Here is a 40965-nt window from a genome sequence, read left to right on the forward strand (position 1 = left end):
GCGGCCGGGAATCGCAGATTTCGCGCGCCGCCGCCCGCCTTCCCGGACGAGTCGGCGCACCCCGACCCGCCCGCCCGCGCGGGCGGGCTGCCACGCGCCGGGCCCGAGGGGCGGCCGCGATGGCCGCCGAATTCGTCGCCGGCGACGGGGCCGGGCCGCGGCTTTGCGCCACGGACCCAGCAAACAAACTCGGGGCCGGTTGATACGATCGGCCCGTGCCGAGTCTGCGCATCCGTCAGGCGGCCGAGCTGCTGGGAGTCAGCGACGACACCGTCCGGCGATGGATCAACAACGGCACGCTGGCGGTGGGTCTGGACGCGGCCGGGCGCAAGGTGATCGCCAGCGAGGACCTGGCCGAGTTTGCCCGGACCAACGCGCCCGCGCCGCCGCCGGATCCGCTGAGCATCGGCAGCTCCGCCCGCAACCGGTTCGTCGGGCTGGTCACCAAGGTCACCCGCGACAAGGTGATGACCCAGGTCGAAATGCAGTGCGGCCCCTTCACCGTCGTGTCGCTGATGAGCACCGCGGCCGCCGACGAGTTGGAGCTGCAGCCCGGCAGCGTCGCGGTGGCCGTCGTCAAGGCCACGACCGTCATCGTCGAAACCGCCAGACCCGGCACGGCGGTGGCCTCGGACTGAGGCAGCGTCTACAGCGTTGACAGGTACGCGACGGCGTCGAGCATCCGTTCGCCCGCCGCCCGCAGGTCCGCCACGCTCGGTCCGGCCCGCAGCACCTCGCGCGCAACCGCGGGCAGCAGCTGGCCGGGGGCGGCCCCGCCCAGGCCGGCGAGCGCCTCGGGCCGGCCGCCCTGCGCCCCGAGCCCGGGCACCAGCACCGGTCCGCCCAGCTCGCTGACGTCGGGAGCCTCGAAGACGGTCGCGCCGAGCACCACGCCGACATACCCGGGCTCGGGCACGGTGGCGGAGCGGTTGACCACCGCCGCCTGGTCGACGATCAGCTGCGCGACGGTCCGGCCGTCGAAGGTGGCGCGCTGCACCGTGCCGCCCTCCGGGTTGGACGTTGCCGCCAGCACGAACACGCCGCGGTCGTGCGCCGCGGCGGCTTCCAGCAGGGGCCGCAGCGAGCCGAAGCCCAGATACGGGGAGGCCGTGACGGCGTCCGCGGCCAGCGGCGAGTCGCCGGCCCACGCCTGCGCGTAGGCGGCCATCGTCGTCCCGATATCGCCGCGCTTGGCGTCGGCCAGCACCAGCACTCCCTCGGAGCGCAGCGCTGCGATGGTGCGCTCGAGGACCGCGAATCCCGCGGCGCCGTAGGCCTCGAAGAACGCCACCTGGGGTTTGACGACGGCGAAACCGGCGTAGGCCTCGATGCAGATGTCGCAGAACGCGGCCAGCCCGTCGGCGGTGGTCGGCAGGTCCCAGGCCCGCAGCAGCTCCGGATGGGGGTCGATGCCCAGGCATAGCGGCCCGCGGGCCAGCTTCGCCGCGGCCAGCCGGGCACCGAAGCCCGTCACTGTGCGCCGCCCGGTCCGATGACGCTGTGCAGTTCCTGGAGCGACCGCACGCCGATGTCGCCGCGGATCCCCGCTTCGATGCCCTGCACGGCCGCCGACGCGCCCTGCACCGTCGTGACGCACGGGATGTTGACGGCCACCGCGGCCGAGCGGATTTCGTAACCGTCGATGCGCGGACCGGAGTTGCCGTAGGGGGTGTTGATCACCATGTCGACCTCGCCGGCCTTGATCGCGTCGACGGCGGACGCCGCGGGGCGGTCGGGCCGCGGCGGCTCGAAATGCTTGCGAACCTCGTCGCAGGGAATCCCGTTGCGGCGCAACATCTCCGCGGTGCCTTCGGTGGCGAGAACGCGGAAGCCCAGATCGGCCAGCCGCTTGACGGGAAACACCAGCGACCGCTTGTCACGGTTGGCGACCGAGACGAACACGGTGCCCTCGGCCGGTAGCGATCCGTAGGCGGCGGTTTGGCTCTTGGCGAAGGCGCTGCCGAAGTCGCGGTCGATCCCCATCACCTCGCCCGTCGACTTCATCTCCGGGCCGAGCAGCGAATCGATGGCCGCCCCGTCGGCGCGGCGGAACCGGTGGAACGGCAACACCGCCTCCTTGACCGCGATCGGCGCGTTCAGCGCGGCGTGGGCACCGTCCCCGTCCGGCACCAGCATCCCCTCCTCGCGGAGCTGGGAAATGGTGGCGCCCAACATGATCCGGGCGCACGCCTTGGCGAGTGGGATCGCGGTGGCCTTGGACACGAACGGAACCGTGCGGCTGGCGCGCGGGTTGGCCTCCAGGACGTAGAGCACATCGTCCTTCAGGGCGTACTGCACGTTGAGCAGACCGACCACGCCGATGCCGTGCGCGATGGCCTCGGTGGCGCGCCGAACCTTCTCGATGTCGCTGCGGCCCAACGTCACCGGCGGCAGCGCGCAGGCCGAGTCCCCGGAGTGGATCCCCGCCTCCTCGATGTGCTCCATGATGCCGCCGATGTAGACCTCCGCGCCGTCGCACAGCGCGTCGACGTCGATCTCCACCGCGTCCTCCAGGAAACGGTCCACGAGCACCGGGTGTTCGGGGGACAGCTCGGTGGCGCGGGTGATGTAGCCGCGCAGCGTCTCCTCGTCGTAGACGATCTCCATGCCGCGCCCGCCCAGCACGTACGACGGCCGCACCAGCACCGGGTAGCCGATGTCCGCGGCGATCCGGCGGGCCTGGTCGAAAGTCGTTGCCGTGCCGTATTTCGGGGCGGGCAGTCCCGCGGCGCGCAGCACGTCACCGAACGCGCCGCGGTCCTCGGCGAGGTCGATCGCCTCCGGCGGGGTGCCCACGATCGGAACGCCGGCGTCGAAGAGCCGCTGGGCCAGCCCCAGCGGCGTCTGCCCGCCGAGTTGCACGATGACCCCGACCACGCCGGGGCCGCCCGCCGCGGATTGGGATTCCGCGCGGAATACTTCCAGTACGTCCTCGAAGGTCAGCGGCTCGAAGTAGAGCCGGTCGGCCGTGTCGTAGTCGGTGGACACCGTCTCCGGGTTGCAGTTGACCATCACCGTTTCAAAACCGGCCTGGCTCAACGTGGTTGCCGCGTGCACACAGCTGTAGTCGAATTCGATGCCCTGGCCGATCCGGTTCGGCCCCGAACCCAGGATCAGCACCTTGGGCTTCTCGGCCTGCGGCGCCACCTCGGTCTCGGCGGCCGGGTCGAGTTCGTAGCTGCTGTAGTGGTAGGGCGTCTTGGCCTCGAACTCCGCGGCGCAGGTGTCGACCGTTTTGTACACCGGGTGGATGCCGAGGCGCTCGCGCAGGGACCGGACACCGTCCTCGCCGGCCAATTCCGGTCTGAGGGCGGCGATCTGCCGGTCGGACAAGCCGCTGTGCTTGGCCCGCCGCAGCAGGTCGACATCGAGCACCGGGGCCGCGACCAGCTCGCGGCGCAGCGTTCCCAGCTCGCCGATCTGCGCGACGAACCACGGGTCGACGCCGCTGGCCTCGGCGACCTGTTCCACCGACGAGCCCAGCCGCAGCGCCAGTTCGATGTCGTAGAGCCGTCCTTCGGTCGGGGTCCGAAGGCGGGTCAGCACCTCGTCGACTTCGCCGTGGGGATCGGGCTTGGTCCAGAAACCGGCGCGGCTGGTTTCCAGTGATCGCATCACCTTGCCCAGCGCCTCGATGAAGTTGCGGCCCAGCGACATTGCCTCCCCGACGGATTTCATCGTCGTGGTCAGCGTGGGATCGGCGCCGGGGAATTTCTCGAACGCGAACCGCGGCGCCTTGACCACGACGTAGTCCAGCGTCGGCTCGAAGCAGGCCGGCGTTTCTTTGGTGATGTCGTTGACGATCTCGTCGAGGGTGTAGCCGATGGCCAGCTTGGCGGCGATCTTGGCGATCGGGAAGCCGGTGGCCTTGGACGCCAGCGCACTCGACCGGGAGACCCGCGGGTTCATCTCGACGACGATCAGCCGGCCGTCGCGCGGGTTGACCGCGAATTGGATGTTGCAGCCGCCGGTGTCCACGCCGACCTCGCGCAGGATCGCGATGCCCAGATCGCGCATCCGCTGGTATTCGCGGTCGGTCAGCGTCATGGCCGGCGCGACGGTAACCGAGTCGCCGGTGTGCACGCCCATCGGGTCGACGTTCTCGATGGAGCACACCACCACCACGTTGTCGTGCCCGTCGCGCATCAGCTCGAGCTCGAATTCCTTCCAGCCGTAGATCGACTCCTCGATCAGCACGTTGGCACTCGGGCTCGCCGCCAGCCCGGCGCCGGCCATCCGGTCGACCTCTTCGGCGGAGTGCGCCATGCCCGAGCCCAGGCCGCCCATCGTGAAGCTGGGCCGCACCACCACCGGCAGGCCGACCTCCTCGACGGTTTCGCGCACCTCGTCCATCGTGAAACACACTCGGCTGCGGGCGGATTCGCCGCCGACCTTGGCGACGATGTCCTTGAACCGCTGCCGGTCCTCCCCGCGCTGGATCGCGTCGAAATCCGCGCCGATGAGTTCGACGCCGTAGCGCTCCAGCACGCCGTTCTCGTACAGGGCGACGGCGGTGTTGAGCGCGGTCTGCCCGCCGAGGGTGGCCAGCAGCGCGTCGATCTTGTTGCCGCGCTCGGCCTGCTGGGCGATCACCCGCTCGACGAACGAGGGCGTGATGGGCTCGACGTAGGTGTGATCGGCGTACTCCGGGTCGGTCATGATCGTGGCCGGGTTGGAGTTGACGAGGCTGACCTGCAGCCCGTCGGCGCGCAGCACCCGGCAGGCCTGGGTGCCGGAGTAGTCGAATTCGCAGGCCTGCCCGATGACGATCGGCCCCGAGCCGATCACCAGCACGTGGTTCAGGTCGGTCCGCCGCGGCACTAGCGTCCCCCCGCCATCAGGTCGACGAATTGGTCGAACAGGTATTCCGCATCGTGCGGACCCGCGGCGGCCTCGGGGTGATACTGCACCGAAAACGCCTTCCCATCGGCGAGTTTGACGCCCTCGACCACCCCGTCGTTGGCGCAGGTGTGGCTGACGACCGCGGGGCCGAACGGCGTGTCGAAGGATTGGCCCGCCTCGCCTTCCAGCGCGAAGCCGTGGTTCTGCGCGGTCACCGCGACCCGGCCGGTGGCGTGGTCGATGACGGGGACGTTGATGCCGCGGTGACCAAACACCATCTTGTAGGTGGACAGGCCGAGCGCCCGGCCCAGGATCTGGTTGCCGAAACAGATTCCGAACAACGGGATTCCGGCGCCGATCACCTCCCGGGTGAGCTCGACGACGTGATCGGCGGTGGCGGGGTCGCCGGGCCCGTTGGACAGGAACACGCCGTCGGGCTTGAGCTCGGCGATCTGCGCGAAGGTCGCCGACGCGGGCAGCACGTGGCTGCGGATGCCGCGGCGGGCGAAGTTGCGCGGCGTGTTGGTCTTGATGCCGAGGTCCAGCGCGGCCACCGTAAAGCGCTGCGGCCCTTCGGGTTCGACGATGTAGGTGCCGTCGGTGCTGACCTCGCCAGCCAGGTCGGCGCCCAGCATGGACCGCTGGCCCCGCACCCGCTCCAGCAGCTCGGCGGGCTCGGCGAGCGCGTCGCCGGAGAATAACCCGGCCTTCATCGAGCCGCGGCTGCGCAGGTGCCGCACCACCGCGCGGGTGTCGATGCCGGCGATCCCGACGATGCTCTGGCGGACCAGCTCGTCGTCCAGCGTGCCGGTGGCGCGCCAGTTCGACGCGCGCGGCGACGGGTCGCGCACCGCGTAGCCGGCGACCCAGATCTTGTCGCCGCGGCTCTCGGCGTCCTCGCCGTTCCAGCCGGTGTTGCCGATCTGCGGCGCCGTGGCCACCACGATCTGCCGGTGATAGCTGGGGTCGGTGAGCGTTTCCTGATAGCCGGACATGCCGGTGGAAAACACCGCCTCCCCGAGGGTTTGGCCGATAGCGCCGAACGGCGTGCCGGTGAAGACGCGGCCGTCCTCGAGCACCAGTAGGGCCTTGCTCATGAGCGCCGCTCCTCCTGCGAGTCTTGCAGCCAGTCGTCGTAATCGGTGCGGTGGTTTGCCCGAAATCCGGTGTCGATCTCGACGCCCGACGGCAACCGCCAACGGATCGCCAGGATCCCGATGCGGGCCACCACCTTGGCGCCGATGGCGCGCTCCATGCGGATATCAATGATCGACTCGTCCGGAATCCAAATCGGTTTGGCGCGAACGCGTTCCAACAGGATCCCCTCGGGATAGCGGGTGAGCACCGCCTTGCTCCGATAGCCGAGATCGCCGGCGGTGACCCGCTCGTTCCACGCCGGTGCGGCGGCGCAGCCGCAGTACAGGCCGCGGGTCGTCAGCGTCGCGGTACTCACCTCGTCGGGCATCTCGGGCAGCTCCCCGATCAACTCCTGCTGGCGTTGCGAGCGACGCTGCCAGGAGCGCATCATCAGCTGAATCACGACGGCGATGACCACGACCAGCACGGCCGCGAAGATCAGCGACCCCACCAGCGTTCCGGAGTTCATGCCGGGCTCTTCCCGTCGCGGGCGGTGATCTTGCCGCGCAACAGCGTCGCGGTCACGGTGGCGGGCAAGGTCATCGACTCGTAGGGCGTGTTGGCCGATCGGCTGGCCAGGTCGTCCCCGGCGACCGTCCAGGTGGCGTCCGGGTCCACCACGGTCAGGTTCGCCGGCTCCCCCACCTCGAGCGGCCGGCCGTGGTCGGGCAGGCCGACGATGCGCGCCGGGTTCTCGCTCATCACCCGGGCGACGTCGCGCCAGGTCAACAACCCGGGCGTCACCATCGTGCTCGCGACCACGGACAGGGCCGTCTGCAGCCCCAGCATGCCGGGGCGCGCCGCGGAGAACTCGACGCACTTTTCGTGCTCGGCGTGCGGGGCGTGGTCGGTGGCCACACAGTCGATTACCCCGTCGGCGAGCGCCTGACGCAACGCGACGGCGTCGGCGCCCTCGCGCAGCGGCGGGTTGACCCGGTTGACCCCGTCGTAGCTGGCCAGCCTGCCGTCGTCGAGGAGCAGATGATGCGGCGTGACCTCGGCGGTGATCGAAATGCCCTGCGCCTTGGCCCATTTCAGGATTTCGACGGTTCCCGCGGTGGAGGCGTGGCAGATGTGTACCCGGGCGCCGGCGTCACGGGCCAGCAGCGCGTCGCGGGCGACGATCGATTCCTCGGCGGCCCGCGGCCATCCCGCAAGTCCCAGCAGCGCGGCCGTGGGCCCCTCGTGGGCGACCGCGCCGACGGTCAGTCGGGGCTCCTCGGCGTGCTGGGCGATCAGCACCCCCAGCCCGGTCGCGTACTCCAGGGCGCGGCGCATGATCAGCGGGTCGTGCACGCAGATGCCGTCGTCGGAGAACATGCGCACCTGCGCGGCGCCGGCGGCCATCATGCCCATCTCGGTGAGCTCGGCCCCGGCCAACCCGACGGTGACCGCGCCGACGGGGTGCACGTCGACCAGGCCGACCTGCTGGCCGCGGTGCCAGACGTGGTCGGTGACCACCGGGCTGTCGGCGACGGGGTTGGTGTTGGCCATCGCGAACACGGCCGTGTAGCCACCCAAAGCCGCGGCCGCCGAACCGGTTTCGATGTCCTCGGCGTATTCGCGGCCGGGCTCGCGCAGGTGGGTGTGCAGGTCGACGAACCCGGGCAGCAGCACGTGGTCGGTGGCGTCGATGACGTCTAGGTCTTTTTCCAGGCCTCCGGCCTCGGCGAGGCCCGGCCCGATTTCGGCGATCTGGCCGTCATCGACCAGGACGTCGACGCGGTCGCCTTCGCCGTAGAGCCGCACGCCGCGGATCAGGACGCTCATGCCGCGATCTCCTGTGCTCCCACCAGCACGTGGAACAGGACCGCCATCCGCACGTGGACACCGTTGGAAACCTGTTGCAGCACAGCCGATTGCGACGAATCGGCCACCGATGACGCGATCTCCATGCCGCGCACCATCGGCCCCGGGTGCAGCACCACGGCATGGCCGGGAAGCATCGCCTGGCGCCGATCGGAAAGGCCGTAGCGAACCGAGTACTCGCGCACCGACGGGAAGAAGCCGCCGTTCATCCGCTCGGCCTGCACCCGCAGCATCAGCACCGCGTCGGCGGCGGGCAACTCGGCGTCGAAGTCGTAGGAGACGGTTGCCGGCCAGCCGTCGACGCCGACCGGCAGCAGCGTCGGCGGCGCCACCAGCACCACCTCGGCGCCCAAGGTGTCCAGCAGCACGACGTTGGAGCGCGCGACCCGGCTGTGCAGGATGTCGCCGACGATAACGATGCGCCGGCCCTCGATGCCGCCGAGCCGCTGGCGGATGGTCAGCGCGTCCAGCAGCGCCTGCGTCGGGTGTTCGTGCGTGCCGTCGCCGGCGTTGATGACCGACGGCCCCTCGCCGTCCGCCGGCGCCGTCCAGTCGGCGAGCAGGTGCGCGGCACCGGAGGCCGGGTGCCGGATAATCAGCGCGTCGGCGCCGGCGGCCCGCAGCGTCAGCGCGGTGTCGCGCAGCGACTCGCCCTTGCCCACCGACGATCCGGCCGCGCTCACGTTGATCACGTCGGCGCTCATCCACTTCCCGGCCACCTCGAACGACACCCGGGTACGGGTGGAGTTCTCGTAGAACATCGTGATCACGGTGCGGCCGCGCAGCGTCGGCAGCTTCTTGATCTCGCGGCCCACCAGGGCCTGCGCGAAGCGGTCCGCGTCGTCGAGGATGGCGGTGGCGTCGTCGCGGCTGAGGTCGCCGGCGGTCAGCAGGTGGCGGGTCATCGGGAGATCACCACCCCGTCGCGGCCGTCGTGCTCGGCGAGTTGCACGTGCACGCTCTCGGTGCGTGAGGTCGGTACGTTCTTGCCGACATAGTCGGCGCGCAGCGGTAATTCGCGGTGGCCGCGGTCGACCAGCACCGCGAGCTGCACGGCGCGCGGCCGGCCCACGTCGCGCAGCGCGTCCAGGGCCGAGCGCACCGAGCGCCCGGAATACAGCACGTCGTCGACGAGGATCACCAGCGCGTCGTCGATGCCCCCGGCCGGGATCGACGTAGCTTCGAGCGGGCGGGGCGGCTTTTGCATCAGGTCGTCGCGGTACAGCGTGATGTCGAGGGCGCCGTGGCCGACCTCGACACCGCTGTATTCGCCGATGTTGGTGGCCAGGCGCTGGGCCAGGATCACACCGCGGGTCGGGATACCGAGCAGCACCACCCGTGGCGCGTCGGGACTGTCGAGCGCGGTCTTTTCGATGATCTGATGCGCGATGCGCGAAATGGTGCGACCGACGTCGGCCGCAGACATCAATTCCCTGCCGGTGGCGGCATCACCCGCGGCACCCATGCGAGACCTTGACCTCCTTCTCCGCCTCTCTGGACGGATCGTTAAAGGATGTCGACTGCCCGGCAGCGTAGCATTCCGCGCTACCCTGGCGAAAATGACAGGCGCGACGACCCCCTCGAATTCCTCTCGTTTTCCGGTTCTCGATTTCGATGCCCTGTATCGCGGCGAAAGCCCCGCCGAGGGCCTGCCCGCCATGGCCACCCCGCCGTGGGACACCAAGGCGCCCAAGGAGACTGTCGTCGCGTGGCAGGAGGGCGGCTGGGTTCGCGGCGACGTGCTCGACGTCGGCTGCGGCCTCGGCGACAACGCCATTTACCTGGCCCAGAACGGACACGCCGTCACCGGGCTGGACATCTCGCCGACCGCGCTGATCACCGCCGAGCGGCGCGCCGCGGACGCGGGGGTCGACGTGACGTTCGCCGTCGCCGATTCCACCAAGCTGGAGGGCTACACCGACGCGTTCGACACCATCGTCGACAGCGGCATGTTCCACTGCCTCGACGACGACGGCAAGCGCAGCTACGCCGCCGCGGCGCACCGGGCAACCCGGCCGGGCGCCACCCTGCTGCTCAGTTGTTTCTCCGACGCCCAGCCGCCCGACGAGGAGCGGCCGCGGCCCGCGGTGTCCGAGCGGACGCTGCGCGACGTTCTCGGCGGCGCGGGCTGGGAGATCGAATCCCTGGAGCCCGCCACGGTGCGCCGCGAACTGGACGGCAACGAAATAGAGATGGCGTTCTGGGTCGTGCGCGCGCAACGGCGCTGACCGGCCGCGGGCTGTGATGTCGAATAATCGCTAGCTCGTAGACCCGGCTATCTGTTGGCTGGACGCCATGGAAGCCGCCGCGAGCCTGCGCGACGAAGCCATGCGCGCGCTCATTTCGAGCTTGTCCCGGTTGCAGCCGACGGCGCCCACGTGGTGCGCCGCCTGGAGCGCCCACGAGCTCGCCGCGCACGTCGCCGCCGCCGCCGAGGAACGAGCCAACCTGATCGAGGAGCACCTCGCGGGTGAGCCCACAAGGGCGACGCGGTCATGGGAAGAACGCGAGCCGCCCTTTCGGGCAATGCCCGACGCCGTGCTTCGAGAACGGCTGGTGCAGCACGCCGTTCGCTTCGAGTCCGCTGTGGCAGGCCTCGATGAGGACGACACGATCATGTACACGGGGTGGGCCATGACCGGCGAACGGCTGCGCATGCACAGCCATAGCGAAGCGGTGCTACACCGATGGGATCTGGTCGGCGACGACGATGTCAGCATCCGATCGCTCTCCGATCCGGCAATGGTTACCCATGCGCTTGCGGTATTCGACGCGATGCCCGCGTTGGCGGAAGCGCGGCGATGGCGCAGATCTGACTTGGTCTCGCGGCCAATGGTTCTGCGGAGCGCTGGTCGGCCCGGGGTGGTTGTGACACCAGGGGAAGGACTTTCGACGGCCCCCGACGGCACCGACGTAGCGATCGAGCTGCAGCCCCACGAGCTGCCGCTGCTGCTGTGGGGGCGCTGCCCGGCGCGGCTGCGCGATCCACACGCGAACGCCGAAACGATCGAGGACGTCCTTTCGCGTGCCTGCCGTCCGGCCGGCGCTTCGGCCCAGTGACCGGCCGCGGGCTACCCTGACCGGGTGAATCTTGACGGCAATGCGGCCTCCGTCCGCGAGGTCTGCGACGCCGGCCTGCTCGCCGGCGCGTTGACGGTGGTGTGGCAGCGCGGAGAAGTGCTGCAGCTCAACGAGATCGGATACCGCGACGTCGACGCCGGCCTGCCGATGCAGCGCGACACCCTGTTTCGCATCGCGTCGATGACCAAGCCCGTCACGGTGGCCGCGGTGATGAGCCTGGTCGACGACGGCAAGCTGGCGCTGAAAGATCCGATCACGCGCTGGGTGCCGGAGTTCGCCGACGTGCGGGTGCTCGATGACCCGCTCGGTCCGCTGGACCGGACGCACGCGCTGGGCCGGGCCATCCTGATCGAGGACCTGCTCACCCACACCAGCGGCCTGGCCTACGGGTTTTCGGTGTCCGGGCCGATCGCCAAGGCCTACGTGCGGCTGCCGTTCAACCAGGGCCCCGACGCCTGGCTAGCCGAGCTGGCCAAGCTGCCACTGGTGCATCAGCCCGGCGAACGATTGACCTACAGCCATTCCATAGACCTGTTGGGCGTCATCGCTTCCCGCATCGAGGGCAAGCCGTTCCACCAGGTGCTCGACGAACGGATCCTGGGCCCGGTGGGCATGCCCGACACCGGGTTCTTCGTGTCCCCCGAAGGGCGCCGCCGCGCGGCGACCATGTACCGGCTCGACGGGCAGGGCCAGTTGCACCACGACGCGATGGGGCCGCCGCACATCAAGCCACCGTCCTTCCCCAACGCTGGCGGCGGGTTGTGGTCGACCGCCGACGACTACCTGCGCTTCGTGCGGATGCTGCTCGGCGAGGGGACGGTCGACGGCGTGCGGGTGCTGTCGCCGGAGTCGGCCCGCATGATGCGCACCGACCGGCTCACCGACGACCAGAAGCGACACAACTTCCTGGGCGCGCCCTATTGGGTGGGCCGCGGCTTCGGGCTGAACCTGTCGGTGGTGACCGATCCTGCCAAGAGCGCGCCGCTGTTCGGGCCGGGCGGGCTCGGCACCTTCAGCTGGCCCGGCGCCTACGGCACCTGGTGGCAGGCCGACCCGACCGCGGACCTGATCCTGCTGTATCTGGTCCAGAACTTGCCCGATATGTCCGCCGACGTGGCCGCGGCGATCGCCGGCAACACGTCGCTGGCGAAACTCCAATCGGTGCAACCGAAATTCGTCCGCCGCACCTATCAGGCGCTCGGGCTCTGACGCCATGGTCGACTACCCGCCTGACCGCATCGCCGGGCCGCGGCTGCTGCTGCGCCCGCCCGTGCTCGACGACGCCGGCGCGCTCTACCAACGGGTCGCCCGCGACCCGAAGGTCACCAAGTACCTGAAATGGACGCCGCACCAGGACGTCGCGGCGACCCGGCGAGTGATCGCCGAAAAGCTCAACGTCAGCGATGACGAGCGGACGTGGGCCATCGCGTTGCGGCACAGCGACGAGGTCATCGGGCTGACCAGCTGCCGGCGCCCGGTGCCGCACTCGGTCGAGATCGGTTACTGCATCGGCCGGCGGTGGTGGGGCAAGGGATTCATGACCGAGGTGCTCGGCCTGCTGATGAACGCGCTGGAGGCCGATCAGGGCGTGTACCGCGTCTGGGCCACCTGCCATGTCGACAACGAGCGGTCGGCCCGGGTGCTGCTGCGGGCCGGGTTCGAGCTGGAGGGCAGGCTGACTCGTTACGCCGTGTACCCCACCATCGCGCCCGAACCGCTGGACGCCCTGCTCTACGCCAAGGCCCTGCGGTAGATGTTTCCCCGCACGGAAAACGGGCATTCGACACGTGTTGCAGGTGCTAACGATGACCACCGATGCCCATACCGGGCCGCTGCGCACTGTGGGCCGCCACGAATGGCCCGCGGGCAGCCACGAACTGACTGGCGGCCGCCACGAAACGCCGCGACCGCAACGGTCACGGGCCCTGCTCTGGCTGCGATCGCGGTTCGGGTTCCTCGTCGGCGCCGCGGCGCTCGCGCTGTTCTCCGGCGCCGTCGGCGCCCTCAGCGTCGTGGAACTTCGCCCAGCCGCGCCGGTCGTCAGCGCCCCGACGTCGACTGTGCCCACCGAAGCGCCGGCCGCGACCATCGAGCAGGCTGCGGCCAGGGCGATTCCCAGCGTGGTCAAACTGGAAACGGCGATCGGCGATCAGACCGAAGAGGGCTCCGGGGTAGTCCTGAGCGCCGACGGATTCATCCTCACCAACAATCACGTCGTGGCGGCGCCCGATCCGCGCCAAACCGGTGTGGCGGTACACACCGCCGCGACTTTCGCCGATGGCCGCTCCGAGCCGTTCGTCGTCGTCGGCGCCGATAGCTCCACCGACATCGCCGTCGTTCGCGTTCAAGGCATTTCGGGCCTGCGCCCGATCGCGATGGGGACGTCGGCCGGGTTGCATGTGGGCCAAAACGTGATCGCCATCGGCGCGCCCCTCGGGCTGGACGGCACCGTCACCACCGGGGTCATCAGCGCGCTGCACCGCCCGGTGTCGGGCATCGTGGGCCCCGGTAGCGGCAACGCCGTGCTTGATGCGATCCAAACGGACGCCACGATGAGTCCCGGCAGCTCTGGAGGCGCATTGATCGACACGTCCGGTGCCTTGATAGGGCTCAATTCCGCAATCGCAACGATGAACGCCACTCATCCCGGCGGTCCGACGGGCTGGATCGGCGTGGGGTTCGCGATCCCCGTCGACGAGGCGAAAGTTGTTGCCGACCAACTGATCGCGGCCGGTACGGCGCCGAACGCATCGCTGGGCCATCGCTGAGCGACGACCTCTTACCCGTCCTCCAGGGCCCGGCGCGCGTAAGCCCGCACGTCGGCGTCACCGTCCTTGAGCGCGATCCCGAGCGCGTCGCGGGCGGCGGGTTCGCCGGCCCAGCGGGTCAGGCTGAGCACCGCGGCCTTGCGCACATCGAGGTGGGCGTCGGCGAGGGCCTCGGCCAATCGGGGGACGGCGAGTTCGGCCGCCGCTCCCTTGAGCGCCCGGGCCGCGCCTTCGCGCACCTGCCAGGCCGGCGCCCGCAAGGCCTCTTCGACGGCGGCGAAATCGCCTTCGCCGCAGCCTAATTCGCCCAGCGCGGCCAGCGCCGCCGCGCGCACCAGCGGATCCGGGTCATCGAGCAGCACGGTCACCGCGTCGTGGCCGCCGCGCAGCGTGGCCAGGCCGGCGGCTGCCGCGATGCGGACCTCCCGGCTCTCGTCGCCGGTGGCCGCGACGACGCCGGCCACGTCGTCGACCGACACCAACGCGCGCACGGCCTCGATGCGCACCCGATGGTCGGGATCCTCGAGCGCGCGGCGGTATTGGCCGGCCTCACCGGCGCGGCGCGCCGCGAGCAGATACACCGACGCCGCGCGCACCAGCATGTCGCCGGACGACAGATAGGCCCCGGCCGCGGCCGGGTCGGGCAGCACCTCGACCAGTTCGCGGATGCCCTCGGCACCGGTGCGGCGCACCCCGGCATCGGCGTCGTCCAGCGCGGCGAACAGGGCCGGCGCGTATCCGTCGGGCATGTGCTCGGTGAGCGTGGCCACCGCGGTTCGGCGCACACCGGGATCCGCGTCGCCCAGGTAGGTCTGCAGCTCGGCGATCGTCGGCTCCTCCAGCGCGAGGACCTCGGCGATGCGCGGCGACGGCGGTTGGAATGCCGTTGCCGGCGAAACGATTCGGGAGACGGCGGCGGCCGGGGCTTGACCACCCATCAGCGGCGGCTGCTCCACCTCGTGGACGGTCTGATCCGCCGGCGGCAGGCCGTCCAGCTCGGGCACCGACACGAAATACGGGGCCACGGGGCGTTTGAGAAACACCATCGCGCCGTCGGGCCCCTTGCGCAGGTTGAGGTGATAACCCCATTGGCTGTCGTCGCGCCCGGGCAGGTCGGCGCGGTCGTGATAAAGGCCCCACCGCGATTCGGTCCGGGTGAGCGAGGAACGGGCCGCCATCTCGGCGCAGTCGCGGATGAAGGACACCTCCACCGCGCGCATCAGCTCGTGGGGGTTGTGGGCGCCGATCTCGGCGATCTCGCCGCGCATCCGGTCGAACGTGCGCACCGCGATGGACAGTTTGGCCGCCGTCTTCGGTGGTGCGACATAGTCGTTGACGAAGCGGCGCAGCTTGTATTCCACCTGCGGCTGCGGCGGCCCGTCCGGTTGCCGCAGCGGCCGGTAGATCAGCTCGTGGGCGTCGGCCAGCTGATCGTCCGGGAGGCCTTGTGGCGCAGGGACTTCGCGGAGCGTCGACGCGGCGTGGGTGCCGGCGAGGTCGCCGAACACGAACGCCCCGATCATGTAGTTGTGCGGAACGCAGGCCAGGTCGCCCGCGGCGTACAGGCCGGGCACGGTGGTGCGCGCGTGTTCGTCGACCCAGACCCCGGACGCGGAATGGCCACTACACAAACCGATTTCGGAGATGTGCATCTCCACGTCATGGGTGCGGTAGTCGTGGCCGCGGTTGGCGTGAAACGTGCCGCGGGTGGGCCGTTCGGTGGTGTGCAGGATGTTCTCCAGCGCGGTCAGCGTCTCGTCGGGCAGATGCGACACCTTGAGGTAGATGGGCCCGCGCGCGGAGTCGATCTCGCTCTTGACCTCGGCCATCATCTGCCCCGACCAGTAGTCGGAGTCGACGAACCGCTCCCCCAGGGCGTTGACCTGGTAGCCCCCGAACGGATTGGCCACGTACGCGCAGGCCGGGCCGTTGTAGTCCTTGATCAGCGGATTGACCTGGAAGCACTCGATTCCCGACAGCTCCGCGCCCGCGTGGTAGGCCATCGCGTACCCGTCACCGGCGTTGGTCGGGTTCTCATACGTGCCGTACAGGTAGCCCGACGCGGGCAGACCGAGCCGGCCGCAAGCCCCGGTCGCCAGGACGACCGCCTTGGCGCCGATCGCGTAGAACTCGCCGGTGCGCGTGTGCAAGGCGGCGGCGCCGACGGCCCGGCCGTCCTGCACCAGCACCCGCACCGGCATCAGGCGGTTCTCGATGCGGATCCTCTCCCGCATCGACCGCTGCCGCAGCACGCGATACAGCGCCTTCTTGACGTCCTTGCCCTCGGGCATGGGCAGCACGTACGAGCCCGAGCGGTGCACGCGGCGCACCGCGTACTCGCCGTGCTCGTCCTTCTCGAACTTCACCCCGTAGCGCTCCAGGCGCTGCACCATCGCGAACCCGCGAGACGCCGTCTGATAAACGGTGCGCTGGTTGACGATTCCGTCGTTGGCGCGGGTGATCTCGGCGACGTAGTCCTCCGGTTCGGCCTTGCCCGGTATGACGGCGTTGTTGACCCCGTCCATGCCCATCGCCAGCGCGCCGGAGTGCCGCACGTGCGCCTTCTCCAGCAGCAGCACACGCGCACCGTGCTCCGCGGCGGACAGCGCCGCCATCGTGCCTGCGGTGCCGCCGCCGATCACCAGCACGTCGCAGTCGAGGCGGGCCGGCGCCAGATCGGGAACCTGCATCAGGCCGCCACCGAATGGTTCAGGGCGGCAATGATTTCCGCGCGCAGCGCGGGGCGCGGCTGGTCGGCGCGGGGCTCTTGCACCTTGAGCACAGCGCGCGTTGGCTCACCGGCCCGGCCCAGCACCACGATCCGGTCCCCCAGCGCCAGCGCCTCGTCCACATCGTGCGTGACGAAGACGATCGTCGTCGGGTGGGTGCGCCAGGTGTCGACGAGCAATCGCTGCATGGCGGCGCGGGTTTGGGTGTCCAGCGCCCCGAACGGCTCGTCCATCATCACCGCGCGCGGGGCGCCGGCCAGGCCGCGGGCCAGCTGGACGCGCTGGCGCATGCCGCCCGAGAGGCTCTTGGGTAGGTAGTCGCCGAAGCCGCGCAGCCCGAGCTCGTCGATCCACCGCTCGGCCGCCGCGCGCCGGGTAGCGCGTGGTTCGCCGCGCAGCCGCAACGCCAGTTCGATGTTGGACCGCACGGTGCGCCACGGCAGCAGCGCGTTGTCCTGGAACACCATGCCGCGGTCGCCCGAGGTGGTGGTGACCGGTGCGCCGTCGGCCAGCACCCGCCCGTCGTCGGGTGACAGCAGGCCCGCCAGCGCGCGCAGCACCGTCGACTTGCCGCAGCCCGACGGCCCGGTGAGGACCAGGATCTCCCCCGGCCGCACCGCGAGGCTCAACCCGTCGATGACCGGGGTTCCGGTGTAGGACAACCGAACCCGATCCAGCTCGAGGGTCATGCCCCGATTTGTCGCGGTCACCGCGACTGCGCCTGTGCGCGCGGCAGCCACCGCGTCACCCGCCGGCCCACCAGTTCGACGGCCGCGGCCGTCGAGAAGCCCAGCACCCCGATGGTGATGATGCCGACGAACACCTGGGGGTAGGCCAGCACGGTGTACGCCTGCCAGGTGCGGTAGCCCACACCGAGGCGGCCGGAGATCATCTCCGCGGAGATGACGCAGATCCAGGCCACGCCCATGCCGACCGACAGCCCGCCGAACACTCCGGGCAGGATGCCCGGCAGCACGACCTGCCGCAGCACCTCCCACCGGCCGCCGCCCAGGGTCCGCACCGAGTCCTCCCACAGCGTGGGCAGCGCGCGCACCGCGTGCCGAGTGCTGACCATGATCGGAAAGTAGGCCGCGAGAAAGGTGATGAACACGATGCCGGCCTCGTCGGTGGGGAACAGCAGGATCGCGACCGGCACCAGCGCGATGGCGGGAATGGGCCTGGCCAGCTCCGCCAACGGGCCGAACAGGTCGGCGAACAATCGCGAGCGGCCCAGCAGCACACCCGTCGCGACGCCGATCACCGCGGCCAGCCCGAAGCCGGTGAGGATGCGGATCAACGACTGCGCCAGGTCGAGCCAGTACTCGTAGGCGCCGAGCCGGCGGTGCAGCGCGGACACGATCTGGGCGACGGTCGGCAATGTGTCGAATCGCAGCAACAGCCGCACCTTGCCGGCGGTGAGCAACTGCCACACCCCGATGGCGGCCGCCACCGACGCCACCTGCAGCAGCCGCGACCGCCAGGGCGAGGCGATCCGCCGCGGCCGCGCGAATGCCGGCAATGGGGCCGCCCCGACAACCGGTTCGATCAATGTCCGACTTGCTTCTAAGGTCATACCGAACCTCCCAGTGCCTCTTGGTAATTCACGGTCACGCTGCCCGGGTGCGCGGCGAAGTAGCGACGAGCCCCGGCCGGCGTGCCGAAGGGCAGGAACTTCTGGCCGTCGCGCACCCAGGCCGCCTTGTCGGCGAACCAGCGGGTGCCCAGCTCCGCGTCGGGCACATAGGCGGCCCGGACCTTGGCGCCGCCCGCGGTGGCATCCCGGACGGCCCGCAGCAGGGCGGTCGGGTCGGCGAACGTTTGCGTCGCATCGGATCCGTCCAGCCACAATTCGCTTGCCTGGGCGGGGTCGCCGCGCAGCGCCGAGGGATTGGCGGTGGCCGCCCGGGCCGCGTCGTAGTTCAGGCCGCGGGCCGCGAACACCGCGCGCAGCGGCTCGTCCTGGACGAACCCGGAAACGTCGAGGTCGGCGAAGTCGCCGATCGACTTCAGGTAGGGCACATCGTTTTTCAGCGCGTCGGCCAGCGACGGTTTCAGGGTGGTGTCGAACGACGTGCCGCCGGGACCGTTGTACAGGTACACGACCTCCTGCGCGAGCCCGGCCGCCTGGGACACAATGCGGGCCGCCTCCAGCGGCTTGGCGTTGAGGAAATCGGTGGCGTCCAGTTGCGCCTGCAGGAAGGCCGCGAGCACCTCCGGATGCGCCGACGCGTAGGAGCGCCGCACCACCACGCCGTGCAGGGTGGGCAGGTTCAGCTCGGCCCCGTCGTAGAGCAGCTTGGCCTTGCCCTGGAAGACGAGCAGCCCGGGCCAGGCCACGAACTGCGAAAGTGCCTGCACCTGACCGGATTCCAGTGCGGAGGCGCCGATCTGCGGCTGCTGGTTGAGCACCTCGACGCCCTTGATCCCCGCCCTGTCCAGCGCACGCACCAGGGTGCCGTGCCCGGCCGAGCCGACGCTGGCCGAGACCTTCGCACCGGCCAGGTCGGCTAGTCCGGTGGCCGGCGAACTGGGCGCCACCACCACCATGTTCAGCGCGCCCTTGGGGTTGTAGCCGGTGACGGACACCATCTCGGTGCGGGCCAGCGGATTGGCCTGCGTCTTGGAGCCGTTGATCAGCATCGGGTAGTCACCCATCGAACCGATGTCGATCTTCTCGGCGAGCATCTGCGCGGTGATCGGGGCGCCGGTGTCGTAGTCCTGCCACCGCACCGCGTATTTGGTGCCGGTGCGGGTGGTGATGTCGGCGAGCCGGCGCTCCAGGTAGCCCTGGGCGCGCAGCAGCGTGCCCGCGGTGACGGTGTTGATGGTCTTGGACTGATAGCCCACCACGACGTTGACGACGCCGGAGGAGGCCGACAGCGATTCCAGCGAGCAGCCGGAGACGACGGCGACGACAACGGCTGCCATCGAGATCAGCCGTGTGGCTTGGCGTTTCATCAGCGGAGCAGATACGGCATGTTGACGGTGACCGCGCCGGTCGGGCAGCGGGCCGCGCACGGGCCGCAGTACCAGCATTCGTCGACGTGCATGAAGGCCTTGCCGGTGTCGGGGTTGATGGCCAGCGCGTCCAGCGGGCAGACCTCCACGCACAGGGTGCAGCCGTCGATGCACAGCGATTCGTCGATCGTCACGGGCACGTCGGCACGGTGATTGACCAGGGTCATGGCTTGCTCCTTATCAGGTTGCCGCGCATGGTGATTCGATCGCCCCGCATCCGGATGTACTCCAGGTCGACGGGCCTGCCGTCGTCGAGGCTGGTGAGCCGCTCCAGCATGAGCAGCGCGGCCCCGTCGGGGACCTGGAGGGCGGCCGCCGAGTGCGCGTCGGCGGGGATGGCTTCCAGCGCCAGCGATGCCGAGCCCAGCCGCTGCCCGCTCACCTGCTCGATGAGCGCGAACAGGTCGTGGGTTTCCAGGTGATAGCCCAGGATGCGGCTCCCGATGTCCGGGGCGAGGTAGGTCAGGTCGAGGCTCAGTGGCAGGTCGCCGAGGTAGCGCAACCGCTCGACGAACACCGCCTCGTCGCCGGGTTGCAGCCCCAGGCGGCGGGCCACCGACGGCGGCGCGGTCACCGGCATCGCGGCCCGCACCTCGTTGCGAACCTCGCCGAGGTCTTTGAAGGTTTCCTTCAGCCCGAGCAGCGCGTCGAGCCGATGGTCGTATTTGCGCTGGGCGACGTGGGTGCCGACTTTGGGGCCGCGGTCGATCAGCCCTTCGTTCTTCAGGATGCCCAGCGCCTCGCGAATCGTGTTGCGGGAGACCAGGAATTCGGCCGCCAGCTCGTTTTCGGAGGGCAGCCCGTCGGCGTAGGCGCCGGCGTGAATCTGCTGACGCAACACGTCGGCGGCCCGGCGGGCACGGTTGGCCCGGGAGCCCTCGAGACGCGAGATCGGTATGGCGTCGGCCACGCCGTCACGCTAATGCCGGTCGCGGGCACATTGGGGGCCGCCGAGTAGGACCGACGAGGACAGATCAGTTTATTGCGCCGGTCGGCATTCGGCCGCGACCAGGAAAAACCCTGGCGCGATCGGCTATTGCGCCACCTCGGACGAGACACCGCCTTTGCGATCCCCGTGAGTCGAACCCCCGTTGGGAGAGGTGGTGGCGCCGTTGATGGCCTTGGCATCCGACGGCAGCTCGAAGACCGGGAACGCCGAACCCACCGCCGCCATGGCCGCGTTCCGTTGCGCCTCCATGCGTGCCAGCGCCTCCGGGGTGAACACCGACAACCCGAGTTCCGGGTTGTACCCGTGGATCTCCTTCACGTCGAGCTGGGCCAGGAAGTAGACGATCTCCTTGGAGACCACCTGCCCGGGGACCAACACCGGGAAACCGGGCGGGTAGGGCACCACGAACGTGGTGGACACTAGGGTCTTGCCCTCGGCCAGACGCCGCCCGGCGGTGCCGATCAGCACGTACTCGCGGTCGGACTCCTCGTATCCCGCGTAGAAGGCCGACCGGGTGTCACCGAACGCGCACGCGTCGACGGGACGGAAGGCGATGTCGAACTCGCTGAAGTCCGGCAGGTGCGGCAGGTCCTGGGTGATCTCCTCGACGTGGCGGTCGTGCAGCGACCAGTCGGCGGCGCTGGCGGCGTGCTGGATGTGGTCGAAGTCGGTGGCGATCCGGCGCAGCACGTCGAGCAGATAATGCACGCTGGACCACGTCACGCCGATCGTGAAGATCAGCAGCACGCTGTTGATCGACGTCTTGTTGATCTGGATGCCGAACCGCTCCATCAGGATCTTCTCGCGGAAGTCGTATCCGTTCATCCCGGTTTTGCCGACGAACAGCGTGACCCGTGTCGGATCCAGCACGAACTCGTCGGAGCGCCACGCCTCGTTCCACTCGGCCTGCGCGCCCTGTACGACCTGGCGGAACGAGCTGACATGGGAGGCCCGGAATTCGTCGGGTACCAGGTCGGACTCGTCGAGGATGCGGAACCACTTGCTGATCAGCCGGTCCTTGCGGACCCGGCCTCGGAAGGTCAGCGCCATGTTGTACACCAGCCGGACCAATTGGAATCCCTCGATGTCCACCTGCCGGCGCGCCAGGTCCAGCGACGCGAGGAGTTGCTGGTTGGGCGAGGTCGAGGTGTGCGTCAGGAACGCCTCCCCGAACGCGTCGCGGGCGCGCGCGTTGAAATCCTGGTCGCGCACGTGGATCATCGACGCCTGCCGAAGCGCCGACAACGACTTGTGCGTGGAATGCGTCGCGTACACCCGAACCCGCGCCGCCGCGGGATCGGGCAGCAGCCGGCGGTGCACCCACTCCGACCGGTCGACGCCCTGCATGGACGCGGCCCAATTGCGGTATTCCTCAACGTATTCCGGCGACGACAACATCTGGTACAGGCGATCGGCGGACACCATCGCGGTGCGCTGCCGGGCCCACGGCACCGCGGTGGCGAACGCGTACCACGCCTCGTCCCAGAGGAAGCAGATGTCCGGCTTGATCGCCAGCACCTCCTCCATGACGCGGCGCGGGTTGTAGACCACCCCGTCGAAGGTGCAGTTGGTGAGCAACAGCATGCGCACCCGGTGCAGCTGCCCGGCCGCCTCCAGGTCCAGCAGCGTCTTCTTGATCGTCTCCAGCGACACCGCCCCGTAAATGGCGAACTGCGGCAACGGATATGCGTCGAGGTACAGCGGATACGCGCCGGCCAGGACCAGGCCGTAGTGATGCGACTTGTGGCAGTTGCGGTCGATCAGGACGATGTCGCCCGGCCGGGTCAGGGACTGGACGACGATTTTGTTGGCGGTCGAGGTTCCGTTGGTGACGAAGTAGGTGTGGTCGGCGTTCCACGTTTTCGCGGCCTTGTCCATCGCCTTCTTGATGTTGCCGTGCGGGTCCAGCAGCGAGTCCAGGCCACCCGAGGTGGTCGACGTCTCGGCCATGAAGATGTTGCGGCCGTAGAACTCTCCCATGTCCTGCAGCGACTTGGAATTGAAGATGCTGGCGCCCCGCGCGACGGGAAGGGCGTGGAACTGGCCGACCGGTGCCGCGGCATAGGCGCGCAGCGCGTCGAAAAACGGTGTGGCGAACCGGTTCCGCAGGCCCGCGAGCACGGTGCTGTGCAGGTCGGTGACGTCGTTGAGCCGGTAGAACGTCCGGTCGTACACGTCCGGCTCGTCGATGTTGCCCGCCGCGATCGACTCGTCGGTGAGCAGGTAGAGGTCGATATGGGGCCGCAGTTCGCGGATCCACTCGCCGCATTCAACCCAGTCGTCCGGGCGATCGGGCACCACGCCGCCGTCCGCCGAATCGTTCGGCCCGAGCAGCGTGTTCATCAACGGCACCCGGTCGCGTGACCGCAGCGGCAGATCGTGGCGGATGATCGCGGCCTGGATCTCGCCGTTGAGCGCGACGGCGGTGATGGCGTCCTCGACGCTGGGCACGACCAGCAGCTCGAACTGGACGTCGTCGGACGCGGAGCGCAGCGCCCGCAGGCATTCCGCCAGGCTGTCGGGCGCGGTCATCGGTGCGTCGTCGGCGAGCAGCACGGTGTAGAACTGCTGTTGCTTGGCCCGGGCGACCAGCTCCTGGTCGGCCAGTGGCGCGGACGTGTCGAAAAGCCCTGCGCGGTCGCCGTATTCGCACAGCAGCCGCGCGGCCAGCGATACCTCTTCGGACAGCCGCACCGTGGACTTGCTCTCCAGGTGCGCGCGGAAGGTCGCCAGGTTCTCCGCGCCCGGATACAGCCAGTACCGCTCGTAGGCGCCGATGCGGTCCATCAACCGCTTCACCCGCGCCATGTCGTGGGTGATGTCCAGCCCGGCGAGGTCGACCTCGGCGAGGTGACGGCAGGCGTCGTCGAGCAGGTTCCACGTGTCGACGCGGGTGTACGACGGGTTGGCGACGGCCGCCAGCGCGGAGACGCGAAGTCGCCGCGGATGGGCACTGTTTCGGGTCATGTCGTCACCTTCCGCGGGATCCAGCAAGTGATCCAGCAAGTATTGTCACCCGCCTGCGGTGCGCACGGAATCTTTTCGCCCAGGATTCGGGGGCGGCGGTCAGGTGTCCGGCTCGTCGTCACCCTCTATTACCCGCCGGTTGGCGCGGGTGTTGTCCACCCACCGCAGCACCGGAAGCTCCCAGCGGCGGGCCGGGAGGTCGGTGACGTCGGTAAGCGAGCGCACCACGGCCTGCGTCAGGCCCATCAGGGCGGCCATGACCGGCAATAGCGGCTGCAGCGGCTTGGCCGCCGAGCGGACCGTGCTGATGCGGCGGGCCACGATCAGGCGCTCGATCGAGTGATACAGCCAGGCCCCGACGCCCAGCGCGTAGATCGAGAGCACCGACGCGACGATGGTCCAGCCGTAGGCGGCGCACACCACCGCGCCGAACACCACCGTCGCGGCCAGGCAGGCGGCGACGGCGACACGCAGCTCCAGCCGGGTCACGACTCGGGCCCACCAAGGGCCTGGGCGGCGGCCCGGATCTGCGGCGTCACCAGCATGACCTGGCCCAGCACGCCGTTGATGAAGCCCGGCGAGTCGTCGGTGGAGAGCTCCTTCGCCAGCTGGACGGCCTCGTCGACGGCGACCGGCTCCGGCACGTCGTCGGCATGCAGCAGCTCCCACACCGAGACCCGCAGGATGGCGCGATCCACCGCGGGCAGCCGGTCCAGCGTCCAGCCCTGCAGGTGCGAGCTGATCAGGTCGTCGATGTGCGCCATCTGGTCGCCGACCCCGCGAGCCACGGTCTGGGTGTACGCCGGCAGCGGCGCTACATCCGGCTTCGCCTCGGCCAGCGCGGTGCGGACGTCGACGACCTCCGCCGGACTCAGGCCGCGGGCCTCGGCCTCGAACAACAGGTCGACGGCGCGTTTGCGGGCCTGATGGCGTCCTTTCACGGGCCGGGAGGGCCTGCTCACGCGTTGACGCGTCCCAGGTAGCTGCCGTCGCGCGAGTCGACCTTCAGCTTGTCTCCGGTGTTGATGAACAGCGGCACCTGGATCTGCGCGCCGGTCTCGAGGGTGGCCGGTTTGGTGCCGGCGCTGGACCGGTCACCCTGCAGGCCGGGCTCGGTGTGGGTGACTTCGAGTTCGACCGACACCGGCAGCTCGATGTACAGCGGCGACCCGTTGTGGAACGCCACCTGCACCGGCAGGCCCTCCAGCAGGAACCGCGCATCGTCGCCGACCAGGGAATCGGGCAGGTGGTGCTGCTCGTAGTCCTGGCTGTCCATGAACACGAAGTCCGAGCCGTCGCGGTAGAGGTAGGTGGTGTCGCGCCGGTCGACGGTGGCGGTCTCCACCTTCACCCCGGCGTTGTAGGTCTTGTCGACGACCTTGCCGGAGAGGACGTTTTTCAGCTTGGTGCGCACGAACGCCGGGCCCTTGCCGGGCTTGACGTGCTGGAACTCGGTGATGGTCCACAGCTGTCCGTCGATTACCAGGACAAGTCCGTTCTTGAAGTCGGCAGTGCTCGCCACGGGCGGTGAATCTCCTCATAAATGGCCGGGTTGCTGTGGAACATCCTACGGCCGCAGAAATTTCGACCGCGGGGGCCATTCGGCTAGATCGAGGTCCAGATGCCGTTGTTGAAGAAGCCCCATTGGCCGACGGTGGGGTTCCACATCAGGTGAGCCTGCGGCGCCCACGCCGGCGGCGGTGGTGGCGGCGGCGCCCACGGCGGTGGGGGTCCCCACGGACCCCAGCCCGCCGGGGCCGGGCCCTGCCAGTCGTGGCACTGATTCCAGTCCCAGTGGTAGTTGGTGCCCCAGGCCGGGTCCCATTGCTGCCCCGGGCACCAGTGGTTGGTGGGCACCGGCGCCGGCGCCGCTTCGGCGACGCCGGCCAGGCCGAGGGCGGACACGGCCAGCCCCGCGGCCAGCGCGCCGGTGGACAGACGAACCCACGGTCTCGCTTGCTTCACCGTCGTCATTTCCCTGAGCTTTCCCTAGACCGGATCCACACAGCTTAGTGACTGGCGTCGGAAATGCGTTGTCGCTAACTTGGGCTCACCGATTCGAGGGGACGAGACAGTGAAGCTGGCCGAGGCGCTATCGCTGCGGGCGACCGCGGCGCGTCGCATGGAACAGTTGCGCGCGCGCATCGTGAGCAATGCCCGCTATCAGGAGGGTGAAGAACCGGCCGAGGACGCCGCGGCCTTGCTCGCCGAAGTCGACGGCGTGGTGGACGAGTACGAAGACCTCATCCGGCGCGTCAATCGCACCAACGCGGCCACGACGATCGGTGCCGACGGCACGCTGACCGACGCGTTGGCCCGCCGGGACGCGCTGCGCTGGCGTCACCACATTTTGACCACCGCGGCGGATGCGGCCGCGGGGAACACCCAGCAGAGCTACTCGCGCCAATTGCGGTCAGAGCTAAAGATGTTGTCCGCCTTGCCTGTTGCCGATCTGCGGGCGCAGGCCGATCAGGCTGCCCGCGACCTTCGCGAGCTCGACGTGCGGATCCAACGCTCCAACTGGGAGGTGGACCTCCTGGATTGACGGGATTCGGGGTGCAGCAGGTAGTTGTCGCGGAGGCGTGCACAAGCCCTGACCGGCGGGCCAAGCCCGGTCACTGCTGGCGCACGAAGGGCAGTGCAGAGGGTTCGACTCCCTCGTCACAGCGCAGCCCAGCACCGCGCACAGGTGACGGGGCACGACACACAGCACATCACCACGTGCAGATCCGTGACGACGAGGGTGGGCACGGGGCATCCACCCCGAAAGCTAGGTGAGGACCGCCAATTCCTTCGGGAAGCAGGTCAACAGTTCCGGGGTCGCGTCGGCGCCCTCCGACGGTCCATCGGCCACCACCAACGTGTCCTCGATGCGGACACCGCCCCGGCCGGGCAGGTAAACGCCCGGCTCCACGGTCACGACGGAGCCCGCACGCAGCGTGCCGGCCGAGGTGGCCCCGATGCCCGGCGCCTCGTGGATCTGCAGGCCCACACCATGCCCCAGGCCATGGCCGAAGTTCTCGCCATAACCGGCGTCGGCGATCAGCTGACGCGCCGCGGCATCCACCTCGCGCAGGCCGGCGCCCGGCCGCAACGCCTCCCGGCCGGCCCGCTGCGCCTCGGCGACCAGCCGATAGATCTCCAGCTGCCAGTCGGCTGCCTTGCCCAGCACAAAGGTGCGGGTCATGTCGGAGTGATAGCCGGCCACCAGCGCGCCGAAGTCGATCTTGACGAAATCGCCGTCGGTCAGCACGGCGTCGGTCGGGCGGTGGTGGGGAATCGCGGAATTCGGCCCCGCGGCCACGATCGTCTCGAACGAGATCGCGTCGGCGCCGTGGTCGAGCATCAGGCCCTCCAGCTCGCGGCTCACCTCACGCTCCGTTCGTCCGGGCCGCAGACCACCGCGTGCCACCAGATCCTCGAGCGCGGCGTCGGCCGCCTCGCAGGCCAGCCGCAGTAGCGCCAGCTCGCCGGCGTCTTTGACCTCGCGCAGCGCCTCGACCGTGCCGGCGGCCCGCACCAGCTCGGTTTCCCCGCCGCGGGTGTCCAGCTCCCCGGTCAGCGCGTCGAACCCGTCGACGGTGACCACGTTGCTTTCGAAGCCGAGCTTGCGCACGCCGCCGTCAGCGGCCTGACCGACCAGGTGGCGCCCGAGCGCCCGCTCGATCGCGATTTCCAGGTCGGGTGCTTGCTCGGCGGCCTGGGTGCGATAGCGCCCGTCGGTGGCCAAAATGGGCACCCGATCGTCGGCGAAGACCAGCAACGCGCCGTTCGACCCCGAGAACCCCGATAGGTAGCGCACGTTGATCAGGTCTGTGACCAGCATCGCGTCTAGCCCACCGGCCCGGATTTGCGCTTTCAGATTTCCTCGACGCTGGGAATGTGTCACAGGTCTTGACGGTACTCGCTACGCTTTTCCCCCATGAGCAACTGGATGCTGCGCGGATTGGGGCTAGCCGCGGGAATGGTAATCGTTCGCTTGCTGCAGGGGGCGATGATCAACGCTTGGCAAGAATGGGCCGCTTGGATCAGCGTGGTGCTGCTGCTCCTGTACGTCATCGTGGTGGCCGCGTGGGGCTTTTCGGACGGCCGGGCCGACGCCACGGCCAATCGGGATCCGGATCGCCGGCAGGACCTGGCGATGACCTGGCTGCTGGCCGGCCTGGTCGCGGGGGTCGTCAGCGGGGCCGTCTCCTGGCTCATCGGTCTGTTCTACAAGGGCCTCTACACCGGGGGCCTGCTCAACGAGCTGACGACGTTCGCGGCGTTCACAGCGCTCGTGGTGTTCCTGTCCGGCATCGTCGGGGTGACGATCGGCCGCTGGCGGGTGGACCGGCAGTACGAGAAGGAGCCGGAGAAACACCACGGCCTCGCCGCCAAGGAACGGGACTCCGACACCGACGTGTTCACCGCCGTTCGCGGCGACGAGACACCGACCGGCGAGATTCCGGCGCAGGCCAAGACCGAGGAGCGGACCGCGTCGGTGGCCACCGCCGAGCGGGACGCCCCGACCGAGTCGATCCCGACGGCCGGGCGCGAAGCGCCCACCGAGACGATCCCGACGGCCGGCGACGACGCGAAGACCGAGACGATCCGCACCGATCCGAGGCACTCCAAGCCGGGCCCGGAAAAGGAATAGCGCTCAGTCGCTGGCCAGGTAGCGCAGGGCGAGCAGGTAGCCCTGGACGCCCAGGCCGACGATCACTCCGGTCGCGACCGGGCTGATGTAGGAGTGGCGCCGGAACTCTTCGCGCGCATGCACATTGGAGATGTGCACCTCGATCAGGGGTGCGCGCAATTCGGCGCAGGCGTCGCGCAGGGCCACCGACGTGTGGGTCAGCCCGCCGGCGTTGAGGATCACCGGTTCACCCGCATCGGCGGCCAGATGGATCCAGTCCAGCAGCTGGCCTTCGTTATCGCTTTGGCGCACAACGGCTTTGAGCCCGAGCTCGGCGGCCTCGCGCTCGATCAGCTCGGCCAGCTGCTCGTGGGTGGTGTCGCCGTAGACGTCGGGCTCGCGCCGGCCCAGCCGACCGAGGTTGGGACCGTTGAGCACATGCACCGTCACCGTCATGAGTTGTCCAGTCCCGAGTAGGCGGTCACCAGCAGCCCCGGATCCGGCCCCACCAACCGGCCCGGCTTGGCCAGCCCGTCGAGGACCACGAACCGGAGCACACCGGCCCGGGTTTTCTTGTCCCCGGCCATGTATTCCAGCAGCTGCGGCAGGGCATCGGCGTCGTAGCTGACCGGTAGCCCCAGCGACGTCAGGATGGTGCGGTGCCGCTGCGCGGTGGCGTCGTCCAGCCGGCCGGCCAGCCGCGACAGCTCCGCGGCGAACACCAGGCCCACCGACACCGCGGCGCCGTGGCGCCACTGATAGCGCTCGCGACGCTCGATCGCATGCCCCAAAGTGTGCCCGTAGTTCAGGATTTCGCGCAGCTCCGATTCCTTCTCGTCGACGGCGACGACCTCGGCCTTCACGGCGACGGCGCGCCGGATCAGCTCGGGCAGCACGGCCCCGGTCGGATCCAGCGCGGCCTTCGGGTCGGCCTCGATGAGGTCGAGGATCACCGGGTCGGCGATGAATCCCGCCTTGACCACTTCGGCCATTCCTGCGGCGATTTCGTTGTGCGGCAACGTTTCCAGGGTCGCCAGGTCGACGAGGACGGCGAGCGGCTGGTGAAACGCGCCGACGAGGTTCTTGCCCGCGTCGGTGTTGATGCCGGTCTTGCCGCCGATCGCCGCGTCGACCATGCCCAGCAGCGTGGTGGGCACGTGCACGATGTCGACGCCGCGCAGCCAGGTGGCCGCCGCGAAACCGGCGACGTCGGTGGCCGCGCCGCCGCCGAGGCTGACCAGTGCGTCTTTGCGGCCAATCCCGATGCGGCCCAACACTTCCCAGATGAACCCCACGACGGGCAGGTCCTTGCCCGCCTCGGCGTCGGGGATTTCGATGCGGTGCGCGTCGACACCCTTGTCGGCCAGGTGACTTCGCATCACCTCGGCGGTCTGCGCCAGCACCGGCTGGTGCAGGATCGCGACGCGGTGCCGATCGGACAGCAGGTCGACCAACTCGCCCAGCAGCCCGGTGCCGATCACCACCGGGTACGGCGGATCGACGGCCACCTGCACGGTGACCGGTTCGGGGGTGTCGGTCATGTTGCGGCCCTGCAGGAATCGGGGGCGGGGGCCTGCAGCTGCGCGACGATGTGGCGGACCACCGCACCGGGATTGCGGCGGTTGGTGTTGACCCGGATGGTCGCGACGCGCCGGTACAACGGCACCCGCTTGGCCATCAGCGCCCGGAACTTCTCGGTGCGATCCGGCCCGGCCAGCAGCGGCCGGACCGTGTTGCCGCCGGTGCGCCGCACCCCTTCCCGGGCGCTGATCTCCAGGTAGACGACGGTGTGGCCGGCGAGCGCATCGCACACCCCCGGGCTGGTGACGGCTCCCCCGCCGAGCGACAGCACGCCGTCGTGCTCGGCCAGCGCCGCACGCACCACCTCTTCCTCGATGCGGCGGAACTCCTGTTCCCCGTCGGCGGCGAAGATGTCGGCAATGGTGCGGCCGGTCCGCTGCTCGATCGCGGCGTCGGTGTCGAGCAGGCCGACGCCCAGCGCCTTGGCCAGGCGCCGCCCGATCGTGGACTTGCCGGAGCCCGGCAATCCGACGAGTACCGCCTTGGGTGCCATGCGGGCCTATCCCCCTATCAATCGAGCGCGGGCCGCGGGCGCCTCCCGGTCGGCGACGGCGCGCTGGTACGCGTCGATGTTGCGGCGGGTCTCGGCGAGCGAATCGCCCCCGAACTTCTGCAGCGCCGCGCGGGCGAGCACCAGCGCGACCATGGTCTCGACGACGACGCCGGCGGCCGGCACCGCGCACACGTCCGAGCGCTGGTGGATCGCGACGGCCTCGTCGCCGGTCGCCATGTCGACGGTGGCCAGCGCCCGCGGCACGGTGGAGATCGGCTTCATCGCGGCGCGCACCCGCAACGGCTGGCCGTTCGTCATGCCGCCCTCGATCCCGCCGGCCCGGTTGGTCGAGCGGACGACGCCGTCGGGACCCGGGTACATCTCGTCGTGGGCGCGGCTACCGCGGCGGCGGGCCGTTTCGAAACCGTCGCCGATCTCGACGCCCTTGATCGCCTGGATGCCCATGACGGCGGCCGCGAGCTGGCTGTCGAGCTTGTTGTCGCCGCTGGTGAACGACCCCAGCCCGACCGGTAGCCCCAGCGCCACGACTTCCACCACGCCGCCGAGGGTGTCGCCGTCCTTCTTGGCCGCCTCGATCTCGGCGATCATGGCCTGCTCGGCGGCCTTGTCGAAGGCGCGGACCGGGCTGGCATCGATCGCGGCCAGGTCTTGTGGCCCCGGCGGCGGCCCGTCGTAGGGCGCCGACGGCCCGATCGCGATGACGTGCGAGAGCACCTCGACACCCAGGGCCTGACGCAGGAACGCCCGGGCGACCGTCCCCGCCGCGACGCGGGCGGCGGTCTCGCGGGCGCTGGCCCGCTCCAGCACCGGCCGGGCGTCGTCGAAGCCGTACTTGAGCATGCCGGCGTAGTCGGCGTGGCCGGGCCGCGGCCGGGTGAGCGGTTCGTTGCGGGCGCTGTTTTCCAGTTCCGCGGGGTCGACGGGGTCGGTGGCCATCACGGTTTCCCACTTCGGCCACTCGGTGTTGCCGATCTCGATGGCGATGGGGCCGCCCAGGGTCACGCCGTGGCGTATCCCGGACAGGATGGTCACGTCGTCGCGCTCGAACTTCATTCGCGCGCCGCGGCCGTAGCCCAGCCGGCGGCGGGCCAGCTGGTCGCCGATTTCGGTGGACGTCACTTCGACGCCGGCGACCATGCCTTCCACCACGGCCACCAGCGCGCGGCCATGCGATTCTCCGGCGGTGATCCAGCGCAACACCCGTCTATCTTCCCATGGGCTCAACCCAGAAAAGCCAACCCGGCCGCGCCGGCGGTGGCCACGCACATCGACGGACCGTGCGGCACGGAACACCTGCCACGCGCCACTCCCCACAGCGCGGTGAGCAGCGGCGCGCCGAGCGCCGCGACAAACCACACCCCCGCGCCGAAGCATCCGGTCAACCCGCCGACACCCATCGCCAGCTTGACGTCGCCGGCCCCCATTCCCGCCGGGGCCACCAGGTGCATCAGCAGATACAGCCCGGCCAGCGCCGCCGCCCCGGCCAGCGCGGGCAGCCCGCGCCCGGCGATGGCGGCGGCCAGCAGGATCGCACCGGCCCCGGGCAGGGTCAGCAGGTTCGGCAACCGGCGCTCGCGAACGTCGTAGCAGGTCAACGCCACCAGCCAGGCCAGTACCAGGGCGGCCGTCGCGATCCGCATGCGCGGTAGGCTAGTCCAGCGCCTCCGCGGCGCAAGTCATCGCCTCGCGCGGCGCCGGCAGCCCGGTGAACTGTTCGACCTGCGCGAACGCCTGATGCAGCAGCATCTGCAACCCGCTGATCACCCGGCCGCCGGCGGCGGCCAGCCCCGCGGCCAGCGGTGTGGGCCAGGGGTCGTAGACGGCGTCCAGCAGCACCGGGATCGGCGCGAACGTGTCGGCGTACCGCGCGGCCACGTCGGCGGGGATCGTGCTGACCAGCACCTCCGCCGCGGCCACCTCGTCGGCCAGCGAACCGCCGTCCAGCCCGCAGAACCGCGTCGCCACGCCGACCCTGCCGCCGAGCTCCACCAGCCGCGCCGCCTTCGCCGGATCGCGGGCTATGACGGTGATGCCGGGCACGCCGAGTTCGGCCAGCGCCACGACGGCGGCCGGCGCGGTGCCGCCCGATCCACAGACCAGAGCCCATCCCGAGGCCGAGCCGACCGCGCCGCTCACCCCGTCGATGTCGGTGTTGTCCGCCCGCCAGCCCCGCGGCGTGCGGACCAGGGTGTTGGCCGAGCCGACCAGGGCCGCGCGGTCGGTGTGCTCATCGGCGAACCGCAACGCGGCGAACTTGCCCGGCATCGTCACCGAGACGCCCACCCACTCGGGCCCCAACCCGCCGACCACTCCCGGCAGCTCCTCGGCGCCGCACTCGATGCGCTCATAGGTCCACCCGTCGAGACCCAGCGCGCGGTACGCCGCCAAGTGCAGTTGCGGGGACTTCGAATGCGCGACCGGGGAGCCGAGGACGGCCGCCTTCCTCGCGCTACCGGGGCGTGCTGTCGAGGACACCGTTGTGCTTAGCCAGCTCGATATTGGCCAGGTGCTGCTTGTAATCCCTGGTGAACAAGGTGGTCCCCTGGGCGTCGATGGTGACGAAGTACAGCCAGTCCCCCGGCTCGGGATGTTCGGCGGCGCGCAGCGCTTCGATGCCGGGCGAGCAGATCGCGGTCGCGGGCAGGCCCTGGGACACGTAGGTGTTCCACGGCGTCTTCTGGGCCCGGTCGGCGTCGCTGGTGGCCACCTCGCGGCGGTCCAGCGGATAGTTCACCGTCGAGTCGAATTCCAGCGTGTGGTGTGCGTTCAGCCGGTTGTAGATGACCTGGGCCACCTTCGGGAAGTCCTGCGAGTTGGCCTCCTGCTGCACCAGCGACGCCACCACCAGGATGTCGTAGGGCGACAGGTGCATGGCCTGGGCGGTGTCCACCAACCCCGACTTCGTGTACTCCACCGCCCCGGCGCTGATCAGTTCCCCCAGGATGTTCTCGGCCGACGCCGAGGGATCGATGTTGAACGTGCCGGGCGCGATGAGGCCCTCGAGCCGGCGATGGTCGTTGCCCAGCTCGGTGACCGGCTCGACCGCCCAGGCCGGCACCGACAACACGCCGGGAGGGCTGTTGGTCGCCGCCGCGCGCAGGGCGTCGACCGACACGCAGCGCTTGGTGCCGTCGAGATCCACACACGTGGCGCGCGAGATCAGCGTCAGGATTCCCGGCGTCACCACGTTGGTCTTCATGTCGGTGGTGTCGTCGAGCTGGCGTCCTTCTGGGATCACCAGCTTTCCGACCCGGCTGGTCGGGTCGGCCAGCCGGGCGACGGCGTTGGCAGCCGGGATCTCCGTGCGCATCCGGTAGAAGCCGGGCTGGATGGAGGTGATCTTGGAGTTGCCGTGCGCGGCATTGACGAACGCCCGGACGGTGGCCACCACGCCCTGGTTGTGCAGCGTCTCGCCGACCGCGGTGGTGGAGTCGCCGTCCTGGATCTGGATCACGATGTCGTGCTTGCCGCTACCGGTGTAGTCGTCACCGCCTCCGAACACCGCGTGCCAGAGCCGCGAGCCGAGGAACACGGCCGCCACCACGACGACGACGAGGACCCCTGCGGCGATCCGGCCGGCGTAGCGCCGCCGCTTGCGCCCGCGCTCGGCCCGGTTGCGGGACACCCGGCTCGCCCTGCGCCGCGGCGGCCCGACCGCTTCGGGCTCGGCGCGCTCGCGCCGCACGCTGTCAACCATCGGTGGCGTCCCCCGAGTCGGCGCCGGCCATCGTCGCCCGGCGCTGATCGAGCCAGCCCTGCAGGATCGACACGGCCGCGGCCTGGTCGATCACTGACCGCTGCTCCCTGGCCCGCATACCCGCCGCGCGCAGCGATCGCTGCGCGCTGACCGTGGTGAGGCGCTCGTCGGCCAACAGCACCGGTATCGGGGCGATCCGCCGTGCCAGCTCGTCGGCCAGGTCGATGGCGTCTTGCGCCGACGGCCCGATGCGGTCGGCCAGGGTGCGCGGCAGCCCGACGATCACCTCGACGGCCTCCAGCTCGGCGGCCAGCTCGGCCAGCCGGCGCAGGTGCTTGCCGGAGCGCTCGCGGCGCACGGTTTCCACCGGGGTGGCCAGGATGCCGTCGGGGTCGCTGGATGCGACGCCGATGCGCACCTTGCCGACGTCGATGCCGAGGCGCCGTCCCCGCTGCCGTTCAACCACTCAACCGACCCGCGCTATCGCGGCGATCTGGGAGCGCACGGCCTCAATCGCCGCGTCGATGCCGGTCGGATTCTTTCCCGAGCCCTGCGCCAGGTCGGCCTTGCCGCCGCCGCGGCCGTCCACGGCGGTGGCGAGCTGCTTGACCAGGTCGTTGGCGCGAAGCCCCAGGTCTTGGGCGGCGGGATTGGCGGCCACCGCGTACGGCACCGTGTCGCCCTCGCCCTGAGCGATCAACGCGACCACGGCCGGGTCGCTGCCCAGCTTGCCGCGGATGTCGCCGACGAGGGAGCGCAGGTCGGCCGCCGTCATTCCGCCCGACATCCGCTGCGCCACCACACGAACGTTACCGATCCGCTCCGCACCCGCGGCGGCGTTGGTCGCGGCGGCGCGCGCGCCCGCCATCCGTGCGCGCTCGAGTTCCTTCTCCGCGGCCTTGAGCCGCTCCACGAGGTTGGCCACCCGGGCGGGCACCTCTTCGGAGGGCACCTTCAGCGACGACGCCAGCCCGGCCATCAGCGCCCGTTCCTTGGCCAGGTGGCGGAACGAGTCGAGCCCGACGTAGGCCTCCACGCGGCGGACCCCGGAACCGACGGAGGCTTCGCCCAGGATGGTCACCGGGCCGATCTGCGCGGAGTTGTGCACGTGGGTGCCGCCGCACAGCTCCAGCGAAAACGGCCCGCCGATCTCCACGACCCGCACCTCGTCGGGATAGCTCTCGCCGAACAGCGCGATCGCCCCCATCGCCTTGGCCCTGTCGAGCTGCTCGGTGAAGGTGTGCACCTCGAAGTCGGCCTGCACGGCCTGGTTGGTGACCTCTTCGATCTGGGTGCGCTGTTCCTCGGAAAGCGGCCCCTGCCAATTGAAGTCGAAGCGCAGATAGCCCGGGCGGTTCAGCGAGCCGGCCTGAACGGCGTTGGGCCCCAGCACTTGTCGCAGCGCGGCGTGCACCATGTGGGTGCCCGAGTGCCCCTGGGTGGCACCGCGGCGCCACCCCGGGTCCACCGCCGCGACCACGGTGTCGCCCTCGACGAATTCCCCGGATTCGACGTTAACCCGATGCACCCAAAGGGTTTTCGCGATCTTCTGCACGTCGGTGACCGCCGCGCGGGCGGACTCGTTGGCGCCGGTCCCGCTGATGGTGCCCTCGTCGGCGATCTGGCCACCCGATTCGGCGTAGAGCGGGGTGCGGTCCAGCACCAGCTCGACGCGATCCGCCCCGTCGGTGCCGTGCGCTACCACCGGCACCCGCTTGCCGTCGGAAAAGATGCCCAGAATCCTTGCCTCGGAAGTCAACTCGTCGAATCCAGTGAACTCGGTGGGGCCGGCGTCGACCAGCTCGCGGTATGCGCTCAGGTCGGCGTGCGCATGCTTGCGCGCCGCCGCGTCGGCCTTGGCGCGGCGACGCTGCTCGGCCATCAGTTCGCGGAAGCCGCTCTCGTCGACGCTCAGGCCGGCCTCGGCGGCCATCTCCAGGGTGAGCTCGATCGGGAAGCCGTAGGTGTCGTGCAGCGTGAAGGCGTCCGAACCGGACACCACGCCCGCGCCCGCCGCTTTGGTGGCGCCGGCCACCTCGTCGAACAGCTTGGAACCCGAGGCCAGCGTGCGGTTGAACGCGGTCTCCTCGGCGACGGCGATGCGCCTGATCCGGGCGAAATCGGTGACCAGTTCGGGATACGACGGGCCCATCGCGTCGCGCACGGTGGCCATCAGGTCGCCGACGATCGGACCCTCGATGCCCAGCAGCTTGGCCGAGCGGATCACCCGGCGCAGCAGCCGGCGCAGCACGTAGCCGCGCCCGTCGTTGCCGGGACTCACCCCGTCACCGATCAGGATCGCGGCGGTGCGGCTGTGGTCGGCGATGATGCGGTACCGCACATCGTCGTCGTGGTTGCCGACGTCATACCCGCGCGGGGCGCGCGCCGCCACTGTATCTATGACCGGCCGCAGCAGGTCGGTTTCGTAGACGTTGTGCACACCCTGCAGCACGAACGCGACCCGCTCCACGCCCATGCCGGTGTCGATGTTCTTGCGGGGCAACGGCCCCAGGATCTCGAAGTCGGCTTTGCCCGTCCCCTCGCCGCGTTCGCTCTGCATGAACACCAGGTTCCACAGCTCGACGTAGCGGTCCTCGTTGGCGATCGGGCCGCCCTCGACGCCGAACTCCGGCCCGCGGTCGTAGTAGATCTCCGACGACGGCCCGCACGGCCCGGGGATGCCCATCGACCAGTAGTTATCGGCCATGCCGCGGCGCTGGATCCGCTCCTCCGGCAGCCCGGCAATCTCCCGCCACAGCCCAAAGGCCTCGTCGTCGTCGAAATACACTGTGGCCCAAAGCCTTTCGGGGTCCAGCCCGTATCCCCCGTCACCAATCGGGTTGGTGAGCAGCGACCAGGCCAGCTCGATGGCCTCGCGCTTGAAGTAGTCACCGAACGAGAAGTTGCCGGCCATCTGGAAGAAGGTGTTGTGCCGGGTGGTGATGCCCACCTCGTCGATATCCGGAGTGCGGATGCACTTCTGGATGCTGGTGGCCGTGGCGTACGGCGGGGTGCGCTGCCCCAGGAAGAACGGCACGAACTGGACCATGCCGGCGTTGACGAACAGCAGGTTGGGGTCGTCGAGGATCACCGACGCGCTGGGCACCTCGGTGTGACCCGCCTTCACGAAATGATCGAGGAACCTCTTCCTGATCTCGTGTGTCTGCACTTACGTTCGCTTCTTCCCGTGTCGCGTTGAGTTTGCGGTGACTTTTGTATTGACGTCGATTCCCAGCCTATTCGCCCGGATTGAACGGCTGTTGCCTGGTGGCTAGCCCTCCAGAAAGCTCAACCGCACCGACCGCCGCGGATTGTCCCGGTTGAGGTCCACCAGCACGATGCTTTGCCACGTGCCCAGCAGCGGTTCACCGGCGGAGACCGGCACCGTCACCGACGGTGTGACGAGCGCCGGCAGCACGTGGTCGGCGCCGTGGCCTTCGGAGCCGTGCGCGTGGCGGTAGCGGTCGTCGCGCGGCAGCAGCCGTTCGAGCGTGTCGACCAGATCGTCGTCGGAGCCCGCGCCGGTCTCGATGATCGCGACCCCGGCCGTCGCGTGCGGGACGAACACGTTGCACAGGCCGTCGCCACAGCTGAAGCAGAACCTGCGAACCGCGTCGGTGAGATCCACGATGCGGCGACGCGCGGTGTCCACATTCAGCACATCGGTATGCACCCGGTCCAGCCTACGGGCGGGCGCCCGCGAGCGGCCAATCGATTGTGAGTGCTGCCACACCATTGCGGGTGCTCATCGGCAGGAGGAAGGTAGTGCGTGGACCGGTGGCGCCACCGGGGCGCTGCCCCGAGTAAGAGGGGGTGGATCGTGTACGCACGCTCTACCACAATCCAGGCGCAACCCTCGTCCATCGACGCCGGAATTGCGCATGTCCGCGATGAGGTGATGCCCGCGCTGCAAGGCATGCCGGGATGCGTCGGCGTATCCCTGTTGGTCGATCGCCGCTCGGGCCGGTGCATCGCCACCAGCGCCTGGGAGAGTGACGAGGCCTTGCGCGGCAGCGCGGACCACGTGACGCCGATCCGCGATCGGGCCGCGGAAATGTTCGGGGGCACGGCAGATGTCGAGCAGTGGGAGATCGCCGTGCTGCACCGCGATCACCGCGCGCCCGAGGGCGCGGGCGTGCGGGCGACGTGGGTCAAGGTGCCGGCGGACCAAATGGATCAGGGCATCGAGTACTACAAGTCGTCCGTGCTGCCACAGCTCGAGAGCCTCGACGGGTTCTGCAGTGCGAGCCTGATGATCGACCGCGAGTCCGGACGTGGCGTGTCCTCCGCGACGTTCGACAGCGTCGACGCGATGGAGCGAAACCGGGACCGGGCAACCGAACTGAAGAACTCCTCGATGCAAGAGGTCAGCGGCGAGGAACTCGACGAAGGCGAGTTCGAGTTGGCGCTGGCGCACCTGCGGGTGCCCGAGCTGGTCTGATCGAGACACATTGGTAGACCGGCCGAACCGGGCATCGGCCGGTCGCCAGCCTGCGCGCCTCGCGCCCATTGCGACCCCATTGCGACCGGTAACCCGTAGGAGGAAGGTATCTGGTGGGACCGGTGGCGCCACCGGGGCGCCGCCCCGACAGAGTGAGGGGTCGATCGTGTACGCACGCTCTACCACCATCCAGGCGCAACCCTTGTCGGTCGACATCGGAATTGCGCACGTTCGCGATGTCGTCACGCCTGCCCTGCAGGAGATGGACGGGTGCGTCGGAGTGTCGCTGTTGGTGGACCGCCAGTCCGGCACCTGCATCGCCACCAGCGCATGGGAATCCATCGAAACGATGCGCGCCAGCGCCGAGCGGGTAGCGCCCATCCGCGACCGCGCCGCGCTGATGTTCGACGGCAGCGCGCGCGTCGAAGAATGGGACATCGCGCTGGTGCACCGCGACCACGCCTCCCGGGAAGGAGCATGCGTGCGGGCCACCTGGCTCAAGGTGGTGCCGGATCAGCTCACCCGCTCGCTGGACTTCTATCGCACGGCCGTCCTTCCGGAGATGGAGAACCTGGACGGCTTCTGCAGCGCCAGCCTGATGGTCGACCACCCGGCCTCCCGGCGAGCGGTGTCGTGCTCGACGTTCGACAGCCTGGAAGCGATGGCCCGCAACCGTGACCGCGCGACCGAGCTGCGCAGCAGGCGCGTGCGCGAGCTGGGCGCCGAGGTGATCGACGTCGTCGAGTTCGAGCTGGCCATCGCCGGCCTGCGGGTGCCCGAGCTGGCCTAGCTACGGCAGCGAATCCCCGGGGAACCCACGGCAGGCGTGCGCCTCGTAGGTGAACACGCCGGCCGCCACGCCCGGGTCGCCGTCCATGATCGCCGCGGTCTCGTCGATGTTCGCCGCGAAAACCCCGACGCCGCACACGTCGGACCCGTCGGTGACCGGCAGGACCACCGCCAGCACGCCGTCGTCGCGCAGGGCGAAGTTGCGCCGCCCGTGCTCCCAGACGATGCCCGGTGCCGTGTCGTCGCCGAAGTTGGGTCCCCGCTTGAGAATGACGACGCTGTATTCCTTCGCGGTGGGCAGCAGCCGGCCCATCTCCTCGTCGGTGAAGGTCCTCATGGCCTCTTCTTACGGATGATTGCCCGCAGCCGGTCCAGTCGACCGGCCATGTCCCGCTCGCCGCCGCGACCGGTGGGCCGATAGTAGTCGACGTCCACCAATTCGTCGGGCGGATATTGTTGTGCGACAACGCCGTCCGGGTCGTCGTGCGAATATTTGTAGCCCTGCGCGTTGCCCAACCCCGCCGCGCCGGAGTAGTGCCCGTCGCGCAGATGTGCCGGCACCAGGCCGGCCTTGCCCTCCTTGACGTCGCCCATCGCCGCGGCCAGCGCGGTGGTGACCGCGTTGGATTTGGGCGCGGTGGCCAGGTGGATGGTGGCGTGCGCCAGCGTCAGCTGCGCCTCGGGCATGCCGATCAGCGCGACGGTCTGCGCGGCGGCGACCGCGGTCTGCAGCGAGGTCGGGTCGGCCATCCCGATGTCCTCGCTGGCCAGGATCAGCAGCCGGCGCGCGATGAACCGGGGATCCTCCCCGGCCAGCAGCATGCGGGCCAGATAGTGCAGCGCGGCGTCGACGTCGGAGCCGCGCACCGACTTGATGAACGCGCTGATGACGTCGTAGTGCTGATCGCCGTCGCGGTCGTAGCGGACCGCCGCCTTGTCGAGGGACTGCTCGATGGCCTCGACCGTCACCGGCTCCCCCTGCACCGCCTCGGCGGCGACCTCCAGCGCGGTGAGGGCGCGGCGGGCGTCGCCGGCCGCCAACTGCACGAGCAGGTCGACGGCCTCGGGCTGCACCACGACCTGCCCGCCCAGGCCGCGGGGGTCATCGATGGCCCGCCGCACCACCGTGCGGACGTCGTCGGCGCTTAGCGGCCGCAGCTGCAGGATCAGCGAGCGGGACAGCAGCGGTGCCACCACGGAGAACGACGGGTTCTCCGTGGTCGCCGCCACCAGCAGCACCACCCGGTTCTCCACCGCGGAGAGCAGGGCGTCCTGCTGCGTCTTGGAGAATCGGTGCACCTCGTCGATGAACAGCACCGTCTGCTGCCCGGAAAGGAGGGCCCTGCGCGCCTGATCGATGACGGCCCGGACGTCTTTGACGCCCGCCGACAAGGCCGACAGCGCCTCGAACCGGCGACCGGTCGCCTGCGAGATCAGCGCGGCCAGCGTCGTCTTCCCGCTGCCCGGCGGGCCGTACAGGATGGCCGACGCAACGCCCGAACCCTCGACGAGGCGGCGCAGGGGCGATCCGGGCGCCAGCAGGTGGTCCTGACCCACCACCTCGTCCAGCGACGCCGGGCGCATCCGCACCGCCAGCGGCGCGCCGGCGGACACGCCCACGTCGGGATTGGCCGCCTGCGGTGCGCCGGGCAGGTCGAACAGACCGTCGGACACGGCTTTAGGCATACCACGCAGAGCGGACAACCATGCCCGCCGGCGGCGACCGCGACGCACGCTGAGAGCAATCCTCGCCCAACGGCCGCATCTTTGCTAAGTTCCCGGTTGCCAAGTTCAGTGCGCGTGCCCGTAGTGCGAATCCGACAGCTAGGACGGCAATGAGCCAGCCCCCAGAGCACCAAGGCAACCCATCCGACCCGCAGGGCGGGGGCAACCCCCCGGGCTACCCGCCGCCGCCGCCGAACTACGGCACGCCGCCACCGCCGCCTCCGCCGCCGCCCGGCTACGGACCGCCCGGGCCCCCGCCGGGCCCGCCGCCCGGTTACGGACCGCCCGGCACTCCGCCGC

Annotated in this window: 42 protein-coding genes and 1 pseudogene; 12 read left to right on the top strand and 31 right to left on the bottom strand. The window is 69.9% G+C overall.

Translation table 11 applies throughout. The features are described from left to right. Both A5744_RS24835 and A5744_RS23385 read left to right on the top strand, forming a co-directional pair. Positions 1–203: hypothetical protein (locus A5744_RS24835; RefSeq protein ID WP_205866340.1), on the top strand; the 203-nt coding region annotated here is incomplete at its 5' end. Positions 204–215: 12 nt separating this feature from the next. After that, positions 216–638: a TOBE domain-containing protein gene (locus A5744_RS23385; RefSeq protein WP_076064752.1), complete on the top strand. Its 423-nt coding sequence runs from the start codon at positions 216–218 to the stop codon at positions 636–638. Positions 639–646: 8 nt separating this feature from the next. Here A5744_RS23385 and pyrF read toward each other — a convergent pair whose 3' ends face one another. The 7 genes from pyrF to pyrR are packed head-to-tail and all read right to left on the bottom strand — an operon-like array spanning position 647 to position 9253. After that, entirely contained in the window at positions 647–1474 is an 828-nt protein-coding gene (gene pyrF / locus A5744_RS23390) for an orotidine-5'-phosphate decarboxylase (protein WP_076064753.1), read from the bottom strand. Then, on the bottom strand, positions 1471–4821 hold the full coding sequence (gene carB / locus A5744_RS23395) for a carbamoyl-phosphate synthase large subunit (protein ID WP_076064754.1): 3351 nt from the start codon (positions 4819–4821) through the stop codon (positions 1471–1473). The genes pyrF and carB overlap by 4 nt, the downstream gene beginning before the upstream one ends. Continuing rightward, positions 4821–5939 (bottom strand): glutamine-hydrolyzing carbamoyl-phosphate synthase small subunit, encoded by a 1119-nt coding sequence (carA, locus tag A5744_RS23400; RefSeq protein ID WP_076064755.1) that lies wholly within the window; start codon positions 5937–5939, stop codon positions 4821–4823. The genes carB and carA overlap by 1 nt, the downstream gene beginning before the upstream one ends. Further along, positions 5936–6448: a transporter gene (locus A5744_RS23405; RefSeq protein WP_076064756.1), complete on the bottom strand. Its 513-nt coding sequence runs from the start codon at positions 6446–6448 to the stop codon at positions 5936–5938. Before A5744_RS23405 ends, carA begins: the two co-directional genes overlap by 4 nt. Then, positions 6445–7749: a dihydroorotase gene (locus A5744_RS23410; RefSeq protein WP_076064757.1), complete on the bottom strand. Its 1305-nt coding sequence runs from the start codon at positions 7747–7749 to the stop codon at positions 6445–6447. The genes A5744_RS23405 and A5744_RS23410 overlap by 4 nt, the downstream gene beginning before the upstream one ends. After that, positions 7746–8693 (bottom strand): aspartate carbamoyltransferase catalytic subunit, encoded by a 948-nt coding sequence (locus A5744_RS23415; protein WP_076064758.1) that lies wholly within the window; start codon positions 8691–8693, stop codon positions 7746–7748. Before A5744_RS23415 ends, A5744_RS23410 begins: the two co-directional genes overlap by 4 nt. After that, positions 8690–9253, bottom strand: a complete 564-nt coding sequence (gene pyrR, locus A5744_RS23420) for a bifunctional pyr operon transcriptional regulator/uracil phosphoribosyltransferase PyrR (protein WP_076064759.1) — start codon at positions 9251–9253, stop codon at positions 8690–8692. Before pyrR ends, A5744_RS23415 begins: the two co-directional genes overlap by 4 nt. A 94-nt stretch (positions 9254–9347) precedes the next feature. On the opposite strand from pyrR, the gene A5744_RS23425 reads away from it, so the two are divergent. The 5 genes from A5744_RS23425 (at position 9348) to A5744_RS23445 (ending at position 13637) form a co-directional block, all read left to right on the top strand. After that, complete coding sequence (locus A5744_RS23425) at positions 9348–10016, top strand: class I SAM-dependent methyltransferase (RefSeq protein WP_076064760.1); 669 nt, start codon at positions 9348–9350, stop codon at positions 10014–10016. 67 nt (positions 10017–10083) lie between these two features. Further along, positions 10084–10848, top strand: a complete 765-nt coding sequence (locus tag A5744_RS23430; RefSeq protein ID WP_076064761.1) for a maleylpyruvate isomerase N-terminal domain-containing protein — start codon at positions 10084–10086, stop codon at positions 10846–10848. Positions 10849–10872: 24 nt separating this feature from the next. Beyond that, entirely contained in the window at positions 10873–12078 is a 1206-nt protein-coding gene (locus A5744_RS23435) for a serine hydrolase domain-containing protein (RefSeq protein WP_076064762.1), read from the top strand. A 4-nt stretch (positions 12079–12082) separates the two neighbouring features. Then, positions 12083–12622, top strand: coding sequence for a GNAT family N-acetyltransferase (locus A5744_RS23440; protein ID WP_076064763.1), 540 nt, complete (start codon positions 12083–12085; stop codon positions 12620–12622). Positions 12623–12674: 52 nt separating this feature from the next. Further along, complete coding sequence (locus A5744_RS23445) at positions 12675–13637, top strand: trypsin-like peptidase domain-containing protein (RefSeq protein ID WP_076115974.1); 963 nt, start codon at positions 12675–12677, stop codon at positions 13635–13637. An 11-nt stretch (positions 13638–13648) separates the two neighbouring features. On the opposite strand, the gene A5744_RS23450 is transcribed toward A5744_RS23445, so the two are convergent. The 11 genes from A5744_RS23450 to A5744_RS23500 form a co-directional block, all read right to left on the bottom strand. After that, complete coding sequence (locus A5744_RS23450; RefSeq protein WP_076064765.1) at positions 13649–16327, bottom strand: fumarate reductase/succinate dehydrogenase flavoprotein subunit; 2679 nt, start codon at positions 16325–16327, stop codon at positions 13649–13651. Next, positions 16327–17055, bottom strand: a complete 729-nt coding sequence (locus A5744_RS23455; RefSeq protein WP_076064791.1) for an ABC transporter ATP-binding protein — start codon at positions 17053–17055, stop codon at positions 16327–16329. The genes A5744_RS23450 and A5744_RS23455 overlap by 1 nt, the downstream gene beginning before the upstream one ends. 17 nt (positions 17056–17072) lie before the next feature. Beyond that, positions 17073–17939 (bottom strand): ABC transporter permease, encoded by an 867-nt coding sequence (locus tag A5744_RS23460; RefSeq protein ID WP_076064766.1) that lies wholly within the window; start codon positions 17937–17939, stop codon positions 17073–17075. Continuing rightward, positions 17936–19324 carry an ABC transporter substrate-binding protein gene (locus A5744_RS23465; RefSeq protein ID WP_076064767.1) on the bottom strand — a complete coding sequence of 463 codons (1389 nt, stop codon included), beginning with the start codon at positions 19322–19324 and terminating at the stop codon, positions 17936–17938. Before A5744_RS23465 ends, A5744_RS23460 begins: the two co-directional genes overlap by 4 nt. Next, positions 19324–19551, bottom strand: a complete 228-nt coding sequence (locus A5744_RS23470) for a ferredoxin family protein (RefSeq protein ID WP_076064768.1) — start codon at positions 19549–19551, stop codon at positions 19324–19326. The genes A5744_RS23465 and A5744_RS23470 overlap by 1 nt, the downstream gene beginning before the upstream one ends. Continuing rightward, positions 19548–20294: a GntR family transcriptional regulator gene (locus A5744_RS23475; RefSeq protein WP_076064769.1), complete on the bottom strand. Its 747-nt coding sequence runs from the start codon at positions 20292–20294 to the stop codon at positions 19548–19550. Before A5744_RS23475 ends, A5744_RS23470 begins: the two co-directional genes overlap by 4 nt. A gap of 123 nt (positions 20295–20417) precedes the next feature. Next, complete coding sequence (locus A5744_RS23480; RefSeq protein ID WP_076064792.1) at positions 20418–23300, bottom strand: aminotransferase class I/II-fold pyridoxal phosphate-dependent enzyme; 2883 nt, start codon at positions 23298–23300, stop codon at positions 20418–20420. 99 nt (positions 23301–23399) lie between these two features. Then, on the bottom strand, positions 23400–23789 hold the full coding sequence (locus A5744_RS23485) for an antitermination protein NusB (RefSeq protein WP_076064770.1): 390 nt from the start codon (positions 23787–23789) through the stop codon (positions 23400–23402). After that, on the bottom strand, positions 23786–24262 hold the full coding sequence (gene nusB / locus A5744_RS23490) for a transcription antitermination factor NusB (protein ID WP_076064771.1): 477 nt from the start codon (positions 24260–24262) through the stop codon (positions 23786–23788). The genes A5744_RS23485 and nusB overlap by 4 nt, the downstream gene beginning before the upstream one ends. Beyond that, the gene (efp, locus tag A5744_RS23495; protein ID WP_076064772.1) at positions 24259–24822 is read right to left on the bottom strand and encodes an elongation factor P; all 564 of its coding nucleotides are present in this window, start codon (positions 24820–24822) and stop codon (positions 24259–24261) included. Before efp ends, nusB begins: the two co-directional genes overlap by 4 nt. Before the next feature lie 83 nt (positions 24823–24905). After that, positions 24906–25274, bottom strand: a complete 369-nt coding sequence (locus A5744_RS23500; RefSeq protein WP_076064773.1) for a hypothetical protein — start codon at positions 25272–25274, stop codon at positions 24906–24908. A 100-nt stretch (positions 25275–25374) separates the two neighbouring features. On the opposite strand from A5744_RS23500, the gene A5744_RS23505 reads away from it, so the two are divergent. After that, positions 25375–25845 carry a DIP1984 family protein gene (locus A5744_RS23505; RefSeq protein ID WP_076064774.1) on the top strand — a complete coding sequence of 157 codons (471 nt, stop codon included), beginning with the start codon at positions 25375–25377 and terminating at the stop codon, positions 25843–25845. A gap of 225 nt (positions 25846–26070) precedes the next feature. Here the strand turns inward: A5744_RS23505 and A5744_RS23510 are convergent, their stop codons facing one another. After that, entirely contained in the window at positions 26071–27189 is a 1119-nt protein-coding gene (locus A5744_RS23510; protein WP_076064775.1) for a Xaa-Pro peptidase family protein, read from the bottom strand. A 33-nt stretch (positions 27190–27222) separates the two neighbouring features. Between A5744_RS23510 and A5744_RS23515 the strand changes: the two genes are divergently transcribed. Next, on the top strand, positions 27223–27939 hold the full coding sequence (locus A5744_RS23515) for a B-4DMT family transporter (protein ID WP_076064776.1): 717 nt from the start codon (positions 27223–27225) through the stop codon (positions 27937–27939). A 3-nt stretch (positions 27940–27942) separates the two neighbouring features. On the opposite strand, the gene aroQ is transcribed toward A5744_RS23515, so the two are convergent. From aroQ to A5744_RS23565, 10 genes are all read right to left on the bottom strand, one after another. Beyond that, positions 27943–28374 (bottom strand): type II 3-dehydroquinate dehydratase, encoded by a 432-nt coding sequence (aroQ, locus tag A5744_RS23520; protein ID WP_076064777.1) that lies wholly within the window; start codon positions 28372–28374, stop codon positions 27943–27945. Next, positions 28371–29459: a 3-dehydroquinate synthase gene (gene aroB / locus A5744_RS23525; protein ID WP_076064778.1), complete on the bottom strand. Its 1089-nt coding sequence runs from the start codon at positions 29457–29459 to the stop codon at positions 28371–28373. The genes aroQ and aroB overlap by 4 nt, the downstream gene beginning before the upstream one ends. After that, on the bottom strand, positions 29456–29992 hold the full coding sequence (locus A5744_RS23530; protein WP_076064779.1) for a shikimate kinase: 537 nt from the start codon (positions 29990–29992) through the stop codon (positions 29456–29458). The genes aroB and A5744_RS23530 overlap by 4 nt, the downstream gene beginning before the upstream one ends. Positions 29993–29998: 6 nt before the next feature. Beyond that, positions 29999–31213, bottom strand: a complete 1215-nt coding sequence (gene aroC, locus A5744_RS23535; RefSeq protein ID WP_076064780.1) for a chorismate synthase — start codon at positions 31211–31213, stop codon at positions 29999–30001. Positions 31214–31233: 20 nt separating this feature from the next. Further along, positions 31234–31653, bottom strand: coding sequence for a prepilin peptidase (locus A5744_RS23540; protein WP_076064781.1), 420 nt, complete (start codon positions 31651–31653; stop codon positions 31234–31236). A gap of 10 nt (positions 31654–31663) precedes the next feature. Further along, positions 31664–32488 carry a shikimate dehydrogenase gene (locus tag A5744_RS23545; RefSeq protein ID WP_076064782.1) on the bottom strand — a complete coding sequence of 275 codons (825 nt, stop codon included), beginning with the start codon at positions 32486–32488 and terminating at the stop codon, positions 31664–31666. Continuing rightward, a complete protein-coding gene (locus A5744_RS23550) occupies positions 32463–33710 on the bottom strand; it encodes an endolytic transglycosylase MltG (RefSeq protein ID WP_076064783.1) in 1248 nt (415 codons plus the stop codon). Before A5744_RS23550 ends, A5744_RS23545 begins: the two co-directional genes overlap by 26 nt. Continuing rightward, entirely contained in the window at positions 33703–34176 is a 474-nt protein-coding gene (ruvX, locus tag A5744_RS23555; RefSeq protein WP_076064784.1) for a Holliday junction resolvase RuvX, read from the bottom strand. The genes A5744_RS23550 and ruvX overlap by 8 nt, the downstream gene beginning before the upstream one ends. Further along, entirely contained in the window at positions 34177–36879 is a 2703-nt protein-coding gene (gene alaS / locus A5744_RS23560; RefSeq protein WP_076064785.1) for an alanine--tRNA ligase, read from the bottom strand. It lies immediately after the preceding gene. Positions 36880–36981: 102 nt separating this feature from the next. Next, positions 36982–37371 carry a secondary thiamine-phosphate synthase enzyme YjbQ gene (locus A5744_RS23565; protein ID WP_170874575.1) on the bottom strand — a complete coding sequence of 130 codons (390 nt, stop codon included), beginning with the start codon at positions 37369–37371 and terminating at the stop codon, positions 36982–36984. 159 nt (positions 37372–37530) lie between these two features. On the opposite strand from A5744_RS23565, the gene A5744_RS23570 reads away from it, so the two are divergent. Beyond that, complete coding sequence (locus A5744_RS23570) at positions 37531–38151, top strand: antibiotic biosynthesis monooxygenase (RefSeq protein ID WP_076064787.1); 621 nt, start codon at positions 37531–37533, stop codon at positions 38149–38151. Positions 38152–38317: 166 nt separating this feature from the next. Then, positions 38318–38941, top strand: a complete 624-nt coding sequence (locus A5744_RS23575) for a hypothetical protein (RefSeq protein WP_076064788.1) — start codon at positions 38318–38320, stop codon at positions 38939–38941. Here the strand turns inward: A5744_RS23575 and A5744_RS23580 are convergent, their stop codons facing one another. After that, positions 38942–39277 (bottom strand): hypothetical protein, encoded by a 336-nt coding sequence (locus tag A5744_RS23580; protein ID WP_076064789.1) that lies wholly within the window; start codon positions 39275–39277, stop codon positions 38942–38944. It lies immediately after the preceding gene. Then, on the bottom strand, positions 39274–40626 hold the full coding sequence (locus A5744_RS23585) for a replication-associated recombination protein A (RefSeq protein ID WP_076064790.1): 1353 nt from the start codon (positions 40624–40626) through the stop codon (positions 39274–39276). The genes A5744_RS23580 and A5744_RS23585 overlap by 4 nt, the downstream gene beginning before the upstream one ends. Before the next feature lie 149 nt (positions 40627–40775). Here A5744_RS23585 and A5744_RS23590 point away from each other — a divergent pair. Then, positions 40776–40965 (top strand): annotated as a pseudogene (locus A5744_RS23590) (hypothetical protein); the annotation flags it as partial.

Origin of the sequence: Mycobacterium sp. IS-1264, assembly GCF_001954195.1 — a bacterium.
Classification (GTDB): Bacteria; Actinomycetota; Actinomycetes; order Mycobacteriales; family Mycobacteriaceae; genus Mycobacterium.

What these genes read in the sequence shown, in the direction of transcription:
- carA (WP_076064755.1), bottom strand. Translation starts at nt 5,939, where the DNA reads ATGAGCAAGGCCCTACTGGTGCTCGAGGACGGCCGCGTCTTCACCGGC.
- A5744_RS23405 (WP_076064756.1), bottom strand. Translation starts at nt 6,448, where the DNA reads ATGAACTCCGGAACGCTGGTGGGGTCGCTGATCTTCGCGGCCGTGCTG.
- A5744_RS23410 (WP_076064757.1), bottom strand. Translation starts at nt 7,749, where the DNA reads ATGAGCGTCCTGATCCGCGGCGTGCGGCTCTACGGCGAAGGCGACCGC.
- A5744_RS23415 (WP_076064758.1), bottom strand. Translation starts at nt 8,693, where the DNA reads ATGACCCGCCACCTGCTGACCGCCGGCGACCTCAGCCGCGACGACGCC.
- pyrR (WP_076064759.1), bottom strand. Translation starts at nt 9,253, where the DNA reads ATGGGTGCCGCGGGTGATGCCGCCACCGGCAGGGAATTGATGTCTGCG.
- A5744_RS23425 (WP_076064760.1), top strand. Translation starts at nt 9,348, where the DNA reads ATGACAGGCGCGACGACCCCCTCGAATTCCTCTCGTTTTCCGGTTCTC.
- A5744_RS23430 (WP_076064761.1), top strand. Translation starts at nt 10,084, where the DNA reads ATGGAAGCCGCCGCGAGCCTGCGCGACGAAGCCATGCGCGCGCTCATT.
- A5744_RS23440 (WP_076064763.1), top strand. Translation starts at nt 12,083, where the DNA reads ATGGTCGACTACCCGCCTGACCGCATCGCCGGGCCGCGGCTGCTGCTG.
- A5744_RS23445 (WP_076115974.1), top strand. Translation starts at nt 12,675, where the DNA reads ATGACCACCGATGCCCATACCGGGCCGCTGCGCACTGTGGGCCGCCAC.
- A5744_RS23450 (WP_076064765.1), bottom strand. Translation starts at nt 16,327, where the DNA reads ATGCAGGTTCCCGATCTGGCGCCGGCCCGCCTCGACTGCGACGTGCTG.
- A5744_RS23455 (WP_076064791.1), bottom strand. Translation starts at nt 17,055, where the DNA reads ATGACCCTCGAGCTGGATCGGGTTCGGTTGTCCTACACCGGAACCCCG.
- A5744_RS23460 (WP_076064766.1), bottom strand. Translation starts at nt 17,939, where the DNA reads ATGACCTTAGAAGCAAGTCGGACATTGATCGAACCGGTTGTCGGGGCG.
- A5744_RS23465 (WP_076064767.1), bottom strand. Translation starts at nt 19,324, where the DNA reads ATGAAACGCCAAGCCACACGGCTGATCTCGATGGCAGCCGTTGTCGTC.
- A5744_RS23470 (WP_076064768.1), bottom strand. Translation starts at nt 19,551, where the DNA reads ATGACCCTGGTCAATCACCGTGCCGACGTGCCCGTGACGATCGACGAA.
- A5744_RS23480 (WP_076064792.1), bottom strand. Translation starts at nt 23,300, where the DNA reads ATGACCCGAAACAGTGCCCATCCGCGGCGACTTCGCGTCTCCGCGCTG.
- A5744_RS23500 (WP_076064773.1), bottom strand. Translation starts at nt 25,274, where the DNA reads ATGACGACGGTGAAGCAAGCGAGACCGTGGGTTCGTCTGTCCACCGGC.
- A5744_RS23515 (WP_076064776.1), top strand. Translation starts at nt 27,223, where the DNA reads ATGAGCAACTGGATGCTGCGCGGATTGGGGCTAGCCGCGGGAATGGTA.
- aroQ (WP_076064777.1), bottom strand. Translation starts at nt 28,374, where the DNA reads ATGACGGTGACGGTGCATGTGCTCAACGGTCCCAACCTCGGTCGGCTG.
- aroB (WP_076064778.1), bottom strand. Translation starts at nt 29,459, where the DNA reads ATGACCGACACCCCCGAACCGGTCACCGTGCAGGTGGCCGTCGATCCG.
- A5744_RS23530 (WP_076064779.1), bottom strand. Translation starts at nt 29,992, where the DNA reads ATGGCACCCAAGGCGGTACTCGTCGGATTGCCGGGCTCCGGCAAGTCC.
- A5744_RS23540 (WP_076064781.1), bottom strand. Translation starts at nt 31,653, where the DNA reads ATGCGGATCGCGACGGCCGCCCTGGTACTGGCCTGGCTGGTGGCGTTG.
- A5744_RS23550 (WP_076064783.1), bottom strand. Translation starts at nt 33,710, where the DNA reads ATGGTTGACAGCGTGCGGCGCGAGCGCGCCGAGCCCGAAGCGGTCGGG.
- A5744_RS23580 (WP_076064789.1), bottom strand. Translation starts at nt 39,277, where the DNA reads ATGAGGACCTTCACCGACGAGGAGATGGGCCGGCTGCTGCCCACCGCG.
- A5744_RS23585 (WP_076064790.1), bottom strand. Translation starts at nt 40,626, where the DNA reads ATGCCTAAAGCCGTGTCCGACGGTCTGTTCGACCTGCCCGGCGCACCG.